This is a genomic window from Actinopolymorpha sp. B11F2 (genome assembly GCF_040195635.1).
Lineage (GTDB): Bacteria > Actinomycetota > Actinomycetes > Propionibacteriales > Actinopolymorphaceae > Thermasporomyces.
This window is the reverse complement of the sequence record NZ_JBEFTX010000021.1, coordinates 55,351-112,169: the sequence shown is the minus strand read 5'-3', so window position 1 is coordinate 112,169 and position 56,819 is coordinate 55,351. Positions and strand designations below refer to the sequence as shown.

The 56,819-nt window shown below is 68.4% G+C and carries 54 protein-coding genes (1 of these 54 running past the window's edge); 28 read left to right on the top strand and 26 right to left on the bottom strand.

The genetic code is table 11. The features are described 5' to 3' along the window. Positions 1-24 precede the first annotated feature (24 nt). Entirely contained in the window at positions 25-1,383 is a 1,359-nt protein-coding gene (gene aspS, locus ABN034_RS29395; protein WP_349694232.1) for an aspartate--tRNA(Asn) ligase, read from the bottom strand. Between the two features lie 402 nt (positions 1,384-1,785). Between aspS and ABN034_RS29390 the strand changes: the two genes are divergently transcribed. From ABN034_RS29390 to rsrA, 5 genes are all read left to right on the top strand, one after another. Further along, a complete protein-coding gene (locus ABN034_RS29390; RefSeq protein WP_349694231.1) occupies positions 1,786-1,971 on the top strand; it encodes a hypothetical protein in 186 nt (61 codons plus the stop codon). After that, a complete protein-coding gene (locus tag ABN034_RS29385) occupies positions 1,943-2,716 on the top strand; it encodes an SOS response-associated peptidase (protein WP_349694230.1) in 774 nt (257 codons plus the stop codon). Before ABN034_RS29390 ends, ABN034_RS29385 begins: the two co-directional genes overlap by 29 nt. Before the next feature lie 136 nt (positions 2,717-2,852). Then, positions 2,853-3,488, top strand: coding sequence for an alpha/beta hydrolase family protein (locus ABN034_RS29380; RefSeq protein WP_349694229.1), 636 nt, complete (start codon positions 2,853-2,855; stop codon positions 3,486-3,488). Positions 3,489-3,813: 325 nt separating this feature from the next. Further along, a complete protein-coding gene (locus ABN034_RS29375) occupies positions 3,814-4,428 on the top strand; it encodes a sigma-70 family RNA polymerase sigma factor (RefSeq protein ID WP_349694228.1) in 615 nt (204 codons plus the stop codon). Then, positions 4,425-4,700: a mycothiol system anti-sigma-R factor gene (gene rsrA, locus ABN034_RS29370; protein WP_349331746.1), complete on the top strand. Its 276-nt coding sequence runs from the start codon at positions 4,425-4,427 to the stop codon at positions 4,698-4,700. Before ABN034_RS29375 ends, rsrA begins: the two co-directional genes overlap by 4 nt. 196 nt (positions 4,701-4,896) lie before the next feature. Here the strand turns inward: rsrA and ABN034_RS34660 are convergent, their stop codons facing one another. Next, positions 4,897-4,971, bottom strand: a complete 75-nt coding sequence (locus ABN034_RS34660; RefSeq protein ID WP_502877657.1) for a 50S ribosomal protein bL37 — start codon at positions 4,969-4,971, stop codon at positions 4,897-4,899. 1,003 nt (positions 4,972-5,974) lie between these two features. On the opposite strand from ABN034_RS34660, the gene ABN034_RS29365 reads away from it, so the two are divergent. The 3 genes from ABN034_RS29365 to ABN034_RS29355 all read left to right on the top strand — a co-directional run bounded on the left by ABN034_RS29365 (position 5,975) and on the right by ABN034_RS29355 (position 8,913). After that, positions 5,975-7,234: an HD-GYP domain-containing protein gene (locus ABN034_RS29365; protein ID WP_349694227.1), complete on the top strand. Its 1,260-nt coding sequence runs from the start codon at positions 5,975-5,977 to the stop codon at positions 7,232-7,234. Then, a complete protein-coding gene (locus ABN034_RS29360; RefSeq protein ID WP_349694226.1) occupies positions 7,231-8,532 on the top strand; it encodes an HD-GYP domain-containing protein in 1,302 nt (433 codons plus the stop codon). The genes ABN034_RS29365 and ABN034_RS29360 overlap by 4 nt, the downstream gene beginning before the upstream one ends. Before the next feature lie 165 nt (positions 8,533-8,697). Further along, positions 8,698-8,913, top strand: coding sequence for a biotin/lipoyl-binding carrier protein (locus ABN034_RS29355; protein WP_349694225.1), 216 nt, complete (start codon positions 8,698-8,700; stop codon positions 8,911-8,913). A gap of 10 nt (positions 8,914-8,923) precedes the next feature. Here ABN034_RS29355 and ABN034_RS29350 read toward each other — a convergent pair whose 3' ends face one another. The 5 genes from ABN034_RS29350 to ABN034_RS29330 all read right to left on the bottom strand — a co-directional run bounded on the left by ABN034_RS29350 (position 8,924) and on the right by ABN034_RS29330 (position 14,927). Next, a complete protein-coding gene (locus ABN034_RS29350; RefSeq protein ID WP_349694224.1) occupies positions 8,924-10,009 on the bottom strand; it encodes a GNAT family N-acetyltransferase in 1,086 nt (361 codons plus the stop codon). A 234-nt stretch (positions 10,010-10,243) separates the two neighbouring features. Continuing rightward, positions 10,244-11,977 (bottom strand): acetolactate synthase, encoded by a 1,734-nt coding sequence (locus ABN034_RS29345; RefSeq protein ID WP_349694223.1) that lies wholly within the window; start codon positions 11,975-11,977, stop codon positions 10,244-10,246. Between the two features lie 9 nt (positions 11,978-11,986). Then, positions 11,987-13,636 carry a monocarboxylate uptake permease MctP gene (gene mctP, locus ABN034_RS29340; RefSeq protein ID WP_349694222.1) on the bottom strand — a complete coding sequence of 550 codons (1,650 nt, stop codon included), beginning with the start codon at positions 13,634-13,636 and terminating at the stop codon, positions 11,987-11,989. Beyond that, positions 13,636-13,914, bottom strand: coding sequence for a DUF3311 domain-containing protein (locus tag ABN034_RS29335; RefSeq protein ID WP_349694221.1), 279 nt, complete (start codon positions 13,912-13,914; stop codon positions 13,636-13,638). The genes mctP and ABN034_RS29335 overlap by 1 nt, the downstream gene beginning before the upstream one ends. A gap of 104 nt (positions 13,915-14,018) precedes the next feature. Beyond that, the gene (locus ABN034_RS29330; RefSeq protein WP_349694220.1) at positions 14,019-14,927 is read right to left on the bottom strand and encodes a DUF2785 domain-containing protein; all 909 of its coding nucleotides are present in this window, start codon (positions 14,925-14,927) and stop codon (positions 14,019-14,021) included. A 163-nt stretch (positions 14,928-15,090) separates the two neighbouring features. Between ABN034_RS29330 and ABN034_RS29325 the strand changes: the two genes are divergently transcribed. Further along, a complete protein-coding gene (locus ABN034_RS29325) occupies positions 15,091-16,560 on the top strand; it encodes a sensor histidine kinase (protein ID WP_349694219.1) in 1,470 nt (489 codons plus the stop codon). Between the two features lie 202 nt (positions 16,561-16,762). Here the strand turns inward: ABN034_RS29325 and ABN034_RS29320 are convergent, their stop codons facing one another. Further along, a complete protein-coding gene (locus ABN034_RS29320; RefSeq protein ID WP_349331758.1) occupies positions 16,763-17,014 on the bottom strand; it encodes a WhiB family transcriptional regulator in 252 nt (83 codons plus the stop codon). Between the two features lie 433 nt (positions 17,015-17,447). On the opposite strand from ABN034_RS29320, the gene ABN034_RS29315 reads away from it, so the two are divergent. Further along, a complete protein-coding gene (locus ABN034_RS29315) occupies positions 17,448-17,933 on the top strand; it encodes a hypothetical protein (RefSeq protein ID WP_349694218.1) in 486 nt (161 codons plus the stop codon). Positions 17,934-18,033: 100 nt separating this feature from the next. Here ABN034_RS29315 and ABN034_RS29310 read toward each other — a convergent pair whose 3' ends face one another. The 3 genes from ABN034_RS29310 to sodN all read right to left on the bottom strand — a co-directional run bounded on the left by ABN034_RS29310 (position 18,034) and on the right by sodN (position 20,107). Continuing rightward, positions 18,034-18,912, bottom strand: a complete 879-nt coding sequence (locus ABN034_RS29310; protein ID WP_349332015.1) for an RNA polymerase sigma factor SigF — start codon at positions 18,910-18,912, stop codon at positions 18,034-18,036. Continuing rightward, positions 18,909-19,460: an ATP-binding protein gene (locus tag ABN034_RS29305; RefSeq protein ID WP_349332016.1), complete on the bottom strand. Its 552-nt coding sequence runs from the start codon at positions 19,458-19,460 to the stop codon at positions 18,909-18,911. The genes ABN034_RS29310 and ABN034_RS29305 overlap by 4 nt, the downstream gene beginning before the upstream one ends. 242 nt (positions 19,461-19,702) lie before the next feature. Beyond that, positions 19,703-20,107 carry a superoxide dismutase, Ni gene (gene sodN, locus ABN034_RS29300; protein WP_349332017.1) on the bottom strand — a complete coding sequence of 135 codons (405 nt, stop codon included), beginning with the start codon at positions 20,105-20,107 and terminating at the stop codon, positions 19,703-19,705. A 31-nt stretch (positions 20,108-20,138) separates the two neighbouring features. On the opposite strand from sodN, the gene ABN034_RS29295 reads away from it, so the two are divergent. Beyond that, complete coding sequence (locus ABN034_RS29295) at positions 20,139-20,579, top strand: S24 family peptidase (protein WP_349694217.1); 441 nt, start codon at positions 20,139-20,141, stop codon at positions 20,577-20,579. Here the strand turns inward: ABN034_RS29295 and ABN034_RS29290 are convergent. From ABN034_RS29290 to ABN034_RS29280, 3 genes are all read right to left on the bottom strand, one after another. Next, entirely contained in the window at positions 20,521-21,333 is an 813-nt protein-coding gene (locus ABN034_RS29290; RefSeq protein ID WP_502879117.1) for an amino acid ABC transporter ATP-binding protein, read from the bottom strand. The genes ABN034_RS29295 and ABN034_RS29290 overlap by 59 nt on opposite strands. 127 nt (positions 21,334-21,460) lie before the next feature. Further along, positions 21,461-22,408 (bottom strand): amino acid ABC transporter permease, encoded by a 948-nt coding sequence (locus tag ABN034_RS29285; RefSeq protein ID WP_349694216.1) that lies wholly within the window; start codon positions 22,406-22,408, stop codon positions 21,461-21,463. Continuing rightward, on the bottom strand, positions 22,405-23,316 hold the full coding sequence (locus ABN034_RS29280) for an ABC transporter substrate-binding protein (RefSeq protein ID WP_349694215.1): 912 nt from the start codon (positions 23,314-23,316) through the stop codon (positions 22,405-22,407). Before ABN034_RS29280 ends, ABN034_RS29285 begins: the two co-directional genes overlap by 4 nt. Before the next feature lie 468 nt (positions 23,317-23,784). On the opposite strand from ABN034_RS29280, the gene ABN034_RS29275 reads away from it, so the two are divergent. The 5 genes from ABN034_RS29275 to ABN034_RS29255 all read left to right on the top strand — a co-directional run bounded on the left by ABN034_RS29275 (position 23,785) and on the right by ABN034_RS29255 (position 29,150). After that, a complete protein-coding gene (locus ABN034_RS29275) occupies positions 23,785-24,966 on the top strand; it encodes an NAD(P)-dependent malic enzyme (protein ID WP_349694214.1) in 1,182 nt (393 codons plus the stop codon). Positions 24,967-25,120: 154 nt separating this feature from the next. Continuing rightward, positions 25,121-26,089: a zinc-binding dehydrogenase gene (locus tag ABN034_RS29270; protein ID WP_349694213.1), complete on the top strand. Its 969-nt coding sequence runs from the start codon at positions 25,121-25,123 to the stop codon at positions 26,087-26,089. A 278-nt stretch (positions 26,090-26,367) separates the two neighbouring features. Continuing rightward, on the top strand, positions 26,368-26,496 hold the full coding sequence (locus ABN034_RS29265; protein ID WP_349694212.1) for a hypothetical protein: 129 nt from the start codon (positions 26,368-26,370) through the stop codon (positions 26,494-26,496). Beyond that, positions 26,497-28,359, top strand: a complete 1,863-nt coding sequence (locus ABN034_RS29260) for an ABC transporter ATP-binding protein (protein ID WP_349694211.1) — start codon at positions 26,497-26,499, stop codon at positions 28,357-28,359. Continuing rightward, entirely contained in the window at positions 28,356-29,150 is a 795-nt protein-coding gene (locus ABN034_RS29255; RefSeq protein ID WP_349694210.1) for a serine/threonine-protein kinase, read from the top strand. The genes ABN034_RS29260 and ABN034_RS29255 overlap by 4 nt, the downstream gene beginning before the upstream one ends. Here ABN034_RS29255 and ABN034_RS29250 read toward each other — a convergent pair. Genes ABN034_RS29250 through ABN034_RS29240 form a run of 3 tightly spaced genes read right to left on the bottom strand, consistent with a single transcriptional unit; the run spans position 29,038 to position 31,178 of the window. Further along, complete coding sequence (locus ABN034_RS29250; protein ID WP_349694209.1) at positions 29,038-29,934, bottom strand: ATP-binding protein; 897 nt, start codon at positions 29,932-29,934, stop codon at positions 29,038-29,040. The genes ABN034_RS29255 and ABN034_RS29250 overlap by 113 nt on opposite strands. A gap of 45 nt (positions 29,935-29,979) precedes the next feature. Then, the gene (locus ABN034_RS29245) at positions 29,980-30,417 is read right to left on the bottom strand and encodes a hypothetical protein (RefSeq protein WP_349694208.1); all 438 of its coding nucleotides are present in this window, start codon (positions 30,415-30,417) and stop codon (positions 29,980-29,982) included. After that, positions 30,414-31,178: a response regulator transcription factor gene (locus ABN034_RS29240; protein WP_349694207.1), complete on the bottom strand. Its 765-nt coding sequence runs from the start codon at positions 31,176-31,178 to the stop codon at positions 30,414-30,416. Before ABN034_RS29240 ends, ABN034_RS29245 begins: the two co-directional genes overlap by 4 nt. A 142-nt stretch (positions 31,179-31,320) precedes the next feature. Here ABN034_RS29240 and ABN034_RS29235 point away from each other — a divergent pair, with 142 nt between their 5' ends. The 6 genes from ABN034_RS29235 to ABN034_RS29210 all read left to right on the top strand — a co-directional run bounded on the left by ABN034_RS29235 (position 31,321) and on the right by ABN034_RS29210 (position 38,158). Further along, entirely contained in the window at positions 31,321-33,423 is a 2,103-nt protein-coding gene (locus ABN034_RS29235) for a BTAD domain-containing putative transcriptional regulator (RefSeq protein ID WP_349694206.1), read from the top strand. Positions 33,424-33,590: 167 nt separating this feature from the next. Beyond that, a complete protein-coding gene (locus ABN034_RS29230; RefSeq protein WP_349694205.1) occupies positions 33,591-34,334 on the top strand; it encodes a hypothetical protein in 744 nt (247 codons plus the stop codon). Between the two features lie 188 nt (positions 34,335-34,522). Beyond that, on the top strand, positions 34,523-34,909 hold the full coding sequence (locus ABN034_RS29225; protein ID WP_349694204.1) for a hypothetical protein: 387 nt from the start codon (positions 34,523-34,525) through the stop codon (positions 34,907-34,909). Further along, complete coding sequence (locus ABN034_RS29220; RefSeq protein WP_349694203.1) at positions 34,906-36,261, top strand: PrsW family intramembrane metalloprotease; 1,356 nt, start codon at positions 34,906-34,908, stop codon at positions 36,259-36,261. The genes ABN034_RS29225 and ABN034_RS29220 overlap by 4 nt, the downstream gene beginning before the upstream one ends. Beyond that, positions 36,258-36,899: a hypothetical protein gene (locus tag ABN034_RS29215; protein WP_349694202.1), complete on the top strand. Its 642-nt coding sequence runs from the start codon at positions 36,258-36,260 to the stop codon at positions 36,897-36,899. The genes ABN034_RS29220 and ABN034_RS29215 overlap by 4 nt, the downstream gene beginning before the upstream one ends. Next, positions 36,896-38,158 (top strand): hypothetical protein, encoded by a 1,263-nt coding sequence (locus ABN034_RS29210; RefSeq protein ID WP_349694201.1) that lies wholly within the window; start codon positions 36,896-36,898, stop codon positions 38,156-38,158. Before ABN034_RS29215 ends, ABN034_RS29210 begins: the two co-directional genes overlap by 4 nt. Before the next feature lie 19 nt (positions 38,159-38,177). On the opposite strand, the gene ABN034_RS29205 is transcribed toward ABN034_RS29210, so the two are convergent. Together ABN034_RS29205 and ABN034_RS29200 are read right to left on the bottom strand one after the other, a co-directional pair. After that, positions 38,178-38,822, bottom strand: coding sequence for a hypothetical protein (locus tag ABN034_RS29205; protein WP_349694200.1), 645 nt, complete (start codon positions 38,820-38,822; stop codon positions 38,178-38,180). Further along, on the bottom strand, positions 38,807-39,490 hold the full coding sequence (locus ABN034_RS29200) for a hypothetical protein (protein WP_349694199.1): 684 nt from the start codon (positions 39,488-39,490) through the stop codon (positions 38,807-38,809). Before ABN034_RS29200 ends, ABN034_RS29205 begins: the two co-directional genes overlap by 16 nt. Positions 39,491-39,721: 231 nt before the next feature. On the opposite strand from ABN034_RS29200, the gene ABN034_RS29195 reads away from it, so the two are divergent. Together ABN034_RS29195 and ABN034_RS29190 are read left to right on the top strand one after the other, a co-directional pair. Next, positions 39,722-40,711, top strand: coding sequence for an ArsR/SmtB family transcription factor (locus tag ABN034_RS29195; RefSeq protein ID WP_349694198.1), 990 nt, complete (start codon positions 39,722-39,724; stop codon positions 40,709-40,711). Positions 40,712-40,836: 125 nt separating this feature from the next. Beyond that, on the top strand, positions 40,837-41,352 hold the full coding sequence (locus ABN034_RS29190) for a hypothetical protein (protein WP_349694197.1): 516 nt from the start codon (positions 40,837-40,839) through the stop codon (positions 41,350-41,352). Between the two features lie 42 nt (positions 41,353-41,394). On the opposite strand, the gene ABN034_RS29185 is transcribed toward ABN034_RS29190, so the two are convergent. From ABN034_RS29185 to ABN034_RS29165, 6 genes are all read right to left on the bottom strand, one after another. Beyond that, positions 41,395-41,799 carry a nucleotidyl transferase AbiEii/AbiGii toxin family protein gene (locus ABN034_RS29185; RefSeq protein ID WP_349694196.1) on the bottom strand — a complete coding sequence of 135 codons (405 nt, stop codon included), beginning with the start codon at positions 41,797-41,799 and terminating at the stop codon, positions 41,395-41,397. Then, positions 41,687-41,959: a hypothetical protein gene (locus tag ABN034_RS34655; protein ID WP_502879116.1), complete on the bottom strand. Its 273-nt coding sequence runs from the start codon at positions 41,957-41,959 to the stop codon at positions 41,687-41,689. Before ABN034_RS34655 ends, ABN034_RS29185 begins: the two co-directional genes overlap by 113 nt. Before the next feature lie 173 nt (positions 41,960-42,132). Next, entirely contained in the window at positions 42,133-42,729 is a 597-nt protein-coding gene (locus tag ABN034_RS29180) for a type IV toxin-antitoxin system AbiEi family antitoxin domain-containing protein (RefSeq protein WP_349694195.1), read from the bottom strand. Between the two features lie 112 nt (positions 42,730-42,841). Then, complete coding sequence (locus tag ABN034_RS29175; protein WP_349332031.1) at positions 42,842-43,021, bottom strand: DUF6104 family protein; 180 nt, start codon at positions 43,019-43,021, stop codon at positions 42,842-42,844. 36 nt (positions 43,022-43,057) lie between these two features. Continuing rightward, a complete protein-coding gene (locus ABN034_RS29170; protein WP_349694274.1) occupies positions 43,058-46,831 on the bottom strand; it encodes a multifunctional oxoglutarate decarboxylase/oxoglutarate dehydrogenase thiamine pyrophosphate-binding subunit/dihydrolipoyllysine-residue succinyltransferase subunit in 3,774 nt (1,257 codons plus the stop codon). A 204-nt stretch (positions 46,832-47,035) separates the two neighbouring features. Continuing rightward, entirely contained in the window at positions 47,036-48,124 is a 1,089-nt protein-coding gene (locus tag ABN034_RS29165) for a Rad2 family DNA repair protein (RefSeq protein WP_349694194.1), read from the bottom strand. A gap of 316 nt (positions 48,125-48,440) precedes the next feature. On the opposite strand from ABN034_RS29165, the gene ABN034_RS29160 reads away from it, so the two are divergent. Both ABN034_RS29160 and ABN034_RS29155 read left to right on the top strand, forming a co-directional pair. Next, positions 48,441-50,081, top strand: a complete 1,641-nt coding sequence (locus tag ABN034_RS29160) for a SagB family peptide dehydrogenase (RefSeq protein WP_349694193.1) — start codon at positions 48,441-48,443, stop codon at positions 50,079-50,081. Positions 50,082-50,522: 441 nt separating this feature from the next. Beyond that, positions 50,523-53,375, top strand: coding sequence for a winged helix-turn-helix domain-containing protein (locus ABN034_RS29155; RefSeq protein WP_349694192.1), 2,853 nt, complete (start codon positions 50,523-50,525; stop codon positions 53,373-53,375). Between the two features lie 86 nt (positions 53,376-53,461). Here the strand turns inward: ABN034_RS29155 and ABN034_RS29150 are convergent, their stop codons facing one another. Further along, on the bottom strand, positions 53,462-53,830 hold the full coding sequence (locus tag ABN034_RS29150) for a DUF7144 family membrane protein (protein ID WP_349694191.1): 369 nt from the start codon (positions 53,828-53,830) through the stop codon (positions 53,462-53,464). Positions 53,831-54,456: 626 nt separating this feature from the next. On the opposite strand from ABN034_RS29150, the gene dnaK reads away from it, so the two are divergent. Both dnaK and ABN034_RS29140 read left to right on the top strand, forming a co-directional pair. Further along, complete coding sequence (gene dnaK, locus ABN034_RS29145) at positions 54,457-56,367, top strand: molecular chaperone DnaK (RefSeq protein ID WP_349694190.1); 1,911 nt, start codon at positions 54,457-54,459, stop codon at positions 56,365-56,367. 5 nt (positions 56,368-56,372) lie between these two features. Next, positions 56,373-56,819, top strand: partial view of a nucleotide exchange factor GrpE gene (locus tag ABN034_RS29140; protein ID WP_349694189.1) — the 5' portion only. 117 nt of this gene lie beyond the right edge of the window; only the first 447 of its 564 coding nucleotides appear in the window; its start codon is at positions 56,373-56,375; its stop codon lies off the right edge, out of view.

Here is a 56,819-nt window from a genome sequence, read left to right as displayed (position 1 = left end):
GGGGCCTGACTCACGGGGCCTGACTCACGGGACAAGTCGGTGCAGGTCACGCGGGAAGAGCGTCACCTGCCGGATGTTGTCCGCGCCGACCAGTCGAGCCACGAACCGCTCGAGCCCGAACGCGAACCCGCCGTGCGGCGGGATGCCGTACCGGAACGGTTCGATGTACGACGCGTACGACTCGACCGGCAGCCCGCGCTCCCGCAGCACCGCCACGTAGTCGTCGTACCGGTGCAGCCGCTGCCCGCCGCTGACCAGCTCCATGCCCCGGAAGATCAGGTCGAAGGAGTTGGACCAGTACGCATCGACGGTCGGATAGGTCTGCGGGTGGGTGTAGAACGCCCGCTTGCCGGTCGGGTAGCCGACGACGAAAACGAAGTCGCTCCCGTGCTCGCGCAGCGCCCACTCGCCGACCGCCCGTTCGTGGGCCGGCGCGAGATCCTGCTCGTCGTCGGGTGCGCCGACCAGCTTCAAGGCGTCAGCGAAGTGCAGGACCGGGATCTCTTCGGGCACTCCCGGCAGGCTGACGCCCAACCGCTCGACCGCGGGCTGTGCGTGCTCGGCGACCGCCCCCACCATGCCCGCGACCGCGGCGTGCGTGGCGGCCATGACCTCCCGGTGGTCCGTGACGAACCCGAGTTCGGCGTCCAGGGAGACGTACTCCGCCAGGTGCCGGACAGTGTCGTGCGGCTCGGCCCGGAACACCGGACCGACCTCGAAGACCCGCTCGAACACACCGACCAGCGTCTGCTTGTAGAACTGCGGCGACTGCGCGAGATACGCCCGCCGGCCGAAGTAGTCGAGCGCGAACACGTTCGCCCCGCTCTCGGTCGCGGCCCCGACGATCTTCGGCGTCTGGATCTCCGTGAACGACAGCCCGCGGAGCGCCTCGCGGAACCCTGACACCGCCGCCGCGGCGATCTCGAACGGTGCCCGGAGCGTCGGGTGCCGCAACGTCACGGCCGCGTGGTCGAGCAGGGTGGGCAGGGCGGCGTTGACGGTCGGCCGCCACAACTCGACGGGGGGCGTCTCCGCCGGTTCGGAAAGGAGCGTGAGGGCCGGATCACAGACCTCGACTCCTCCGGGCGCTTGCGGGTTGGCCACGGCCTTCCCGGTCACCTCGACGACGGTCTCTTCGCCGATCTCCTCGACCTGTGCCACGGTCTGCGGGTCGCGTACGACGACCTGGGCAAGACCGGAGCGGTCACGGATGACGACGAACGTGACGGACGCGAGGCGCCGGCGGCGGTGGACCCACCCTTGGAGGCGTACGTCCTCACCGGCTCTGGACGGGAGCTCGGCGGCGAGCGTACGCGTGTCTGACCGCAGGCTCGACTGGCCCTGTGGGCTCGGCCGGCTGGACGGTACGACGAACTGCTGCATGGTGGTCACCTCCCACGGGTGCCTGGGTGCGTCCCCTGGGGTGTGGGCGAGGGGGACTCGCGGTGCCACCACACCTTCGCCACGACACGGGTGCCGTGGCCTCGTTCGGGCCCGATGACGGGGGCCGGCCGGCGGAGCTTACTGGGCTCCCGCGTGAGACCTTCGGTGCGTACGCGTACCGCATGCGTACGTCGTCGGCTCGGCGGTCGCCGTTCCTCTCCGCGGCTCGGGAGGGTCTTCGCGTCGGGGTCCGAGGCCGCCTTCTCAGCTACCGGTCGGCTCTCTGGGCTGCGGGGGTCCCGCGCTACTTGTCTCCGTCGTCGCCGTTTGCGCAGCACCCACCCTACGCGGCCGCAACGCCTCCCCGTCGCCCCTGCCGCCCTCCGGCCCCTTCCTGTGATCATGATCGTGATCCTGAAGGTTTCGCGGCGCATGGGCGACTTCTCCTTCATGATCATGGAACGCCGGGGCGTCACCGCCGTCGTCGCCCGCGGACCGTCCTGGTGGGGCGACGCGAGCGGGTGGCGACGCGAGCAGGTGGCGGGGGAGGATGGTCGGTATGTGCGGGAGATATTCGCTGAGCCGTGATCCGGAGGACCTGGCGCGCGAGTTCGAGGCCGCGCGCGTGGATGTCCGCGAGAAGCTCCAACCTGACTACAACGTCGCACCGACCAAGCAGGTCCCGGCGGTACTCGACCGGGTTCCCCGCGACGAACCCGACGCGGCACCCGAACGCCGGCTGACGTTCGTCAAGTGGGGCCTCATCCCCTCGTGGGCGAAGGACGCCAAGATCGGCAACCGTCTCATCAACGCACGCATGGAGACGGCCCACGAGAAGCCCGCCTACCGACGTGCCTTCGCGTCCCGGCGTTGCCTGTTGCCGGCCGACGGCTACTACGAGTGGTACGGCGAGAAGAAGGGCAAGAAGCAGCCGTTCTTCATCCACCGGGGCGACGACGGCGTACTCGCGATGGCAGGTCTCTACGAGATCTGGCGGGACCCGACCAAGGACGAGGACGATCCCGACCGGCTCGTGTGGACCTGCACGGTGCTCACCACGTCGGCCGAGGACAATCTCGGCCGGATCCATGACCGGATGCCCCTCCTGGTGGAGCCCGGGCAGTACTCCACCTGGCTCGACCCGCGGGTCAAGGATCCCGAGCAGCTCCGCTCGGTGCTCGTGCCCGCCGCGCCGGGCCGTCTGGACGCCTATCCGGTCTCCACCGCGGTCAACAACGTCCGGAACAACGGACCCGACCTGGTGAAGCCGATCGAGGCCGAGAACGCCGTAAACGCCGTGAACGCCGAGGACGGAACCGGCGAGCTGTTCTAGCTCCGTGCCCCCACGAGCCGGACGTGATGGATACCGACGCGTGGGGGCGCACATTCCCGGGCTTCCCTGCCCAACCCGCCCCCAGGTTTGCTGGGCGGCACGACAAACCCCGCCGGGATTTGGGACGATCATGCACATGATCTGGACCAAGCGGCTGGTGGAGACCGGCGAAGGGCCGGCGCGGCTGATCTACAACCGCGCTCGGCGTACGTCGGCGACGCTCGTCCTCGGTCACGGCGCTGGGGGAGGGCCCGACGCGTGGGACCTCGAAGTGCTCGCCGCCGCGCTCCCGGCGTACGACATCTCCGTGATCCGCGTCGAGCAGCCGTGGCGGCTGGCCGGCAAGCGGGTGGCGCCCAACCCTGACGCCCTCGACAGGGCCTGGACGGGCGCTCTGAACGCCCTGCGCACCCGCACACCGCTGGTTGTGGGTGGCCGCAGTGCCGGGGCGCGGGTGGCCTGTCGTACGGCGCACCGCCTGGGTGCCCTGGGATGCGTCGCTCTGGCGTTTCCGCTACATCCGCCAGGCCGTCCGGAGAAGTCGCGGGTCGACGAACTCCTGGGTGCGGGGGTGCCCACTCTGGTCGTCCAGGGTGAGCGGGATGCGTTCGGTCGTCCCGAAGAGCTACCAGAGAACCTCGATGTCGCGATCATCCCCGGAGCCGACCACGAGTTCCGGATCGCGAGGTCGGCACCCATCAGCCAGGAGGAGGGCCTCACCATCATCGCGGAGTCGGTGGCGGAGTGGATCGCGCGGACGGTGGGCCCGTGACCCGCACCCCTGATGCCACGAACTCGCGGTCCGTGACGCGCCGCGCACCTGCTCCCACGGGCGCTCAGTCGGTGACCCGCGCCCCCACCCCCACGGACGCTCGGTCCGTGCGCCCTGTCCACACCACGCGCGCGAACCGGATGACGTCGGGGAATCACGCCGAAGGTTCGCGTGTTGTGCGTATGCGAACCGTCCTGAGGCGCGAAGGAGACCCCCTGTGGTTGCTGCCTGCCCGGCCCGCCCGGCCTCGACAAAGGTCACCTCGGAGTGGCTTGAGTGGACGCCGGATAAAGCCGGCGACCCGGTAGAGCTATCCTCGCGGGCGATGAGAGCTGTGGCCAAGACGGAGACACCGGAGGAGCGGAGCGCCCGTTTCGAGCGGGATGCCCTGCCGTTCCTCGACCAGTTGTACAACGCCGCGCTCCGGATGACCCGAAACCCGGCAGATGCCGACGATCTGGTCCAGGAGACCTTCGCGAAGGCGTACTCCTCGTTCCACCAGTTCACCGAGGGTACGAATCTCAAGGCATGGCTCTACCGGATCCTCACCAACACCTTCATCAACAGCTACCGAAAGCGGCAGCGTGAACCCCAGCGGGCTGGGACCGAGGAGATCGAGGACTGGCAGCTCGCCCGGGCGGAGTCGCACACCTCCGCCGGGCTGAAGTCCGCCGAGGCGGAAGCGCTGGAGCACCTGCCGGACTCCGACATCAAGGAAGCGCTGCAGCAGGTGCCGGACGATTTCCGGATGGCGGTCTACCTCGCCGATGTCGAGGGGTTCTCCTACAAGGAGATTGCCGACATCATGGCGACTCCGATCGGTACGGTGATGTCACGGTTGCATCGAGGTCGGCGCCAGCTGCGGGTGCTGCTCGATGACTACGCGCGCGAGCGCGGGCTCGTCCCGACGGTCGACGGGAAGGGTGGCGAAGGGGCATGAGCTGCGGCAAGCCGCACGACGTCGACTGCGCGGAGATCCTCGAGCGGGTATTCCTGTTCATCGATCGCGAGATGGACGATGCCGACTGCGCGAAGATCCAGCACCATCTCGATGAGTGCTCACCGTGCCTGCAGAAGTACGACCTCGAAGAGTTGGTGAAGTCTCTGGTCGCCCGCTCGTGTGGATGTGACAAGCCGCCGGATGACCTGCGCACGAAGGTGGTCACGCGGATCCGCGAGATCCGGATCGAGATCGCCCAGTCTGACGCCTGACGCTCGGCCGCCGTCGCTGGCAGACGACTGTGTTCGACGCGAACCTTCGGCTGACCTCGCTGGCAGAACCCCGTCCGACGCCCGACCGTGAGAGCGCACCACCGGCTGACGCGCTCGCATGCGCCGGTGGGTTGCGCCCTTCACCTGCCGGGCGTCGCCTGGGTCCTCAGGTGTTCCGCAGGTGTGTAAGTAGTCCTCAGGCGTTGGGACGCTTGCCATGGTTGGCGGCCTTCTTGCGACGCGCGCGGCGGCGTCTTCCGTTCTTCCCCATCACTGGATCCTCTCGGGTCGATGGCTCCTGCGCTGCCCCATGGCTCGATGTCATCCGTCGTCCGACACCACGACGCGACGGCCACTTCCGGCCGACTCGGCTGCTGTACGGACGTCCGCGATGCGCGGCATGGCACGGTCTCGTCGCCGCATGGGTACGCGGTGCGAGCCGCAGGAAATTTTCGCATGGAGGGATTTGGCCTTCGCACTGGCATCAGCGAAGGCCGAGGCGCGGTGCATGCCGAAAAAAAGCGATAACTCTGCGTATACATTTCTCGGCGAACTTCGGGGTGATGCCCGGTCCGTCCGCACTTGCCTTATACGGAGAGTAACCGAAAGTGCAGGTATGCAGCCGCCCTTGGGGAGGCGGGGGTGCAGAATTAGGCATGCTACAGGGGCGCGTGTCGCAACCGCAGCAAGTTGGGACCTGTTCCTGGCTACACGCTCCGTAAGAATGCCGGTGGCGATCTGTCGGTCTTTCGATCTGATCACTTCGATCGTCTGTCACCGAACGTGGGGCCGGTGGTAGGTGCCGTGAACGTTCACGCGTGAGGCCCACTCCAGATGGTGCTTACAGATAGTGATCGTTACCGTCTGGAGTCAGCCTCGTGGGCCGGGCTTGACCTTGCCGAGTCTTGGTCGTTGACTCTTCTTCACAACGTTTCGCTGTTACGGGGACAGCAGAAACGGCGCCCTAGACCGTGGTGTGCTGTAAGCGGTACGTGTTCACTTCTCTGCCTTGAGCTTGGCCCACTCCGCATTTTCGCGATGCCGAGATGGGTCTATGCGATATATCCGTGGGAGGAGGATCCAAACATGCAGCTCTTCTCTTTCAGCAACGTGCGCGGCGGCATTGAGTGGGACTGAGGTCGCGGCTTTTGTCCCGCAATCCGCGCCCGTTGGGCTGAGTTAAGGCGGGTGTTCAGCTGATGCCGAGACGTGCTACACGCATTTACGTCGGCGCGCTCGGCGTCATTGCGGCAGCCGTTTCGACACTCTCGATAGTGAAGATCGACCGTCCCGTCGACGTGCTGCTCTTCGCGTTTCTCGTCTACGTCATGGAGATGCTGAAACGTCGCCTGGGCAGTGGTCTGCGGGTCTCGATGACATCGGTGGTCGCGGTCGCGACCTACCCGGTCATCGGTCCGTGGGGCGGTCCCGTTCTCCTCGTCGGACTTCTACCGAATCGGTCCAAGGCCAAGCCGATCAATCGAGTTCTCAACGTCTCGCAAGGCGTCATCTGCACAGTCGTGGGCGGCCTCGTCTATCTAGGCCTGGGAGGGCCGGTCGGATCACTGTCCGCGGATGACTTTCCAAGCGTCCTGGTACCTGTGACAGCGGCGAATCTCACGTGGCACCTGGTCAACTTCGTCCTGGTGACCGGCGTGCTTCGGCTCGAGACCGGCATGCGCTTCCTAGGGGCGCTGCGGTCGGTGTTGCCGGAGGTTCTCGGCGCATTCCTGGGCTATTCCTATCTCGGTTTCCTGCTGGCCATCTTGTGGCTCGGCCAGTTGGGTGCGTTCGCCGCAGTCCTGTTGCTGCCGCCACTGCTCGTGGCCAACTGGGCCTTCGCGCAGTACGGCGAGGAGCAGGAGGCCCACCAGGCGACGCTGCAGGCTCTCGCGCAGGCGATCGAAACGAAGGACCTCTACACACGGGGCCACGGTGAACGGGTGGCGAGAGCCGCCCGCATGCTCGGCGCCGAGATGGCGTGGGACGGCGACCGGCTGGAGGCGCTGGCCGAGGCCGGACTCCTGCACGACGTCGGCAAGATCGGGGTCCCGACCCGGGTGCTCCAGAAGGACGGCCGCCTCACCGAGGACGAGTACGACGCCATCAAGCTCCACCCGCTGCATGGTGTCGAGGTCGTCGGCGACATCGCGTTCCTGGAGGACGCTCGTGCCGGCATCATGCACCACCACGAGCGGTACGACGGTGGCGGCTACCCGTCCGGGCTCGCGGGGGAGGACATCCCGGTCTTCGCGCGGATCCTGTCCATCGCGGATGCGTTCGACTGCATGACGAGTGTGCGTTCCTACCGCCCCGCGCGGCCGGTGGCGGAGGCGATCGAGGAACTTGTCCGCTGCCGCGGAAAGCAGTTCGATCCCGAACTCGTGGAACTGTTCGTCGCCGCCATCGGCCGTGACGGGTGGCAGCCGGCACCGGTCGAGGAGGTGCCGGCGGACGCCAGGGCCCCGCGGTACGACCACGACGACCCGACCCGCCCGCCGGAGATCGAGCCGTCGCCGGAGGCCCGCTCGTGAGCGGCACTGCGCGGGTGAGGAACCGGTCGAACCCACTGATGGACGGTTCGGCGGCCGTCGTGGCGTTCGCTGGAGTCGTGGTGATCGTCGCGGTCGCTGGTACCGCTGCCGCCGGCGTCTCCGCGCCCAGGGTGGCGGCGACGTTCGGAGTCCTGATCGCCGTCGGGGAGATGGTGCGCCTCCGCCTGCCCGACGACCGTGTGCAGGCACCGATCGGCCTCGCGGCGGCCCTTGGCTACGCACTGCTGACCTACCTGCCAGGCGAGGGCCAGGTCACCCATTCGATCCTGCAGACCATCGCGGTCACCTCCGGCGGGATGCTCGCCGGCGCCCTTCCCCACGCGCTCGCCGGTCGGGCGTCTGAGTTGGAGGGCATCGCGCGGCGCATCCTCGTCGTCTCGGGCGTCGCGGCGGTCTTCCGGCCGTTGGCCCGCGATGACGCGTTGCACGCCTGGCTCGAGGATCATCCACATGCCCTCGTCGTCCTGACCATCCTGGCCGCGACCGTCGCATGGGGCCTCGAGGCGCTGCTCGCCGCGGGCATCCAGGCGAGTCGGCAGGTGGGACCGTTCCGCGCTCTCCTGCGTAACGAGTTGGTGGCGTTCCTCGGCATCGGTGCCGCGATCGCCTCGACCGGCATCCTCATTCCGTTGGCGATGTGGGAGGTGGGTCTCTGGGCCCTGCCACTGGTGATCATCCCGCTGCTGCTCGCCCAGCTCGCGTACCGACGGTACGCCGGGATCCGCCATACGCAGGACCAGACGATCCGGGCGTTGTCCCGGGCGACCGAGGTGGGCGGCTACACCGAGACCGGACACGCCCGTCGCGTTACCGAGCTGTCACTGGCGATCGGTCGCGACCTCGGCCTGCCGGAGAACCGCCTTCGGCTCCTCCAGTACGCCGCGCTCATGCACGACGTCGGCCAGTTGTCGTTGGCTGATCCGATTCCCGGGGGTGCGACGGTTCTCGTGACACCGGGTGAGCGTCGCAAGATCGCAGGCCTGGGGGCGGGGGTCGTACGCCAGGCGAGCCTGCGCGAAGAGGTCGCGGAGATCGTGGAGGCCCAGGCCGAGCCGTACCGGCGGCCCCATGTGCGTGACGACACGGAAATTCCGCGGGAGAGCCGGATCATCAAGGTGGTCAACGCGTACGACGACCTGGTGGGGACGGCCACGAGTGAGGACGCCCGGCTGGAGGCGCTCGAGAGTCTCCGGTTGGGGATGGCCTACGAGTACGACCCGAAGGTCGTGGCGGCGCTCGCGCGGGTCCTTGGCCGGGCAGGTGCGATCCCGCGCTGATCCCCGTTCGTTCCGCTTGGTCAGACGAGGGCAATCGTCGGGGTGTCGCCGTGGAGCGGTGGCGCGGTGCGCGGGCCGGGTGTAGCGCTGGCCGAACGTATCCGTGGCGTGCCGAGGGCGCCGCGGCGTGATTGGATGGCGAGCGAGGCGATGGAAGGAGTGGTCGTGGCCGAGCAGGTCCGCGCTGACATGGTGGCGAACGTGTTCGAGATCGGCGTACGGCCGGGGGACTCCGTTCAAGCCGGGCAGATACTCCTGGTGCTCGAGTCGATGAAGATGGAGATCCCGGTCGTCGCCGAGGAACCCGGTGTCGTCCGGGAGATCACGGTGAAGACCGGCGAGGTCGTCCAGGAGGGCGACGTGCTCGTCATCCTCGACTGATCCACCTGCGTCAGATTTCCCGGGCGAACGCCAGCAGCGAGACGCCAGGCGCGGGCGTCCAGTCGCGGCGAGGGTCACGGGCGAAGCCGAGTCGTTCGTAGAGCCGGTGGGCCGCGTGCATCGCGGTCGACGAGGAGAGCGCGATCCCGCGCTTCCCTTCCGACCGCGCCCTGCGCAGGCAGGTGCGGACCAACGCCTCTCCGATGCCGCGACCATGAGCCTGGGGCGACACCGCGAGCATCCGGAACTCGCCCTCGTCGTCGCGGCCGATCTCACGGTAGGTCGAACCGGGCGGGCAGTAGGTCACGGTCCCGAGCAGCGCACCCGCCGGATCGACCGCGACCAGGAGTTCCGCTTCCGCCGCGCGGCGTTTGGCGTCCCCGAGCTGGTGGACGTAGGAATGGTCGGCAGGGAGCAGCCCGGCGCCGACGTAGGCCGCGACGGTGAGGTCGCCCGCCGAGGTGTGTTCGCCGGACTGGGCGACGCGGATCCGCGGCCAGGGTTCGAGTAGGCGCCGATAGGCCCTGAGCGTTCCGCCCGAGCGGGCCGGGGTGTCGTGTTCGGGCGTACGGACGAAGCCCGAGGTGGTGTAGAGGCGGTGGGCGGCGGTCATGGCGTCCGTGGTGTGGAGTCCGAGCGCGGTGGCTCCGGCGAGGCGGGCGCGGGCGACACACTCGCCGATCAGCGCGGTGCCGATCCGACGACGTCGTGCGGTCGGATCGACGCTGAGCATGCGCAGGGTCGCCTCGCCGTCGGAAAGGGCGTCGTTCCAGCCGGCGCCGGGCAGGGCGAGCGTGGCGGTACCGAGGAGCCGGCTCGTGCCCGATGGCCGCCCTGCGGCGGGATTTGCGGGGGCGGCGGGACCGGCGGGATTTCCGTGTGCAGCGGGACTTCCGGGATCGGTTGGATCGCCCGGGTCGGTCCGATCGACGGCGACGAGGACCTCGGTCCCAGCGTCCCGGGCGCGTGCGGCGGTGTCGTCGAGCCGGGGAAGGTAGGCAGCACCCACCAGCCCCTCGCCTCCGTAGGTGTCTCGGAGAAGCCGGGTGATGCTGTCGTACTCCTCCGGGCGGGCGTCTCGGATCAATGGGCTCACCGGTCCTTGATAACGCTTCTGACCCGGTGACCGGGGCCCGACGCGGGGAGTTCGCCTAAGCCCGTACGCTGCCCGTCGCCCACATGGATGACGCACGCGTGATCATCGCCACGGATGCACGGTGACCTCGGCGTGCAGCGCGGGGACTGGCGTGCAGCGTCGGCAACCTCGGCAACGTCGGCAACCTCGGCAACGTCGGCAACGCCGTGGGGCGCCGGCGGGGATGGAGAGACCTCACACGCCGAAGGTCGAACGCGGGTAGGGGACCTCCGGGTCGGTCAGGACGTTGACGAGGTACGGAACACCGGCGTCGAATGCCCGGCGCAGGGCCGGACCGATGTGCCTGGGCTCGCGGACCGTCTCGCCGGCGCCGCCGAGGGCGGACACGATCGCGTCGTACGGCGTCGCGGGCTGCAGGTCGGTCGCGACGTCGTAGCCGTACAACATCCGCATCGGGTGTTTCTCCAGCCCCCAGCAGCCGTTGTTGCCGACCACCATGACGACCGGCAACCCGTGCCGGACCAGCGTGTCGACGTCGACGAGCGACATGCCGGCGGCCCCGTCACCGAGCAGCGCCACGACCTGTGCCGCCGGGTGGACGATCCGCGCCGCCATGGCGGCACCGAGCCCGGCGCCGAGACAGCCGAAGGGACCGGGGTCGAGCCAGCGTCCCGGCCGGCCCGGTTCGACGTACCTCCCCGCGAACGACACGAAGTCACCACCGTCACCAACGATCACGGCGTCGTCGGCGAGCAGGGGCAGCAACTCGCCGTAGATGCGGGCAGGGTGGATCGGATCGGCCGTGCTGCCGAGGAGCTCGGCGTCGCGCTCCTGCGTCTTGCGTACGCCCGCCTGCAGGTCCGCGAGCCAGGACGACCAGTCCGGTCGACGGAGCACCTGACTCCACGCCGCGGCGAGACCACTCAGAACGCTGCCGAGGTTGCCGCCTGCCGCTGCCGCGAGAGGGACGTGGGATGCTACCTGCTCCGGCGCGTCGACGATGTGCACCACCTTCGCGGCAGGTGCGCCGTCACGCCCGCCGAAGGCGCCGTAGCCGAGTCGGAAGTCCAGCGGCGTTCCCACGACGATCGCCAGGTCGCAGCGTCCGAACGCCCCCGACCGCGCCTTGGCGACGGAGAGCCGATGGTTCGGCGGCAGGACGCCGCGCCCCATGCCGTTGGTGACGACCGGGATCCCCAGCGTGTCGACGAACTCGAGCGCAGCCGCCTCGGCCCGGTCGAGCCACACGTCGCCGCCGAGGACGAGCACCGGACGTTGCGCTTCGGCGAGGAGCAGCGCGATCTCGCTGAGGGGTTCCGGATCGACCTCGCTCGCCGCCTCCGCCCGCGGATCGCCCGCCACGGAAGGGATCTCCGCTGTCGTCCGGGAGTAGAGCTGGTCCATCGAGATGTCGACGAAAGCCGGGCCGCGATGGGCGGTGCCCGCGGTCCGGAACGCCTGGTGGACCGTGGGCACGAGGTCGGTGACGCTCGACACGGTACGGGCCAGCTTGGTCACGGGGGCAAGCAGTGGCACGTGGTCGAGTTCCTGCAGGCTGCCCGAGCCCCAGCGTTGGGTCGGTGCCCGGCCGCCGAGGAGGACCAGGGGAGAGCCGGCCTGGAACGCCTGGGTCACCGCGCTCACGGCGTTGGTCACACCGGGGCCGGCGGTGACGGCGGCCAGCCCCGGCGTGCGGGTCAACTTGCCCACTGCTTCGGCGGCGAAGACGGCAGTCGCCTCGTGCCGGACGTCGACGAGTCGCACCGGTGCGGGGGTGGGCCGGTCCTTCCCTCCGACGGCGGCGTCGTACAGCGGGAAGACGTGTGCGCCGGACAGGGTGAACATCGCCTCCACGCCGTACGAACGCGCCACCGCGATCGCGAGGTCGCCGCCGTGTCCCTCGATCTCGGGCGGACCGTTCGTGCCGGGTCCGGCATTCGCCTCGGTAGACAGCTCAGGGCCGGTCATCCCGGCAACCTATCGCGCGGCGTCGGCCTCCGTCGCCGTCGAGGGCAGCGGACGTACGCCCGGCTCGCCGGCGTCGGCGTGGTAGTCGCCGGCGGCGGTGGCGTCGCGTCCCTCCGCGACCTTCAACGCCCGGAAGGCGAACGTGAGGACGATCGCGACCACGACGTTGAGCACCCACGCGGTGAGAGCGACGTAGCCGTTCTCGCCGAGCAGCGGAATCGGCGCCGTCGAGCCGCCGAAGTGCTGCGCGCCGGTGACCGGGTTGACGATGTTGTACGCCGTCCAGGTGCCGTAGGCCATGCCCACCACCCAGCCGGCGAACAGTGCCCACCGGTGGAACCACCGGGTGTAGAGCCCGAACACGATCGACGGGAACGTCTGCAGAATCCAGATCCCGCCGAGGAGCTGCAGGTTGATGGCGAAGCTCTTGTCGAGACCGAGCACGAACAGCAGCGCACCGAACTTCACGAGCAGCGAGACCACCTTGCTCTGACGTGCCTCGTCGGCATGGCTGGCGTTGGGCCGCAGAAACGCCTTGTAGACATTGCGCGTCCACAGATTCGCGGCGGCGATCGACATGATGGCGGCCGGCACCAGCGCTCCGATGGCGACCGCGGCGAACGCCACTCCGGCGAACCAACTCGGGAACATCGCCTCGAACAGCATCGGCACCGAGAGTTGCGCGTTGGGCTCGCCGTTGAGCCCGACCGGGTTGATCTCCGCGGCGATCGCCATGAAACCGAGCAGGGCGAGCAGCGCCAGCAGCAGGGAGTACGCCGGCAGGATCGCGGCGTTGCGGCGTGGCACCGTACGGTTCTTTGCCGACAGCACGGCGGTGACGGCGTGCGGGTACATGAACAACGCCATCGCCGAGCCGAGGGCGAGCGTCGCATACGGCCACGCCTGACCGACGCCGACGAAGGAGAATCCCTCCCCGCGTCCGGCATCGGTGTCTGCCGCACCGAACTTCGCCCCTGCCGCGTCGAAGATCGACCCCCAACCGCCAAGCCTGGTGGGGATGTAGACGATGGCGATGATGATGACGAGGTAGATGAGCGTGTCCTTGACGAACGCGATAAGGGCTGGCGCACGCAGCCCGGAGGAGTACGTGTAGGCCGCGAGAACCGCGAACGCGAGGAACAACGGGGCGTCCGCCGCGATGATGTTGCCGGACCCGCCGAGCCCCATGACCTCGAAGACCGCCTGGATTCCGACGAGCTGCAAGGCGATGTAGGGCATCGTCGCGAGGATGCCGGTCAGCGCGACCGCGAGGGCGAGTGCCCGCGAGTCGAATCGTCCGCGTACGAAGTCGGCCGGCGTCACGTAGCCGTGGCGGTGCGAGACCGACCAGAGGCGCGGCAGGAAGAGAAACACCAACGGATAAACGATGATGGTGTACGGAACGGCGAAGAATCCGACAGCGCCCGACGCGAACATCAGCGCAGGTACGGCGACGAAGGTGTACGCCGTGTAGAGGTCACCACCCAGCAGGAACCACGTCACCCAGGTGCCGAACCGGCGTCCGCCAAGGCCCCATTCGTCCAAGCTGGCAAGGGTGGAACCTTTGCGCCAGCGCGCCGCCATGAAACCCATGACGGTGACGGCGAGGAAGAGCAGGACGACAACGCTGAGGGCGATGGCATCGATCCCGTCCTTCATCACGCACCGCCTCCGGTCTCGTCACCCGCGGGTCGTCCGCTGACTGCCTGCCGCTTCTCGCGCTGAACGAGGAGATAGGCGGCGAGTGTGCAGAGGGCGGAGAGGAAGATCCACAACAGCTGGTACCAGTAGAAGAACGGAAATCCGCCAAGTCGTGGCTCGACACGGGCGTAGGACGAGACCCACAGGGTTGCCACGAACGGCAACAGGAGCAGGACTCCGACCAGCACCCTCGTCGGCGTGACGAATGGCAGGTTCTGGCGCGCCGGTGCGCCCATCACGACCACCTCCACGGCAGACAGCGGGTCCAAGGATGACGGATCGTCCGCGCTGATGCGACCAAAAGGCGACAAAAGGACGGCGGGCAGCGCTGAGCGGGTCCTTATGGGCGACGAGCGGAAAAGATCGAGGGCTCACTCGCCCGAAGGACGCGCAGGAGGACGAGCAGGAGGTCGGCCCGGACGTCCGGCGGCTTGCCGAACAGCTCCACGTCAGCGGGCGTCTGCGCGCCGTGGACGCCCAACGCGAGTTGCAGGTGCAGCGCCCGGAGAAATGCCGTGGTGTTGCCCGCGGCCGGTGTCGGCCACTCCGGTGCCGGGTCCGACTCGTCGCCCTCGGGCGGAACGACGCTCGCGGCCAGCCGTTCGATCCAGGGTTCGAGGACGTCGATGCCGAGCCGGTTGCGATGCAGGACGGCCATGATGGCGAACGCGAGGCGGTCGTATTCCCCGTGGAAGAGGCGGTACGGAGTCGGTGTCAGCAGCCGGTCTGCGACCACGTCGAGAAGGACGGTGAGCTCGAGCTTGCCGAAATGCGGCGAGCGGGCCAGTGCGGCGATCAGGTCCGCGCCATGGGCGACGGAGTGGGCCCAGCCCTTGCCGGCGACGTAGCCGCGTAGGTCGCGCTCGCGAACGAACCACGAGGCGGCTCGGTCGCCCCACCGGAAGATCGCGTCGGAGTGGACGGCCCGCGCCACCTGGTCCCGCAGCACCGTGTCGGCGAGCAGCAGGGCCGAGAACGACCTACGCAGCACGGTGTCCGTGCCGTCCTGCCCGAGACCGGTGAAGAGCCCTTCGGAGATGCCGTCGCCGAAACCTGCCAGCAGGTCGTCGTAGACCCCGTCGCGAATCCAGGTGGCGAGGGTGGGGTAGGCGATCCCGTCGCGGACCAGGGGGTCGGGGTCGCCCAGCATCTGGACCAGCTCGGTCGTGAGGTCGTCGAGCGGGCGGTCAGCAGGCAGCTTGAAGCCGCTTGCGCGGACATGCTCCCAAAACGCTGACCGAACGCCCACGGCGGACATCCTTCCAGACGGGTCTGTGGGTCACGGTGAGTGGCCCGGCACGCACCGTCGACCGAGACCGGAACCCGTGGTGAGTGTCCCGGCCGCCCGGTCGAACAGGGTGTGGCGGGCCGTTCCAGCCGGTCCGGCGCAGCGGTGGAGATACGCTCTCGACGTGCCTTCCCTCGACGACGTCGTACGGCATTACACCGATCTCGACGACGCAGACCGCGAATGGTTGCACAAGCTGGTCGCCGAATGGCAGATGCTCGCCGACCTTTCCTTCGCCGACCTCGTCCTGTGGGTGCCCGACCGCGAAGGGTTGGGTTTCTGGGCATGCGCGCAGATGCGTCCGACCACCGGCCCGACGGCGCACCTGGACGATCTGGTGGGTTCGTTCGTTCCGCGGGGACGGCGAGCCCTGCTCGACTCCGCGTACGACGATGGTCGGATCTGCCGTGAGGGTGATCCGGAATGGCGGGACGAAGTGCCCGTACGGATCGAAAGCATCCCCGTTCGCCGGGTCGACCGCGTCCTCGGGGTGATCACCCGCAACACCAACCTGCTGTCCGTACGCACGCCCAGCCGGTTGGAGTTGACCTACCTCAAGACCGCGACGGACCTCGCCCAGATGATCGGCGAGGGAGGCTTCCCGTTGCCGGGGGAGCGGGTCGACCTGGGGTCGGCGCCGCGGGTGGGGGACGGGCTGGTGCGGCTCGACGCCGAGGGCATCGTGACCTTCGCCAGCCCGAACGCCCAGTCTGCGTACCGTCGGCTCGGTCTCACCGGTGACCTGCTCGGGTGCCACCTGGGCACGACGACGGCCGAGCTTGTGCCGCCGTCGCGGCGTCCGGTCGACGAGGCTCTGGGCGTACTGATCTCCGGACGCGCACCGCGAGAGACCGAGATCGAGACCGACGCCGCGGTCGTCAGCGTGCGGGTGATCCCGTTGGTGCCGAAGGGACTGGCTGCCGGGGCGCTCGTTCTGCTGCGCGACGTCACCGACCTGCGCCGGCGCGAACGTGAGCTGCTCACCAAGGACGCGACCATCCGTGAGATCCACCACCGGGTGAAGAACAACCTGCAGACGGTCGCAGCCCTCCTGCGACTACAGGCGCGGCGCCTCGGTTCGACCGGCGGTCGTGAGGCGTTGGAGGAGGCGGTCCGCCGGGTCGGGACGATCGCGATCGTGCACGAGACGTTGTCGACGGCGTTCGAGGAGCGGGTCGACTTCGACGAGGTGGTCGACCGGGTGCTCGCGATGGTCGCGGAGGTGTCGATCCCGGAGACCCGCGTGGTACCGCGTCGGGTGGGGACGATCGGGATGCTCGACTCCGAGCGGGCCGCGCCCCTGGCGATGGTGATCACCGAGGTGGCTCAGAACGCCGTCCAGCACGGTGTCGGTCGTACGGGCGGCAAGGTCGAGCTCAGCGCCGAACGCAAGGGCGGCCGGCTGCGGGTCGTCATCGAGGACGACGGGTCCGGACTCCCGCCCGACTTCGACCCAGAGGTCTCCGGCCGGCTCGGTCTGCAGATCGTTCGCACGCTGGTCGAGAGTGAGCTCGGAGGGGAGTTGGACATCGGTGCCCGCAAGGAAGGTTCGGGAACCCGGGTGGTCCTCGATGTCCCCGACGACGGCGGCTGACAAGCCTTTGACGAACAAGCCCCCGCCGGGCGGCGAGGGCCTTTGACGAACAAGCCCCCGCCAGGCGGCGAGGGCCTTTGACGAACAAGCCCCCGCCGGGCGGCGAGGGCCTTTGACGAACAAGCCCCCGCCAGATGGCGAGGGCTTTCGGCGAACAAGGCCCCCGCCCGGATGGCGAGGGCCTCTATCGACAGCGTGGCGATCAGATGATGCGGGCTCGGGAACGTGCGGCGCGACGCTTCAGCGCCCGTCGCTCTTCCTCACTCATACCGCCCCAAACGCCGGCGTCCTGTCCAGTCTCGAGGGCCCACTGCAGGCAGAGATCGACGACATTACAACGACGGCAGACCGCCTTGGCCTCCTCGATCTGCAGGAGCGCAGGACCCGTGTTCCCGATCGGGAAGAACAGCTCGGGGTCCTCGTCCCGGCAGGCGGCCCGGTGGCGCCAGTCCATCAAGGTTTCACTCCTTGCGTCGTGCGTGTCGGCCTCCACCGACTACGCATGGTGGGTTTCCGGTTCGTTCTGCTGTGTGAACACTTTCACGATCACTTGCGCGAAGACACGACACGCCGGTCTCCCAGCGGCGCCCACACGGAGTGTGATCGCTTGCCTTGGCCCCCAGCGCATGCACGTTTCAGGTGTGCCGCGCCTCTCTGCAGGCTCGATAGTTTCAACTCCTTCAGCGATACACAAGACCCTTTCTGTGGTAAGCCCTGGAAAAGTCGATGTCAGGTACGTCACAGAGCATCGGGAAAGCTTACGCATCGTGACTAGCGTGCAGAGGGGACTTACCCGATACGAGTCGAATTGACCCATCTACTCTCCGTATCCGTCGCCCGAGGTGGCGGAGATCCGCGTCGTTCGGGTCGGTGGATAGCCTTCAGTCATGGCAAACCGACGCCCGATCGGCACAGGCCGGGCGAAGCCGGCGACCAGGGCGGACGCGGCGGAGAAAGCGGACAAGGCCGAACGTGCGGGCCCGCAGGGGCGTGGCGACGGGCGACGCGTACCTGCGACACTGCGGGCCGCTGCCGCGCTCTCAGCCGTCGAGGCGGTCGCCGCGGTCGGTTTCGGGGCCTGGCTCGCTCTCGAGTCGCTGGTCCAGGCACCGCGCGGGCTGGCCATCGCGGTCGGTACCGGGGTCTTCGTCGTCGCCGTCGGCGTCGGGTTGGGCGTCCTCGGCTGGGGTCTCTTCCGCGCCCGACACTGGAGCCGCGGCCTGACGGTCGTGCTCCAGCTGCTCATGCTGCCGATCGGCTACGAACTCACCTCGGCACCCACCACACTCGCGGGGATCGGGATGATCGTGGCCGCGCTCGCCACCCTTGCGCTGGTATTGGCGCCGGCGTCCACGGCGGCGCTCCGCGACTGAAGCGCGGCAGGTGAGAGCGCCTGGCCCCTGGGCTGCTCGCTGGCGCCGCGTGGGCCGCTCGCTTCACCCGCGCGGCGCCCCCGGAGTTTGGGAGACGCGACTAGTCCTGGAGCAGGCGTTCGCGGAGCTGGGCGAGGGTACGCGAGAGCAGGCGGGAGACGTGCATCTGGGAGATGCCGACCTCGGAGGCGATCTGCGACTGCGTCATGCCTTTGAAGAAGCGCAGCAAGAGGATCCGCTTTTCCCGGTCGGGCAACTGGGTGAGCAGGGGACGTAGCGCTTCGCGGTACTCCACGCCTTCGAGGGCCTCGTCCTCCGAACCCAGCGAGTCGACGACCGCGGGCGCGTCGTCCTGCCCCTGGTCGGGTGCGTCGAGGGAGAGCGTGCTGTAGGCGTTGGCGGACTCCAGGCCCTCGAGCACTTCTTCCTCGCGTACGCCCAACTTGCCGGACAGCTCACCGACGGTCGGTGCGCGGCCGAGCTCCTGGGTGAGGTCGCCGGTGACGGTGGCGAGGGAGAGCCGAAGCTCCTGAAGGCGCCGGGGCACCCGGATGGCCCAACCACGGTCCCGGAAGTGTCGCTTGAGCTCGCCGACGATCGTGGGCGTGGCGTACGTCGAGAACTCGACGCCGCGTTCGGAGTCGAACCTGTCCACCGACTTGATCAGCCCGATCGTGCCGACCTGGACCAGATCGTCGAGAGGCTCGCCTCGGTTGCGAAACCTGCGGGCGAGGTGCTCGACGAGCGGAAGGTGCATCTCGACGAGGCGGTCGCGGATCTTCGCCCGTCGCGGATTGTCAGGAGTCAGGTCGCCCAACAGCGCGAACAGTTCGCGGGTCAGCGTCCTGGTGTCGACGACGGTGTCCAGACCCGGCAGGTCGTCAGTAGCTGGCGCCAGGTCGTGTGGTGCCTGGTGTCCGCGAGCGGCTGCTGCGTCAGCCGGGTCGGGACGGACACCTGTTGCGGGTTGCTCAATCACTTGTCTACCGCACCTGATTCGAATGGTGGGAGCTTGGTCGCGCCAGAACCACGCTGGTCGCGTGCGCGGGCGTGTCGTGCGTCGTTGAGGTCGCGGACATCTCCGGACGACATCGCCCGCTCGGGGCGCGCGGCTTCACCACGCTTGGTCAGGGTGATGGTGGCCCGCTGCTCATCGGGGTCGATCAGCGTCTCGACCTCTCCCGCCAGGGCGGTGAGGACCGTCCAGGCGAAGGAACTGCGGGTCGGCACTCGCGGGTCGCGCGAGTGGACGGAGACGGCGACCACCAGTTGGTTGCCGGCAAGCTCGAACCGGCAGGACAACTGTGAGTCGGGTACAGCCTGGGCGAGGAGGAGGGAACTCGCCTCGTCGACCGCGATCCGTAGGTCCTCGATCTCGTCCAGCGTGAAGTCGAGGCGGGCGGCGAGTGCCGCTGCGGTCGTGCGGAGTACCGAGACGTAAGCGGTCCGCGCCGGGACGCTGAGCTCGACGATGTCCGTCTCGTGGGCGGGTGCCCCCGGCGCGGCACTGTCGGGTACGTCGGTCACTGGTGGTCCTCCACCGTTGGTTTGGTCCGGCACGACAGCCCCACCGTACGCCGGGAGGCCATCGCTCGGCGGGCGATTGCGAACGGAGAGTGTAAGGAAGATTGCGTTGCGTTGGAAATTCGCGTCGATCGTGAAATGCGTACGGGCCGCATCCCTGGAGACTCGCCGCGCGAGAACCAGGGTGCGACCCGCATCGTCACATCGTGCCGGCGTTCCCGAAGACTCGGGGAGCCGGCACGAGGTCAGGCCTTCTTCGTCTCCCAGAAGATCTCGGCGATCTGGTCGATCTTGGCGAGCAGTTGGTCAGCGACCTTGACGTCGTTGCTGGCCTTCGTGCCCCCACCGCCGCCAGCGAGTTTGGTCGCCTGGTTGAACAGCTCGTTGAGCTGCGGGTACTTCTCGAAGTGCGGCGGCTTGAAGTAGTCGGTCCACAGCACCCACAGGTGGTGCTTCACGAGGTCCGACCGCTCCTCCTTGATGATCAACGCACGCGTCCTGAAGTCGGCGTCGTCACTGTCGTTGTACTTCTCGATGATCGCCTTGACCGACTGGGCCTCGATGCGGGCCTGCGCGGGGTCGTAGACTCCGCAGGGCAGGTCGCAGTGCGCCGAGACTTCCACTGCCGGCGCGATCAGGCGCGAAAGCATCCCTCTCCAACCTTTCCAAACCATGTTCAGCATGACGTTGCAGCGGTTCTTTGTGACCTTCTTGCGACACTACTCCTGTGCCCAAACGCCGCTGAGGGGGACCTTTGTGTCGAAGTACGGCATCGCGATCGTGCGGGGGCGGTCGATGCTGCCCACCTTGCGTGACGGTGACCGGCTGCTGGTGGCGTACGCACGGACGCCGCGGCCCGGGTCCCTCGTCCTGGTCGTGCTGCCGGGCGGGCGGCCGCTGTCGGTGAAGCGACTCGTCCGACGGGAGCCGGACGGTGGCTGGTGGGTCGAGCGCGACAACCCGCGGGAGGGCATCGACTCGTGGCACGTCGGTGCCATCCCCGAAGGCGACCTGGTGGCCGTCGTCGTCGCCAGACTGCGGGTCGTCACGGCGTTCGTGCGGCTCAGGGACCGGCTGGCGGCTGCCCTTCCGCCGCGCGGTCGCGGTCGTCTGCGTTCGTGACACCGCCGACGCGCTGGAGGAAGGTGCGGGTGCGGGGGTGGGTGGGATGGGTCAGGACCTCCTGGGGCGCGCCGGTCTCGATGACCGCGCCGTCGTCCATGAAGACGAGCTGGTCGCCGACCTCCCGAGCGAATGCCATCTCGTGGGTCACGACCAGCATCGTCATGCCGTCAAGAGCCAGTTGACGCATGACGTCGAGGACCTCGCCGACCAGCTCCGGGTCGAGCGCGGACGTCGGCTCGTCGAACAGCATCAGCTTCGGTCGCATCGCGAGCGCTCGCGCGATGGCCACCCGCTGCTGTTGCCCGCCGGAGAGCTGGGCGGGGTACTTGTCGACGTGCGGACGCAGGCCCACCCGGTCGAGCAGCTTGTGTGCCGCCTCGTGCACGACCGCGCGCGGCTCCTTGCGTACCCGTAGCGGTGCCTCCATGACGTTCTCCAGCGCCGTCATGTGCGGGAACAGGTTGAACTGCTGGAAGACCATGCCGATGTCCTGGCGCTGCTCCGCCACCTCCGCGGCCTTGCGTTCGTACAGCTTTCCGCCGCGCTGCCGGTAGCCCACCAGCTCGCCACCGACCCAGAGCCGGCCGGCGTCGATCTTCTCCAGGTGGTTGACGCACCGGAGCAAGGTCGACTTGCCCGAGCCCGACGGCCCGATGACGCAGCAGACCTGGCCGGGCGCGACCTCGAGGTCGACGCCCTTCAGCACCTCGTGGCGGCCGAACCGCTTGCGGACCCGTTCGGCCTTCACCATCGCCGCCATCGCCTCGGTCGGCACTGTGTCGGTCGGCACTGTGTCGGTCGGCACTGTGTCGGTCGGCACTGTGTCGGTCGGCACTGTGTCGGTCGGCACTGTGTCTGTCGGTTCTGGCGTCATCGCCTCAGGCACCTCCCGCGCCACCGCGCGCCAGCCGCAACCGGCCGGCCGCGACCCGTGAGCCGCGGGCGAAGTGGCGTTCGATGAAGTACTGCACGACCATCAGGATGCTGGTGAGCGCGAGATACCACAGGCACGCGCCGATGAGCATCGGGAACACCTGGAACGTCCGGCTGCCGATGCCCTGCAGCTGGAACCACAGTTCGTACGCCGGAACGTAGGCGACGAGGGCGGTGTCCTTGAGCATGGCGATCGTCTCGTTGCCCGTCGGCGGGATGATCACCCGCATCGCCTGCGGCAGGATGATCCGGCGCAGGGTGAGCGGCCGGCGCATGCCGAGCGACTCGGCGGCGTCAACCTGGCCTTGCGGGATCGACTGCATGCCCGCGCGCACGATCTCGGCCATGTACGCACCCTCGGACAGGGCGAGGCCGAGCGTCGCCGCGACGAAGCCGGTGACCACGGTGCGGGCGTCGAATCCGAAGAACCGCAGGCTCAGGTCGATCCCGAACAGATCCGCGATCCACCAGTCGAACGGCACGCCGATCTCGAACCGTGCGTAGAGGATGCCGAGGTTGCCGAAGAGCACCAGCAGCACCACGCGCGGGACGGCTCGGAAGAACCACACGTAGACCCACGACACACCCGACAGGATCGGGTTGGTCGAGAGCCGCATGATCGCGAGGACGACGCCGATCACGATCCCGATCACCATCGCGACGACGGTGAGGACGACCGTGTTCCGGGCACCTTCGAGGACCGGCGGCGCGAGGGCGTTGGCGACCATGAAGTCCCACTGGAACGCGTCGTTCGTGAGCAGCATGTGCACGAACATCGCGGTCAGTACGACGATGCACCCGGTGACCACCCAGCGCCAGGGATGCCGGACGGGCACCGCCCTGATGAGCTCGGCCTCGGAGGTGGCCACCGGGACTGTGGGTCGCCCGCTCATGGCGTCGAGGGGTTGACCTGCACCTGTTCGGCCGTGACGGCGCCCTTGTCGTTGCCCCACTTGCCGAGGATGTCGGCGTAGGTGCCGTCCTCGATGATCGCCTGGGTGGCCTTCTGGATCGCCTCGGCGAACTCCGTTTCGTCCTTGTTGACAGCGATGCCGTAAGGCGCGTTGCCGTAGGGCTCACCCAGCAACTCCAGCTTGCCGCCGGTCTGCTCGACCGCGTAGACGGCGATCGGCAGGTCAGCGGTCATCGCGTCTTCCTTGCCGGTCACGACGTTGGTGGTCACCGTGTCCTGGCCGGGGTACTGGTTGATCGTGATCGCGGGCTCGCCGGCCGCCTCGCACTTCTTCGAGCGCTCCTGCAGGTCAGGCACCTCGATGGTGTCCTTCTGGACGCCGATCGTCAGGCCGCAGGCGTTGTCGATGTCGACCTTCTTCGGGTTGCCCTTGGTGGTGACCCACTGGATGGGGGAGTTGAAGTAGGCGATCATCTGCGTCTGTTCCATGCGTTCGGCATTGATCGTGAACGACGAGACGCCCGCTTCGTATTTGCCCGACTGGATGGCGGGGATGATGTCGCCGAACGCCGAGGGCACCCATTCGACGTCGAGGTCGAGCTTGCCGGCGATCGCGTCGAAGAGTTCGACGTCCATGCCGATCACGGTCTTGCCGTCGGCGTCCAGGAACTCGTTCGGCGCGTAGCTCGCGTCGGTGCCGACCCGGATCTTGCCGTCGGAGGCGATCGAGTCGGGGACGAGTGCGGCGAGCTCGGACTCCGGCGTCGTCTTGGCCTCGGGCGACTCGGTGGCGGACGGATCATCGCCGCCGCAGCCGGCGAGGGTGGTGCCGATCGCGAGGAGGGCGCCGCCGGAGGCAAGAATGCGGCGGATGTGCTGCCTTGTCATGACACGTCCTTTGCTCTCGTAACGGCGCGACGCCGCCCGGACGGGGTGGTGACCAGAAGCGTCGCATCTGAATTGTTCAGCTTTGTTAAGCAGCGCCCGTGGGCGTTCGTTACGCACGGCATTGGCTCGGCAACGGCGGGTGGGCTCTTGGTTGCTGCCGCCCCGGAGCCGACACATGGTATGACAGACTTTCCCCATACGGGTGACCCCCGTTTGGCATTGCGATCGACCCGGACCTGATCGCCCGCGGCCGTGTTGTTCCATCCGTCCAAGGTGCCGGCCGGGCCCTCTTCGTGGTTGTTCCGTTTTCCGGCGCCCTCGCCTTCTAGGACAGGGTTCCGCATGTCTTCTGACGCTTTGACCGATCCGTCCGCCACTGCTCCCGTCCCGGAGGTTCCGCCGGTTCCGGGGGTTCCGCCCGTACCGAGGGGACCGGGGGGACCGGGGGTTCCGGGGGTTCCGGGCACGTTGGGTGTCACCCCACCGGTGCCGTTCGACGACACCGACCCGGCCTTCCCGTTCCACCGTGGCGGCAAGCTCGAAGTCGCGTCGACGGTTCCCGTCCGCGGGCGCGATGACCTGTCCCTTGCGTACACCCCGGGGGTGGCGCGGGTGTGCACGGCGATCGCGGAGCGGCCCGAGCTCGTCCACGACTACACCTGGAAGTCCCGTACCGTCGCGGTCGTCACCGACGGCACCGCCGTGCTCGGCCTGGGTGACATCGGCCCGGAGGCGTCGTTGCCGGTGATGGAGGGCAAGGCGCTGCTGTTCAAGAAGTTCGGCGGCGTCGACGCGGTGCCGATCTGCCTGGCGTGCACCGACGTCGGTGAGCTGGTGGAGACGGTCGTACGACTGGCACCGGCGTTCGGCGGCATCAACCTCGAGGACATCTCGGCCCCGCGGTGCTTCGAGGTGGAGCGGCGACTTCGCGACCGGCTGGACATCCCGGTGTTCCACGACGACCAGCACGGTACGGCGATCGTCGTGCTGGCGGCGCTGACCAACGCGATGGAGCTGACCGGGCGCAAGCCGATCGACACGAGGGTCGTGATCTCCGGTGCGGGTGCTGCCGGCGTCGCGGTCGCGGCGATCCTGCTGGCGTCGGGGTATGAGGACATCGTGGTGACCGACCGGGGCGGCGCCCTGCACGAGGGACGGACCGATCTCAACCCGGTGAAGCGAAGCCTTGCCGCGACGACGAACCCGCATCGTCGTACCGGCGCGCTGGCCGACGTGATGCGGCGTTCCGACGTGTTCATCGGGGTGTCCGGAGGGTCGGTCGCCGAAGAGACGGTCGCGTCGATGGCCGAGGACTCGGTAGTGCTCGCGCTCGCGAACCCCGACCCCGAGGTGCATCCCGACGTGGCGGCGCGGCATGCGGCGGTGGTCGCCACCGGGCGCTCGGACTTCCCGAACCAGATCAACAACGTGCTGGCGTTCCCGGGTGTGTTCCGGGGCGCGCTCGACGTCCGGGCGCGGCAGATCAGCGAGGGGATGAAGCTGGCTGCCGCTGCGGCGTTGGCGGAGCTCGTGGGCGATGAACTCGCGCCGTCGCGGATCATCCCGTCCCCGTTCGACGCCCGGGTGGTGCCTGCCGTGGCGGCCGCCGTCGCCGACGCCGCTCGCCGCGAAGGCCTCGCCCAGCGCTGACGCCGCCGGTGGCTTGCAAATGACCACGCTGGGCATGCGAGTGGCACCCGGACCAGGCATGTACGCATGGACGGCCACCACAGGCATGCCCAACGTGGTCATTTGCCGGGCTCGCCGACCCCAGCTGGGCCCCGGTGATGGGTAGGGTCAGGGTGTGTTTGCCGCTTATGCCGTACGCATCGACCCGAACGATCCGGTAGCCGGCCTGGAGGTCGGTGAGCGACCCGAGCCCGAGCCCGGCGACGGTTGGACCACAGTCACGGTCCGGGCGGCCGCGCTCAACCACCACGACCTGTGGTCGCTGCGAGGGGTCGGCCTGGCGGAGAAGCAGCTGCCGATGGTCCTCGGCACCGACGCCGCCGGGGTCGACGAGGACGGCAACGAGGTCGTCGTCCACGGCGTGATCAGCTCTCCGGACTGGCGTGGCGACGAGACGCTGGACCCGCGCCGGTCGCTGCTGTCGGAGCGTCATCCTGGAACCCTCGCCGAGCGGGTCGCCGTGCCGCGCGCCAATCTGGTACCCAAGCCGGCGTCGCTGAGCTTCGAGGAGGCGGCCTGCCTGCCGACGTCGTGGCTCACGGCCTACCGCATGCTCTTCGTCCAGTCCGGTCTCCGCCCCGGCGGCACCGTGCTGGTCCAGGGTGCGGGCGGCGGCGTCTCCACCGCGCTAGTCACCCTGGCCAAGGCGACCGGGCACCGGGTGTGGGTGACGAGCCGCGACGAGGCGAAACGCGCCCGTGCCGTCGACCAGCTCGGAGCCGACGCGGCCTTCGAGCCCGGCGCCCGGCTGCCCGAACGCGTCGACGCGGTGATGGAGACCGTCGGTGAGGCGACGTGGAGCCATTCGCTGAAGTCCCTCCGCCCGGGCGGAACGCTGGTCGTGTCTGGAGCGACGAGTGGCCCGAATCCGCCGGCCGACCTCAACCGGGTCTTCTTCCTCCAGCTGCGGGTCGTGGGCTCGACGATGGGGACGCGGGACGAGCTCGCCGGACTGCTGCGCCTGTGCCACGAGACCGGCGTACGCCCACTGGTCGACCAGGTGCTGCCGCTGTCCGATGCGCGCAAGGGACTGTCGGCGATGGCCGCAGGCGAGATCTTCGGCAAGGTCGTCCTGACGCCGTGAGGGCGCTGCCTCGCGTGGGATGAGGGGCGCCTTCAGGCGAACGGTCGTTGGATGAGGGGCACCCTCACGCGAACCTATGGGGTGAGGGGCGCCCTCATCCGAACCGCCGTTGGATGAGGCACCTCACGCGAACGCCGCGGCGCACTAACCGGTGATCAGCCGCTGGATAACGCCAGGCTAATGATCACCCTCGCCCGTTGTCCTTCGCGGTGACGCGCACAAGTCTCGATGCAGGCCCTCGAAACGCGAGGGAACAACCTGTGAGAGAGGCGATTTCGATGCGTCTGTTCACCGACCTGGGGGCCGCACTGAGCGGTCGCAGCGCGAAGTCCCAGACCCGTACGCGTACCGGCCGTTCCGGAAAGTCGAAGCGGTCCAAGCAGAGCCGTACGACGGGGACGAGCTGAATGGTCCAGGAGTCTCGGAGCCGGCGGGAGCGATTCCGCCGGCTCCACCTGCGCCTGGCGCGCCTCGTCACGGTGCCCGAGGGCTCGGGCGGGATCGTCGCCGCCGCCCCGGTGCTCAGGGTGCGGGAGATCTTCACCCGCTTCTGGCCGTACGCACGACCTGACCGGAAGGTCCTCGCGGCCAGTCTGCTCTTCGTTGCTCTCACCCCGCTGACGGCGGCCGCGTCGATCTGGGTCTTCAAGCACATCATCGACACGGTGCTCGTCGGCCGGCAACTGGACGCCTTGTGGGTGCTGGGTGGGGCATTGCTCGGTGTCACGCTTGTCGCCGGAGTCGTGTCGTACGCCTCGAGTGCGGTGTCGGCCTGGCTGGCCGAACGCTTCCTGCTGCGCCTGCGCGACGCGGTGTTCGTGCACGTGCTCCGCCTGCCGCTGGCGTTCTTCGAGCGGTACCGCGCGGGTGATGTCGTGTCCCGGCTCACCAACGACGTCAGCGCCATCGAACGCCTCGTCGTCAGTGGCGTCACGCGGTCGGCCTCCTACGCCGTCCGCATCCTCGTCTTCGCCGGGCTCGCGCTCTACCTGCGGTGGGAGTTGGCGCTGCTGGCGTTCGTCGTCGTCCCGCTGTTCTGGTGGGTCGCCCGGCACTTCTCGCGTCAGATCAGGACGGCGTCGCGGGAGAAGCGGCGTCGTACCGGGGGAGTAGCCGCGGTCGCTGAGGAGACCCTCGCGAACATCCCGCTGGTGCAGGCGTACGGGCAGGAACGCGCCGAGGCTGGCCGGCTGCATGCGGAAGGTCGCGCCCGGATGGCCGCCGGACTCGCGGCGAACCGGATGTCCGCGCTCTACTCACCAGCCATCGACGTCATCGAGGCGGTGGGCGGCCTGCTGGTGTTCGCGGTCGGCGCCTGGGAACACGCGCAGGGGCGTTTGACCATCGGCGGCCTGCTGGCGTTCGTCGCCTATCTCGCCCAGCTCTACCAGCCGATCCGCAGCGCGTCGCGGCTCGCCACCACGGTCTACGGCGCGTCGGCGAGCGCGGAACGCCTGGTGGAGTTGCTGGATCACGCGCCGGACGTGGAGCAGTCGCCGCGCGCCGTGCCGTTCGTGCATGGTTCGCACGACGTGCACCTGGACGGCGTGACGTTCCGCTACCCGGGTGCCGAGCGTGCCGCGCTCCACGGGATCGACCTGCGGATCGCACCGGGTGAGACGGTCGCCGTGATGGGGCCTAACGGTGCCGGCAAGTCCACGTTGACACGGCTGCTGCTGCGCTGGGCCGACCCCGACTCGGGGGTGGTACTCATCGACGGGACCGACATCCGCGACCTCGACCTGGAGTCCCTGCGCGCCCAGGTGGCCGTCGTCCTGCAGGAGACGATGCTGTTCGACCGGACCGTCGCCGAGAACATCTCCTACGGCGCACCCGCCGCCGGTCCGCCGGAGGTGTTCCGGGCGGCCGTCGCCGCCCATGCCGACGGCTTCGTCCGGGAGCTGCCGGATGGCTACCTCACGCGGGTGGGCCAGCGCGGCCGCCGACTCTCCGGCGGCCAGCGCCAACGGCTCGCGATCGCGCGTGCGCTCATCCGGCCCGCGCCCTTGCTGATCCTCGACGAACCCACGGCCAGTCTCGACGCGCCGGCTGCCCGCGCCGTCATCGCGCCGTTGCGCCGCCTGATGGCCGGGCGTACCACGCTGCTCATCACCCACGACCGGTCGCTCGCCGCACTCGCGGACCGCACGATGGTCCTCGACCGGGGACACATTGTCGCCGAGCACCGCCCGCCGGCCGGGCCCACCTCGCCGCAGCCGCTCGCTTCGCCGCAGCCGCCAGCGGCAGCGCGATCGGCCCCGGTCCGATGAGTCGTCCGCTGCCACCGGACTACCAGCCGGTCCAACTGCTGAGTCGCAACCACGACTACGACGTACGCCTGGTCCACAGCGCCGAGCGCGACTGTCTGTGCGTCGCGAAGTCGGTCCGCGGATACCGACTGCGCGACCAGGCAGTCGTCGACCGGCTGCTCACCGAGGGTCGGCTCCTCCAGCGATTCACCCATCCCCACCTGGTCCGGGCGTACGACGTGCGGGAGGCACCGCGTCCGACCGTGATCCTGGAGGTGCTGCCCGGGCACACCCTCAGCCGGCTGGTCCTCGACCGGCGTACCGGTCTGGCTGTCCCCGACCTCGCCCGGCTGGGGAGCCAGCTGTGTGCGGCCCTTGCGTACCTCCATCGCCACGGCACGCTGCACCTCGACCTCAAGCCGTCGAACCTGGTGGTGGCGGCCGGGCTGCTCAAGGTGTTCGACCTCGGCCTCGCGCAGTCGCCCGGGCCGAGTCCCGCCGGGCAGGGCACCCCTGAGTACCTCGCGCCGGAGCAGGCACGTGGGGCCGACGTGAGTCCGGCGACCGACGTGTGGGGGATGGGCGGGGTGCTCTACCGTGCCGCGACCCGGAGACGGCCGTTCCCCGACGCGGGCGGTGACCACTTCCCGCAGATGCACCGGAAGGTCGACCCGATCGGACGCCGGCTGCCTCGACGCCTCACCGACCTGGTGACGGCATGCCTGGATCCGCTACCCGGTGGTCGACCGAGGGTGGCGGAGGTGGCGGCGGGCCTGCGCGCCCTGCTCCCGGTGGACCCATCTCGACGGTGACCTCGAGGCCGCCCAGGGGAGAGGCTCCGAGCGCGATGTGCCCTCCCGAGGCTTCTGCCGTACGCCGGACGATGTCCAATCCGAGACCGGTCGACCCGCCACCGCTCGCACCCCGATCAAGGACCACGGCGCCAGGCGGGATGCCCGGTCCGGCATCGCCGACGGTCAGGACGACGCCGCCCGCGGGCATTCCGCACAGTCGTACCGCGAAGGCCGTGCCTTCTGGAGTGTGCGCGAACACGTTGCCCAGCAGGGCGTCGACGAGTGCGGCAAGGTCCCCGGCCGACAGACCCACCGGCAGGAGCGTCGTGGGCACGTCCGTGGCGACCTCGCGGCCCTCCTCCTCGGCCAGGACCTGCCAGAACCCGATCCTGTCGTACACCACCGACACCGCGTCACACACCGGCCCGCCGGATGCCACTCCCCGGTCTGTGACCCCGCGTCGCGCCTCGATGATCGCCTGGTCGACAGCGCGTTCCAGGGCGTCGACCGCGCTGGTCAGCCGGGCGGCTTCGGCGGAGGTCAGGGCCTCGGCCTCGATCCGCAGCACGGTCAGAGGTGTACGAATCCGATGGGACAGGTCCGCGACCGACTCGCGTTCGCGCGTGAGGAGCTCCCGGATCCGGCCAGCCAGTGCGTTGAGAGTCGTACCGACCTCACTCAGCTCCGGGACGCTCGCTGGTCGTGCGCGGGCGTCGAGATCGCCGTCGCCGAGCCGGCGGGCCACCGCGTCGAGATCGTGCAGCGAACGTACGGTCGACCGCGCGAGCCGGTCCGCGACCACCAGGCCGAGCACGAGCAGGCCGGCGCCGAGTAGCCCCAGGATCAGTCACGCGCGCGTGACGCCCACCCGCAGCTGTGCGTCCGAGATGTACGACCGCACGACGGCCGTTCCGTCCGGCAGCCCGAGCGCGGCGATGAGCACCTCGCGACCGCCGGGCGCGACCGCGGTGATGCTGCGACCCTGCTGCGCGAGGTCGACGGCAGGGGACCGTCGTACGTCATCGCCGAGAACGGTCCCGTCAGGGAGGAACACCGTGACGGGGACTCTGCTCACGTCGTCGGCGCTGCGCAGCTCCAGTGTCGAGGCCAGCGTCGACCGGTCCAAGGTCGCGACCAGCGGGACGACCGACTCGGCCTCCCGGGTCGCCTCGCCCACAGCCCGGTCGGCCGCGACCTGCTGGAGGAGCAGCCCGAGGGGAATGAGGAACGCCGCGAGTACCAGACTCGTGGTGGCCCCGACCAGGAGGGCGAGCCGGCGTCTCATCCGTACGCCGGCCCACTCGGTTCCGCCGGCCCACTCGGTTCCGCCGGCTCACTCGGTTCCGCCGGCTCAGGGCTCGCCGCCGGTTCCGGTGGAGCGAGCTTGACTCCGACACCGCGCACGGTGTGCAGGTAGCGCGGCTCGGCCGCCGTCTCGCCGAGCTTGCGCCGCAGCCACGACAGGTGGACATCCACCGTCTTGTCCGCACCGCCGTACGGTTGCCGCCACACCTCGACCATCAGGTCACGCTTGGAGACCACGGCACCGGCGTTCTCGGCGAGGAACAACAGGAGTTCGAACTCCTTCGGCTTCAGGTCGAGTACCGTCCCCGCGAGCCTCGCGACGCGGGCACGTGCGTCGAGGGTCAGCTCACCGACCGTGAGTGGACCGGCCACGGCGGCCTCGGTCGTACGCCGGAGAACCGCCGGGATCCTGGCACCCAGCTGTCCCGCGCTGAACGGCTTCACGAGGTAGTCGTCGGCGCCCGCGTCGAGCAGCCGGACGATCTCCTGCTCGTCGTCACGGGCCGTCGCGACGATGACCGGGATGTCCGACACGCCCCGGAGCATGCCGAGTACGTCGCGGCCGTCGATGTCGGGAAGGCCGAGGTCGAGGACGACGAGATCGGGTTGGTCGCGCAGGACGGCAGACAGCGCCACCCCGCCGTACGGCACCGAGGCGACGACATGACCGGTCGCCGTCAGGGCGCGGGTGAGGGAGATCCGGATCGCCGGATCGTCCTCGACGAGCAGGAGGGACACCACTCCCACACCGTACTGAGGGCGTCCTTAACGCGGTGTTAAAGAACGGCAGCCCGATCCTCTTGCGCAGGCGGTGGAATGGGCGCCAGGGACGGCGTGAATTGAGGGCAGAGCCACTGCCCGCGCCTGTGCGACGATCTTCCTGATGCTGCACCACGCGGGAGGGGTACGGATGGACTATCGCCTGCTGGGCCCGGTCGAGGTATGCGACCAGGGCACTGCAGTCCCGATCGGCGGGCCACGTCAACGGACGGTACTCGCGGTCCTCGCGCTCAACCTCGACCGGGTGGTGCCGGTTCGTGCCCTCGTTGACGCGGTGTGGGATGGCTCGGCGCCGGTCACCGCTCATGGGCAGATCCTCACGGCGGTGTCGGCGTTACGGCGCTCGCTCGGGGCTGCGATTGAGACGCGTTCCACCGGCTATCTCCTCCATGCCGATCCGGATGACGTCGATGTCCACAGCTTTGAACGCCTGGCCGCCGAGGCGTGCGAGCTCAATGCTGCCGGGCACCTTGATGCGTGTGTCGCGCGCCTGCGTGCGGCGCTAGCCCTGTGGCGCGGTCCGGCACTGGGCGGGGTGCGCCGACTGGCCGCCGAGGCCACCAGGTTGGAGGAACGTCGATTGCTCGTCCTCGAGCGCTGCCTCGAGGCCGAGCTGGCCATGGGGAGGCATGCGGACAGGGTGGGTGAGCTGCTCGCCCTGACGGATTCGCACCCTTTCCGCGAACGGTTCCGCGCGTTGCTGATGCGTGCGTTGCACCATCTCGGCCGCCAGGCCGAGGCGCTGGACTGCTATCGGTCGGGACGCCGCCTACTTGTCGAGGAACTCGGGATCGAACCCGGACCGGAGTTGCAGCGGCTGCACAAGACCATCCTCGCCGGCGGGCACGACCCTGTTCCGGGGGCGACCGATGTGTTTGGCCAGCCGTCCACGCCCATTCGGCCAACGACCGCCGTTGGTGTGCCCGGCTCGGCAGCACCACCCTCGACGGAGCGCGTCGTCCAGCAACACGTCCCGGGTCCCACCTGGTACCAGGATCCGCCCAGGCCTGTGCGTCGGGTGTTCTTCGGCGTGACCCTCAACAGCACGAGTGGCAGGATGCCCGACTTTCGGGTGGGGGCGGTCCGACTGTGGGACTGCTCCTGTCGCTGGTCGAACATCCAACCGCACAGAGAGGTCTTCGACTGGCAGACGTTGGACCGGCTCGTGACCGGTGCGCGGGACGTGGACCTGCCGGTGCTGTACACGATGGGACTGCCGGCCGGATGGGCATGTCCCGACGCGAAACGCGCGCCGTACCTCGAGGACTGCCGGGCGGCGGCACCTGATGACCTGACCGACTGGGATGCCTACGTCCACACCACGGTGACCCGATACCGCGGACGGATCGAGGCGTACGAGCTCTGGGACTACGTCAACTCGCCGATGTGGTACACCGGTGACGCGGACACGTTGGCCGAGATGGTCCGGCGCGCGGCCAGGATCATCAAGGACGTGGATCCTGCCGCGCTCGTGGTTTCGCCGTCGTTCGGTGATTTGTGGGATCCGGCCGTCCGGGAGCAGCTCCGGTTGTACGCCGAGGCAGGCGTCCTCGAGCTCTGCGACGCCGTAGCGGTCAAGCTTCACCCACGGGAGCCCTCGGGTCCGCCCGAGGAGATGATCGAACTCAGCACGCTCATCGACCGGACGTTGCACTCCGTGGGTGCCCAGCGTCTGCTATGGGCAACCGGGCCCTCGCACAACATGGTCCATGCTCCACGGCTGGATCAGGCCACGGCCGAGGCGTACGCCGTCCGCCAGTTCCTCGTCGGTATCTTCGCCCGCTGCGAGCGGATGTACTTCTACAACTGGGGAAACCGCACGCTCCCAATCGTCCTCCAGGCCGAAGGCGGACCGCCCACGCAGGCCGCCTGGTCCGTCGACAGGGTGCAGCACTGGCTTGCCGACGCGTACGTACGATCCGCCAGTCACGGTAGCGACGACAACCTGCCGCCGAATGTCTGGCAGCTCCGGTTCGTGTTTCCCTCGTCTCCGGGAGGCGGTCCTCCTGATCGCTCGTCGAGCGAGGCCGTGATCCGCTGGACGGATACCGGTACGGCAAGCATGCCAGCCGAGCCGGATACGGACCGGATCGAGCACCTCAACGGAACCGTCGAGCCTGCCGTTCCCGGCAGCAACGTCCATGTCACGGAGCTACCGATCATCATTCGCTACCACCAGCGCAGGCTCCCTTCCAGCGACTCTTGAGCAAGAGCCGCCATCGGCGAATTCCAAGAGTTCCTGACAGCGACGTTCGCGTGCCTCTCCGTCTCGTTCAAGGCACTTCGGCTCGGTCCGAAGTGACTGGCCCTCTGGTATCTGACCTTGGTCGGATACGAACGCGACATCGAAAGCCAGACCGGAGGGTGAGATCAATGAGTGAACTGGTGACCAAGGTGGTCGTGGTTGCGTTGATCTTGCTTGTCATCGCCGCTGCCGTCGTACCGAGAATTCGTGGCAGGCGGTCCATGGCGCAACGGGTGAAGGCCATGGCCGCCGTGGCGGAGAGCCAGGGGTGGACGTTCACAGCAGAGCGACCAGACCTGGTGCCACTCGTTCAGCAGCTGCCACGGTCGCTGGGCACTGCGGGGGACATGATCACAAGCAAGGTCATGAGAATGGAGCCGACGCGATTGGCTGTCGGGTCCCGCATCCTGAACGTCCTCGGGGGTGTTGCCGAGGGACGCCGAGTTGAGATCTTCGACTGGCTGGTAGGACACGGATCCGGCACAGGTAGGGCGCAACTGACCTACCTGCACACTGTCTGGGCGGTTCCATTGCCGCACGTTCCGTTCTGGGTACAGGTGGCGAACAAGTGGCAAAGTCATGACGAGTGGCGCCCCGGCAAGCTCTTTCGGACTGGCGATGCCGCCTTTGACAAGAGGTTTCTGACGACCGCCGAGGATGCCAGCCATGTAGGCGCCGGACTTACCCAGCAGACGCGTCGTCTCCTCCTCGAGTCGAGTTTCGACGGTTGGCGTCTTGATCCGGATCTCGGAGTGCTCCTGGTCTGGACCCACTCACAGCGTCGCTACGCTCCCGCGGACCAGATCGTCGCCATGACGCACCAGGTGGTTCGGCTGGCGGCCGAGGCCGACGCACAGACAGCGAGCGGGTAGGCACCGATGCCGCTTCCAAGCCTGACGTCTCACGACAGGAGTCAGCAGCGATGGACACCAGCCCAGGAGCACGACCGAGGACATCGCGTTTCAGATGTGGGCTGGTTGCGGTCGTTGCTCGCGGGTCACACGACACCTCCTGGGTCAACAGGTCAGAGTGCCACGCACGCCTCGCACGGTGGAGGGCCATGCGGCTGCTCTGCGTACTTGCATGTGCGATGGCGACAAGCGGCTGTTTTCCGCAGTCGGGAGCCATGGCGGAAAACTGTGAGTCGCTGCGGTCGGTCTGGTACAAAGCGCAGGCCGACATGCGAGCGGTGGTCCACGATGACCACGTCGACCCACAGGACAAGTCTCGGCGGCTCACTGCCATCGCCGATCAGTTACGGCAGGAATCGCAGTCCATCAAGGATGAACAATTGCGCACTGCAATGAACGGGGTTGCGAGCGACTTCAGGATCATGGCCGACGCGCTTGGTGGGGTCGGCTCACGCCGCCCGGCCGTGTCACCGCTGCCGCCGATCACCAACATCCAGAAGCTCAACAAGGCGATAGACCAACGATGCCCGGCATGAAGGCATACAAGCTTCAAGCGGCGATCACCCTCGGGGTCACCGCGGCATCCGCCTTAGCAGCACTTCCAGCCGTCCTGCCCCTGCCGATCTGGGAATTCCCCGTTGCGCTGGCCGACTACCCCGCCCGGCGCATGCCGATCCCTTCGCTGTTTGGCTGGGCATTCCTTGTCGGGATCGTCGTGGGCGCCCCGCTCGGCCTGCTGGTGTGGAAACTTCCGTTCCCAGCCCGCTGGCACCCGGTGCGGAACGTCGCCGCGCTGCTGTTGGCCACTGGCATGGCCACCATTCCTGTCGTCTTCGTTCTCATCCCCAACGCACTCGGCGGCGTGCCCATGGCTATCCCCGGACTGGCGACAGCCGTCGTCGTGCTCTACCGCGTGCAACGCTTCCGGAGGATTCCACTGCGCTACTGTCTCGTCGCCGTTGCCTGGGGTGGCACCTTCGCGATTACCGCGGGGCACCAACTGCTCTCGGTTCTCCATGTCTATCTCGCATACTGGTTACGTCGTCCCGACGTGAGCCTGGCGCCCGACGTCGTGATTTCCGCGCCGCTCTGGGAGGAAGCCGTCAAGGGGCTCGGCGTTCTCGCCATCTTCGCCCACCTACGTCAGCGCTACGACGACCCCGTGCATGGTTTCGTGCTCGGTGCCATGGTCGGTGCGGGGTTCAACTTCATGGAAACCAGCCGCTATGCCATGTACAACTTCAACGCAGCGATGCTGCAGGTGTGGGTGCGCCAGTGGGTGTCGGGTATCACCTTCGGGCATGTGCTGTTCACCGGGCTGACCGGTGCAGCCATCGCGCTGGCCTACCGGCAGCGGCGCGCCATCGCGCGGATCGCGGTCGCGGCAGGTGGATTCGGGTTGGCGGTGGTCGCTCACTTCGTGTGGAACTGGATGTCCCTCAACAATCGACTACCCGCAGCCTTCGAGGACGCCGTGTCCGCCACCCTGCTCGGCTTTCCCCTCAACTTCCTGATCCTCTCCGGCCCCTTCCTGCTCTTGCTCACCGTGACATTGGTGGTAGCAGGCAGGCGAGAACGGGCCGAACTGTACGCAGGTCTCGCCGCCGAGGTTCGGGCTGGCCAGACAGCCGTCACAGTGGGGGAGGCTACCGTCCTTGCCCGTCCCAGGCTGCGGCTCGCACACCGGCTGCTGTGTGCCCGCGCCCTCGGCTGGTGGGCGTACCGCGCCGTCGGCAACCTCCACCAACTGCAACTCGATCTCGCGCACGAACGCTTCCGGCTGGCCCGGGAGGTCGATCGCGTACCACCCACCAGTCCGAGCGCGCTGCGACGGGACATCCGGGCGCTTCGGGTCTGGATCAACACTCCGATGGAGGCAGCGCCATGAGACGGCTCGGCACGCTCGCCTTCCTGACCCTGCTGGTGCTCGTTGCCTCCCCGACGGCGGCCTCGGCCCACTGTCACGGCTCCGTCACCTACGGACCAGGAGGATCCGGCGACTGCGGCAAGGCAGCGCTCTGGGGGACGCTGCTCGCTGCGGCCGCATGGGGTGGTGCTGCGGCCATGAATGTTCTTGCTCTTGCGCTGGACTACTATCGTGAACCCCTCTTTCGCAAGCTTCCCAAAGCGCACTTCGAGAACTACCGTCCGCCGTCCGAGCGGTACCGTCCAGTCGGCCGACGAAGGCTGGAGCGACACCCCTCGCGCGATCGCCGCCGTAACGTCTACCTGGAGCAACTGGGGGACGAGTACGAGTTCATGTACCGCGCTCGCGAACTGTCCAGTGCCGGGACCCACGACGCTGTCGCGAAGTTCGCCACGGCGCTCGCCGAAGTCGTGTCGGGCGCACTCCCGAAACAGGGAGCAAGGCTCGCGAGCGAGTCGGCTGTGCCAGGTTGGGTCGGGCCTACAGTGGAGTGGACAGCACGAATCTATATAGTCTCCAGGCCTTTGCAGCGGGTCGGTTGGCGCTGGCTCAATGACACGGCGATCAGGATACGAGCGTTCACAGGCTTGTGGCTGTGATCACCGCGGTGCTTTGTGGCCGCGGGTCCGATCCTCCGGCCGACCCCGCACGCGCCTGCGCGCTGGCCGCACTCGTGGCGGGGGAGCTGGCGCACCGGGTATTCCTCGATGCCGCTGATGTACGCATCGTCGCATTCATCCGCGACTTGCACCAGCAAGCCGGGGCGGACCCGCACCTGCTGGACGCCGTGCTCCGCGGCCTGCTCGGTGCCCCGTTGCCTGCGGTCTCCGACCCGCTGACCCCGCTGCTCCTACTCGGGCGCGGTCTCGTCCTCGCGCTCGACCTGGACGAGCAGGCAGTGGCCGAGGTGGTCGCACGCTCCGAACAACAGCTACCCACCCGGCTGCCCGGCTCGGCCGTAACGTCAAACCCGCAGCCGTCCACCACATCGCTCCCGGCGTCGGCGCCGGCTTCACAGCCACCCATCGCGGCGGTCCTAGCAGCGCACAGGACTTTCGCACCGCCCACCCCACCAGCACCTCGTCGAGCCAAGACCCCATTCCTCGCTGGCGGAATCATCGCCGCTCTGGGCGTGCTCGCCCTGGTCGCCATGGTGATCCTCCCGCTTGGCAACAGCCGGAACGGACAGAACCCGGCTCCCACCATCCCGTCGGCACCCCCCGAGAGCGACCCCCAACAGGTCGCTCATGGATTCGCCGAGGCGGTCAACAACGAACAGTTTGATCGGGCCCGCGAGTTGCTGTGTAGCGAACCCAGCAGCATGACAAGGCATATGGCCGAGGGACGGCTCCGGGTCGAGGAGTTCACTGTGGACAAGGTAGAAACGCAGAACTCCACGACGGCGTACCTACGCGCGAAGGGAGTCATAGCCTCGCAGTCGGAAGCCCTTGTCTGGCGGGGGACTCTGCGCAGGCAAGGAGATTGGTGTGTGATCGACATCCGCCCTGAGGACAACTCCCCACCTGCACAGCCGGAGACCCGGGATGTGGCCATCGACAAGATGCGTAACTTCATTACTCTGCTCAATCATGGCGACACGTACAAAGCAATGACCTATGTCTGCGGCACACCGCGGAGGGCGGCAATCGAGTCGACGATTGACCGGCTTGTTGTCAGCAGGGCACAGCTTGCCGTGACACCCGACCCCGGCCCAGAGGGCGCCCGCACCTACACCGGCTCCGTCACCGGACAGGCCCAGCTCAGCGCCATCATGGACGTGGTCGGCGGCGTGACGATCAGCCGTAGTGCCGACGGCACCTACTGCATCAGTCGCTTCGAGGTCAGGTATGAGGGATGACACACGTCGGAACGACCGGCTACGAGCTGCCCGGACTGGAGCAGTACATATGTTGCTGGTTTGCCGTCCGGGTGTCGTGCGGGTAGATCGGATGAGCGTCTTTGGATAGTGCGGTCACATTCGCCGCGAGCGCGACGCCGATGCACACATCGACAAACTCGGCCTGCACTGTCTCTTGATCATAGCCAAGGAGTTCCTGGTACGGTCGACGCGTTTCGTACGTGCTGCCGGTGATGATGTGTTCGCTGATCCGCTCGCCTGCCTCGACGATCGTTCCGCGCAGGACCTGTCGGGCGTACACGCTTACGCCTTCCGGCGTTCGGAAGACTTGTTTGGAAAGGACCGCCCCGGTGCCACTCGGCTCGACGTAAAAATTCTCTGGCTCGCCCGGCTCCGGGTTCGGGCTGTCGGTCGAGGGAACACGGTTGAATGCCACGATCGGTCGGTCGCCGTGGTTGACGATTTCGTACTCGATCGTCACCTGCTCGTCGTTCACGTCCGCAGACGCGCTGAAGCTCACGTCGGGCGGTTCCGGTGCTGGCGTCAGTTTCGATGGTCGCGGGGGACCCGTGGGGTCGCTGCCCAAGTGAGGGCCTCCGCCGCACGCCGCCAGCAGGCAGCCGATTGCGAGCGCCAGTGTGCTCGCCGTCAGTCGTTGCGCCATTTGCGCACCTGCCACACCACCCAGACGAGAGCGGCGACAACCACGGCGCCGGCGCCGGCGCGGTCGTTGGTGTCTTCGGCCATCAGAAAGCCCGTTGCCGCACCGGCCGATGCCGCGAATGCCAGTCCGACGACGCCGAGCATCGTGGCGTCTTCGACCTCCCAGTCACCTTCAGCCCCTGAGACGCGTTTGGTGATCCACAGCGGCATGCTGAACACCAACGCGAGCACACCGAGGCCGAGAAGAGCCAGCGGTACGACCGCGAGTCCGTATCGCGCTGCGGGCGGGTCGAGGTAAGCCGCACCGTTGAAGACTCGAGCGTCGACGCGATCGGGCAGGTCTCCGCTGCCCGCTACCTGCCCCCACCGTGCATACAGGGTGCCGCTCCCGGTTTCGCCCTCGACTGACCACGACGCGCCCGGACATTTCGTTCGGTCATCGGATTCGATCCCGCGAGTTCCGCTCGCTTCGCAGACATCGCCCAGCTCCACCCCGACCGGCGTGCCGAGTGTGTAGCCCAGCGGCCAGCCGGCTATCGAGGCGGCTGGGGTCGGAACCAGGTAGAGAAGCAGCGCGGCAACCAGGCCGACTCCGCCAAGGATGAGTGCGATGAACCGAGCGGCGTCTGCGAGGTCGAGGACGGATCTTTGGGCCGTAAACCTTGCCATTCGCCACATGATTGGGCGCGAGCCGGAGCCAGTCGAGCCAATTCGGGCGGAGCCGAAGCGTCCTGACCTACGCCGGGGAGCCCCCCGAACTCAGCAAGTATGAGATCAAGAGCGGATCGAGAGCGGATCAGCATCGACTCGTGCCAACCTGGCCGGGACGGGCTGCGCCTGCTCGTACCCGGCCATCTTCCGACGGCGCTCGTACGAAAGGTTCGCGAGGCGAGGTGGGACATGCTGCGCATCGTGTTCACGGGAGAAGACCTGGCACGCGTTCGGGTCAACGAGAACGTCGACCCGATGTGGGAGATCGTGCTGAGCCTGCACCAGATTGGCACGCGACCTGCCGCCGCCAATCCCTACCGGAACTGGGCGAGCTGGGCCCGAACTGTGGCTCGCGAGCGACTCGCTCCGGTCGTGGCCGGCCTTTACGAACTGGCGCCTCCGCAACGCTACTTTCCCGACTTCCTGACCCCTGCGCCAACGAGCACAAGGCTTGAGGCCGGCATCGATGCTGTGCTGCACGTGCCGGGAGCGCGCCTGCGTACCGAGATGGAGAAGGCGAACGGCGTGTCCCGCCGGTCAACCTGGTTGGCCGGCGTCGCCGCCGGAGAACCACGGACTCTGCGTTGCTTGGCGTCCGCACTGCGTACCTACTACAACCACACACTCGCGCCGTTCCACAACCAGATCACCACGCAGCTCGATGATCATCGACGTGAAATGACCCAGCGGCTGGTCAGCGGCGGCGTTCACGCCTTGCTGGCAAGCCTGCCAGGAGGCATCCGGTGGACCCCTCCCGTCCTGACCGCCGATTATCCTGCCGACCTCGACATCGATCTCGGCGGCCGCGGCCTGACCCTGGTGCCCTCGTTCTTCTGCCGAGGCACTCCGGTAACTCTGGCGAACATCGATCTCGACCCGGTGCTCGTCTATCCCACAGATCCGCCAACACACTGGATGCAACCGAACGACATCCACGCCGGCACGGACCGACATCTGGCCGCACTCATTGGCGGGCCACGAGCCGCCCTGCTGAGGGCCCTGACCACTCCTGCAGGCACCACCCGACTGGCCGCGCGTACCGGTCTCTCCATGTCCTCCACGAGCGAGCACACCGCAATCTTGCGCAACAGCGGACTGGTGAGATCAACCCGGAACGGCCGGCACGTCGTTCACACTCTGACCCCACTCGGCCAGAACATGCTTGCGGGCGGCCGCTGATGCAGGGGCGTCGTCTCCCGGATAACTGGGCTGTGCCCCCGACCGGCGAATCCTGACCATGCCGCGCTCTGGTCGGCACCAGGCCCTTAACGCGGCGTTAAGCCGGCATGGGGCACGCTGGGGCCATGGCTCGTCGACGTGTCCTCCTCGGCGTCCTCGGCTGGCTCGCCGTGGCCGCGGTCGCGGTGACGGTCGGGGTCCTCGCGATCTCCCTCCTTGGCCGGGGGCTCACCGACGGGACGAGTCAACCCTTGAGCAGCGACGCCGTCGCCCGTGCGCTCGCGAAGGCGAGTGCCGAAGCGACGTCGGGGTCTTCCTCGCCGGGGCCGGAGGCCAACACCTCGCCGACCACCACAGGGACGCCACCGCCCACCCCACCGGCAGGCGGGGAGGCAGGTGGATCCACGCCGGCGGTGACGAACATCCCGTCTCGAGGGGGCACGGTCATCGCCCGGTGCGACGGCGACCAGGCGTACCTCACCTCCTGGAGCCCACATCCGGACTTCGAGACCGAGGAGGCGGAGCGTGGACCGGACAGCACGGCATCGGTGGAGTTCGAGGGCGACGACGTGAAGGTGAAGGTCATGGTGACCTGCGTCAACGGCCGCCCGAAGGCCGAGACGGAGACCAAACCGGACTGACGACAGGGCAACTGACGATAGGGCAGATGCTCCCTCGACGGCCTACGTGGAACGCGCCGGGTCTCGCCATGCGCGGCTCCCGGCCTGCCAGGTCCCGCCGGCCGCAGTCATGTCCAGGATCGGGTCGGCGTAGAGCGCGACGTCGCGCTCATGCCTGCCGGTCAACGTCCACATGTCCACGTAGTCCCTGACCCGGGTGTTCCCCTCGCCGAGGCTGACGGCCGTGCAGAGCTTCTCCGCCAGGACGGTCACCAGCGGGTATCCGAGGATGCAGATCGGTGGGCCGTCGCGGAGCACGGGGTAGGCAAGCTCGACTGGTGCGGGAGTGACCGGATCACCGACGTTGACGTCGAGTTTCAACGTGACCCGCGCCCGCGCGACGTGAGCGTCCGTCGTGAGGCGAACGCCACCGTAGAGGCCGTCCTCGCGGATGGCGGAGGTACGCACGGGTCGTGGTCAGGAAGTCGACGCCGTCGTCCTCGGCAAGGCGCAGCTGACACACCTCAACGACCCGTGCGGCCACGGTTGCCTGATCCGCAGAGATGCGCCGGGCGAGCGAGTCTGCATCCTGCGTAGGACGGTGCGCGTCAAGGACGGCGAGCAGCAGTCCTGCCTTGAGGACGAACTCGTCGCGGTGTTCAGATGCGGCGATGCGGGCGAGAAACCGCTCCAGTACGTAGAACGTCAGCAGCTCCTGGGTCGGGCGGCGTTCCCGGCGGGCGCGGTTCTGCAGGTCCAGACAGGCGCGTCCTGCAGCGGTCGCTCACGTCACCGGCATGGTCAGCTCGCCGTCAGGACGTCGAGGGCGGCCCGCAACGGCGCGGCCACATGCAGGGCACGCGCGAACTCGACGAGGTCGCCCACCCGGGCGTCGCGTCCTGCCAGGTAGCGTCGCAGCGCAATGAGTGCCGTGGACTCGCCGAGGCGCGCTCTCAGCCGGAACACGTCCACCACGGTCCTCGGCGCCGAGTAGACGCGGACGTGTTCACCTTCGGCCGCCTCCACCAACTCCACGCCCAGCTCGAACGTGTCGACGCCGAAGCGCGACACCTCGGTCGGCGGGTGATCGATGTGCGGCGGGCGCGAGGTCCGCGGGACTGCGATGTGGACGGCCGCAGGGATGTCGTCGGTCAGGTCATGGAGCGCGAGCGCGGAGGTCAGGCACACCACCGCCTGCGGTACCCGCCGCGCGACCGCCAGCAGGTCGGGATACCGCGGAACGGGCGCGTCAGCCCTGCGGAAGACCCCTCGCGACAACTCGGTCAGGTCCCCCCGGTCGCGGAGGCGGTAGAGGTCACGAGGGTGTACGCCGGCCCGCAGCGCCTCACCAGTGGTGAAGGTTGCAGGTAGGTCGGACAGTTCTTCCGCATCGAGCATGGATAAAAGTGTAGCCATCAATGGTGATCGTGGCTACGTTTCTATCCACGGCGGATCCGGCGTGAGGCGCAGGAACCTGGGCAAACCGTACGTATCGGAGTCACGCAGATTCTCAGTCGTCGTCCTCGTCGTCGAGGCGGGCGAGCCAGGTCGCCAGGCGTTCGACCGGCGTCTCGAACTCGGGGTTGAGGTCGACGAACTCCCGCAGCCGGTCGGCCAGCCAGGCGAGACTGACCTCCTCCTCGCCACGCCGGTCGGACAGCTCCTCGATACCACGATCGGTGAAGTACACGATGCAGACCTTCGCAGGGGAGACGCGAGCCCAGGCTCAGCTGTAGGCGTCGGAGAGCAGGGTGGCCTGCTCGATGCCGTGGACCGACGTGGACCCTACCGCCGGCGCTGCCGACGAAGGTCGCGCGACGAGCTCGATGTCTCGCCCGTCGATCTGTGGCACCAGGTTGAGCGCGATGTGCGGCCACGGACCCTGGTTGGCCGGCTCGTCCTGCACCCAGCGAATCTCCGCGTGCGGGTACTTCGCGAGCTCGGCCTTGATCGCGTCGACGGGGAGCGGGCTGAGCTGCTCCAGCCGGACGATCGCGGTTCGATCACCCTGCCGGCGCTTGCGTTCGGCCAGCAGTTCCCACGACACCTTCCCCGAGCAGAGCAGGACCTGCCTGACGCCGGCAGGGTCAACCATGTCGTCGGCGATGACCGGACGGAACCGCCCGCTCGTGAACTCCGCCGGCTGGCTCGTCGCCGCCTTGCTTCGCAGCATCCACTTCGGTGTGAAGACGACGAGTGGACGATGCACGGCGCCCAGGGCGTGCCAACGCAACAGGTGGAAGTAGTTGGACGGCAGCGACGGCTGCGCGATCGTCATCGAGTCGCCCGCACCCATCTGGAGGAAGCGTTCGATCCGGGCCGAGGAGTGGTCGGGTCCCTGGCCTTCGTATCCGTGGGGGAGCAGGAGGACGACTCCGGACTGCTGACCCCACTTGGCCTCGCCCGAGGAGATGAACTCGTCGATGATCGTCTGAGCGCCGTTGGCGAAGTCGCCGAACTGCGCCTCCCAGCACACCAGCGCGTCGGGCCGCGCCACCGAGTAGCCGTACTCGAAGCCCATCGCCGCGAACTCGCTCAGCAGGGAGTCGTAGACGTAGAACGTCCCCTGCTGCTCGTCGAGGTTGGCGAGCGGAGTCCACTCGTCGCCGTTGTGCCGGTCGATGATGGTGGCGAACCGCTGTACGAAGGTGCCGCGCCGGCTGTCCTGCCCGGCGAGCCGCACCGGCCGGCCGGCCATGAGCAGTGAACCGAACGCCACCATCTCCGCCGTCGCCCAGTCGATGGGGCCCTCAGTGATGGCGGCGGCGCGCCGCTGCAGTTGAGGGAGCACCTTCTGATGCACCGTGAAACCCTCGGGCACAGATACGTGAGCGTCGGAGATCCGCTTGAGCACCTCCAGCGGCACGGCGGTCTCGAGCTCCGCCGCCGGCTTCTCGGGGTACTCCGGAGCGGTGACATAATCGTCCTCGGCTGGAGCGCTCTTGGCGGCACGAACCTCGGCGAACACCCGCTCCAGGCGTTCCTGGTAATCCTGCAGCGCCTGCTCGGCCTCCTCGACCGAGATGTCGCCGCGGCCGATGAGCGCCTCGGTGTAGAGCTTGCGGACAGAGCGCTTCTGCTCGATCAGGTCGTACATCCGCGGCTGGGTGAACGACGGGTCGTCGCCCTCGTTGTGACCACGGCGGCGGTAGCAGATCACGTCGAGCACGACGTCCTTGTGGAACGTCTGGCGGTAGTCGAACGCCAGCCGCGCCACCCGGATGCAGGCCTCGGGGTCGTCACCGTTGACGTGGAAGATCGGCGCCTGGATCATCCGTGCGACGTCGGTGCAGTACGTCGACGACCGGGAAGCCGTCGGTGCGGTCGTGAACCCGACCTGGTTGTTGACGATCACGTGGATCGTGCCGCCGGTGCGGTAGCCGCGCAGCTGCGAGAGGTTGAGCGTCTCGGCAACCACGCCCTGGCCGGCGAACGCCGCGTCGCCGTGGATGAGCACCGGCAGCACCGGGAAGTCGAGCCCGCGGTTGAGGATGTCCTGCTTGGCCCGCGCGATGCCCTCCAGCACCGGGTCGACCGCCTCCAGGTGGGACGGGTTCGCCGCGACGGACACCTTGATCCGGGCGCCGCTGTCGGCGGTGAACTCACCCTCGGCACCCAGGTGGTACTTCACGTCGCCGGAACCCTGGATCGTCCGAGGGTCGATGTTGCCCTCGAACTCCCGGAAGATGTGTGCCGGGCTCTTGCCGGCGATGTTGGCCAGCACGTTGAGCCGGCCGCGGTGGGCCATGCCGATGGTCACCTCGTCGAGGTCGGCCATCGCGGCCTGCTCGCAGATCTCGTCGAGCAGTGCGATCGCGGACTCGCCACCCTCCAGGCTGAACCGCCGTTGCCCGACGTACTTCGTCTGCAGGAACGTCTCGAACGCCTCGGCCTGGTTGAGCTTGGCGAGGATGCGGAGCTGCTCGGTGCGGGGGAGCTTGTCCTGCGGACGTTCGACCCGGTCCTGGATCCAGCGGCGTTCCTCCGGCTCCTGGATGTGCATGTACTCGATGCCGACCGTGCGGGAGTACGCATCGCGCAGCAGGCCGAGGATGTGCCGCAGCATCATGAACCGCTTGCCGCTGCCGAAGCTCCCGGTCGCGAACTCCCGGTCGAGGTCCCACAGCGTGAGCCCGTGCGTCACGACGTCGAGGTCGGCGTGCCGGCGGACCTTGTAGTCGAGCGGGTCGGTGTCGGCGATCAGGTGGCCCCGCACGCGGTAGGCGTGGATCAGCTCCAGCACCCGCGCCTGCCGCCCGATCTCGTCGTCGTGCGAGGTGGGGATGTCGGAGACCCAGCGGACCGGTTCGTACGGGATCCGCAGGGCGGCGAAGATGTCCTCGTAGAAGTCGTCCTCGCCGAGGAGCAGGTGGTGCACTCGACGCAGGAAGTCACCCGACTGTGCGCCCTGGATGACCCGGTGGTCGTAGGTCGAGGTCAGCGTCATCGTCTTGCTGACGGCGAGCCGGTTGAGCGTCTCCTCGGCCGCGCCCTGGTATTCGGCCGGGTACTCCATCGCGCCGACCCCGACGATGGCGCTCTGGCCGGCCATCAGCCGCGGCACCGGGTGGGTGGTGCCGACCGTGCCGACGTTCGTGAGGCTGATGGTGGTGCCCTGGAAGTCCTCGACGGTCAGCTTGTTGGTCCGGGCGCGGCGTACGACGTCTTCGTACGCACCCCAGAACGACGCGAAGTCGAGGGTCTCGGCGGCCTTGATGTTGGGCACGAGCAGCTGCCGGGTGCCGTCCGGCTTCTGGATGTCGATCGCGAGGCCGAGGGAGAGGTGCGGGGGCTTGACCATGGCCGGCTTGCCGTCGGCCTCGGTGTAGCTGTAGTTCATCTCCGGCATCGACCGGACGGCCTTGGCGATGGCGTAGCCGATGATGTGGGTGAAGCTGACCTTGCCGCCGCGCGAGCGGGCCAGGTGGTTGTTGATGACGATGCGGTTGTCGATCAGCAGCTTCACCGGGACCTGCCGCACGCTGGTGGCGGTGGGGACGGTGAGGCTCTGGTCCATGTTCTTGGCGGTGCGCGCCGCGGCACCACGCAGGGGCACCAGCTCCGGCTTCTCGGCAGCGGCCGGCTGGGCGGCCTCCTTGGCCGGAGGCGCCGCCTGGCCACCCGTCGGGACCGTGGACGGGGCGGTCGGCGCCTTGGGTTCGCCGGTGCGCGCCGTCGCCCGCGCCGGGCCGCCGGGGCTGGCGGAGGGCCTGGCCGGTCGCGTGGTGGTCGACGGCCCCGGGTCGGAGCCGGAGGGATGGACCTTGGGGCGCGGTGCCGGCCCGAGCGAGGTGGCCGCGGAACGCTTCTCGCCGGGCGGGGCGGTGCCCTCGTCCCGGTCGCGACCGTTGGACTCGGGGTGGTAGTCACGGAAGAACGCCAGCCACGCCTTGTCCACCGAGTCGGGATCTTTGAGGTAGCGCTGGTACATCTCGTCGACGAGCCACTCATTTGTCCCAAACTGGGACAGCGGGTCGTTGTGCGAGGACTGGGACGCCACGGCGTTAATCGCCTCTTCCACTCACCATCATGGTTCGAACCGTCTTTGGGCTTCCGGGGCCAAGCGTAGTCGTCGGTTTCAACTCCATACGTGACGGACACGTCACAACGGCGATGTGGCGCCGCGCGGGCATGGTGATACCACGCAGCGTCGCTGTCGGGCTGTCTCGCAGGAGCATCGTCGCGGGTCTGGAGGCTCCGACCCCTACAGGTCGGGGAGCTGTGACGCGGACAGGACGTACTGGAAGAGGTTCCGGTAACGCCGCATGACGGTACGCAGCTCGTCCGTGCTCATGCTGTCGTTGTGCCGCCACTCCCGCTCGATGCGGTCGCGGTGGTCGGTGAACGTCGAGGTGACGAACTGCATCGCGTCCCCGATGAGCAGGCCGGCCTCGCGAACCGCGTCACGTGGGTCGTCGAGGATCTGCGCCTGGGTGACGAGCCAGCGGTGCTGGAGTTCCTCCACGTGCCGCTTGCGAGCGGCCTCGAGCTGCTCGGCCTCGCTGGGCCGTGACAGCTCCTCGCCGGTGTCCTCGAGCGGGTCCCTGTCGTCCTCGTCGCGGCTGTCCTGGATGTCGGAGTGCTTCGGCTCGCCGAGGGACTGGTTGCCGGCCTGACTCGCGTCGGGTTGCCAGGTGATCCCACTCGGCGTGGACGGGACGGACCGGAGTCGCGGGGTGTCCGAGGGCGTGGCGTCATCGGAGCGGGTCGAGGTGGTCACGGGACCTTCCCAGGAGTCGCGCGGCGCGGTGGCCGCGGACGTCGGAACTGGTGGGCGAGAGGTGGAATCGTCCGGCTTGGGCTCGAACGGGCTGCGGTCGGGCTCGAATCGACTGCGGTCCGGCTCGAACTGGCTACGGTCGGGTCCGAGCGGGCTGTCGGTCTTGCCCCGATCGGGGTCGAACCGGCCCCGATCCGGATCGAACGTCCGCCCGGCGTCGACTCGCCCCTGCTCGAACGGCGGGGTGTCGACGAACTGCGGGGGTTCGAACTGGCCACGGTCGCGGGGCTCGAAGCCCGGGCCTGGGCCTGGACCGGGTCCGGGGCCGGGCAGGCCGTTGGCGCGCTCGGGTGGTGCGCTCTTCAGATCGTCGGACGGCGGTGGGCGCAGGCCGGGCGGGGCGAAGGCCTCGAAGCCCTCTGGGACGTGGGGATCCCGCGGTGCCGGAGGGCCGGGTTCGAGGGTGCGCTCGAACCGGTGGGCGTCGTTGGCCACGTTGTCGTCACCTTCTGTTTCGGGGGGTGAGGTGAGCCGCTCCAGCCACGACTTCCGGCCCTTCTGGACGTCTCGCATCGACGTTCCTCCAGATTTGCTAATCGACACAGCCCCAGCTAATCGACACAGCCCCAGCCGATGAGTCCGCGGATCTTGGCACGATGAGTCGGGGCGAGCCTGTAGCACGTGAGAGTTCCTGTCAAGCCCGGTTCTCACGCATTGTTATCTGCACTCTGCAAAGCGTCATCGCGTGTATGTGCTCAGTGGCTGTCCGCAATTATGCCGCCTCATTCCTCTTCTACTTTCCGTGGTGTCCTGTCCCGATTCGAGTCACAGGTCGTGAGGGATCCATTGCGTTCCGGAGCCACCCAACTGGCCGGCGAGAATGGTTCAGATGAGCGGGAACGAGGACATCGCGAAGGCCTGGGCGTTTCACGACGCCACGAAGTACTCGGTCCGGGAGGAGGCTGAGGGGCCGGCGTTCGCGATGGGGACGCCGCCCGAGCTCGAGAACGCGATCTGGGAGGAGGACCGTTCGCTCGAGCCCTACCCGTACAAGATCTACAGCTCACTCGCGCCGATCCCGCTCCCTCGGGAGTTTCCGCGTTCGGACGTGCCGGCACTCGATGCGCTCGCCCGCGTCGGTACGGAGACGCAGGCGGACCCAGGCCAGCCCGACCTCGCGACGCTGGCCCGGATCGCGCTCTTCTCCTGCGGCGGCCTCGACCGGCGGACGACACTGCGGGGCGGGCGGATCATCGACTACCGCGCCGCCGGCGGCACGGGGGCGCGCTACCACCTCGAGGCGTACTTCGTCTGCGGTGACCTTCCCGACCTCCCCGCCGGGCTGTACCACTACGCCGCGCACGACCACAGCCTGCGGCGGTTGCGGTCCGGCGACTTCCGAGGCGTCCTCGTCGACGCGACCGGGGGCGAACCGGCACTGGCGTCCGCTCCTGTCGTCCTCGCCCTGACGAGTACGTTCTGGCGGAACGCGTGGCGCTACAAGGCTCGTGCGTACCGTCATGCCTACTGGGACGCGGGGACGACACTGTCGCACGTGCGTGGCCTGGCCGCGTCCTGCGGACTTCCGGCCACGCTGGTGCTGGGTTACGTCGACCGGGAGGTCAACGACCTCCTCGGCGTCGACGGCGTACGCGAGGCGACGGTGGCCCTGTGCGCGATCGGGCGGGATGGGCGCCGCCGTCACGCCGGGCATCCGGAGATGCCGCCGCTCGACCTCCCCACCAGGGCGATCTCTGGCCGGGAGGTGGAGTTCCCGCTCATCCCGCGGACCCATGCGGCGTCCTGTCTGGACTCGGCCGCCGAGGTGGAGCGGTGGCGCACCGCGGCTCTTCGTCGTACGCCTGCGGAACCGCGGGGTCGCCTGGTGCCACTCGAGCCCCTGCCGCCCGGCCAGCTCGCGGGTGCGCCCGTGGAGGACGTCATCGCTCGCCGGCGGTCGACCCGGCACTTCGACGTCGAGGCGGAGCTGCCGTTCGTCGCGTTCTCGACCCTGCTCGACCGCTCGACGCGCGGGATCGCGGCCGACTGCCTCGCCCCCGGAGCGCCTGCACTGCACGACTGTTACCTCATCGTCCACGGTGTCGAGGGGCTCGCGCCCGGTGTCTACGTTCACCATCCGGGCCGCGGCGACCATGGGGCGGGTGCCGTCGAACTACTGCGGCAAGGCGACTTCCGGCAGGAGGCGCGGCGACTGGCCGTCGGGCAGTGGTACACGGCCGACGCCCACGTCAACGCCTACTACCTGACCGATCTGCACGACGTTCTGGGGGCGTACGGAAACCGGGGTTACCGGTTGAGCCAGCTCGAGAGCGCCCTGCACGCCGGCATCGTCCACCTGGGTACGCATGCGCTGGGGGCACTGGAGCACGGGGGCGAGGTGGTGCGGCTCGGCGCCGTGGGCTCGACGTCGTGCGACGACGACGTGGTGGAGTTCTTCTCCCCACACGCCGCCGGGAAGAGCTACATGTTCGTGACGGTGTTCGGCCGGCGGCGGCCGAGCCGGCGGTGAGACGGGTCGGACCAAAGGAGTCGACCACGACCACGACGAGCACGTCGTCGCTCGCGCACGGACGACGTTCGCACGGTATGTCTGGTCCGTTGCGGATGTCTGGTGCGTTCAAGTCAAAATGCCGATAGCGCTCCCGCCCGAAAATGTGCTGGGTTGGTCGAGCTGGGTTCGGTTGGTCAACGCACATTCGCGATGCGGCCGATGTCGCGTTCAGGGTGGAGGCGGCCGGGTATCTCCTACCCAGCCAGGCGGCAGGGCGTCATGGTCTCGCGTTTCTCCGGCGGGCAGGTGCCGATTTCGAACAACCAGAAAAGCCCGCGGAGGACGCCGGGCGGGGCGCATAGTCGAAAGGTAGCTGGGCTGGGATGGCGAATCGACAAAGATCACTCGCGACGGGTGAACTTTGCCTGATGGGGCTTCGACAGGCGGGGAAGGAGGGGCATGGCTCGCGAGCCAGGATTGAGCAAAGCGGTGAGTTCGCCGACAGATCGGTTGATCCCGCGCGCACGTGTTCCCCTTGACCAGGGACGCCCGCGAAGCGTTCTCGACGCCAAGGTGTCGGCGCCGGTGCCCGCGGTTCCAGTCCTGCCGAGGCCCCGGCTCTTTCACGCCCTGACCGACGCGACCGAGCGCCGGGTGACCGTCCTCAACGCTTCTGCCGGTGCCGGCAAGACGATGCTCCTGGCCTCGTGGTCGGCATGGTCGACCGGGCAACGTGTCGCCTGGGTCTCGTGCGACCGGAACGACAACGAGCCGAAGGTGTTCTGGGCCTGCGTCGTGGAGGCACTTCGCCGAGTGTGTGGGCGCGGCTCCGAAAGCCTCGGGCAGCTGGCCGGGCACGATGACCTCGCGAACCCACAGTTCGCCGAACGGTTGCTCGACGCCCTTGCCCCGCTTGACGATCCGGTCGTCCTCGTCCTGGACCAGGCGCACGAGATCACCGACTGGAGACTGCTTGCCGGCCTGGAGATCCTGCTCCGCCACGCACCTCCGACGCTTCGACTGGTCCTCTCCGGCCGTGGGTTCCCCGCACTGTCGTTGGCCCGGTTGCGGGTGGCCGGTGAACTCGCCGACATCGGCCCGGCGGAGCTGGCGTGTACGCCGGCCGAGACGCGGGACCTCTTCGCCCTGTTCGGTCTCGACCTGGCGCCTCCTCAGATCGCCGGCCTGCTCGAACGCACCGGAGGATGGCTGGCCGGCCTGCGGCTCGCGACCCTGTGGTGGCAGGCCCAGCCGCCGCAGCGCCGGGACCCGGCCGGCTTCACCGGAGACGAGCCGCTCGTCGCCGACTACCTCTCCGATGAGGTCGTAGGCTCGCGGTCGTCGCCGCTGCGGCGGTTTCTCCTGCGTACGTGCGTGGTCGACAGGGTCACCGGTGAGCTCGCCGACGTTCTCACCGGCGGGAGCGACGGGCAGAAGACGCTCGACGTGCTCGAACGCGAGAACGCGCTCGTCGTACCCGTCGGTCGGCAACGCACGTGGTACCACTACAGCCCGCTGCTGCGCGAGTTCCTCACCGACCGGATCGGTCGGGAGATGCCGGACGAGATCGCCGATCTGCACCGGAAGGCAGCCGGGTGGCTTGCCCGGCGCGGACTTCTCGTGGACGCGGCGCGCAACGCCGCGGCAGCGGGGGACTGGCGGTTGGCCGGCACGCTCCTGGCCGGTGACGGAGACCGCGCCTTCGCCAACGGCGAAGGCGCCGCGCTCGAGCCGCTGCTCGCTGGCATCCCCGCCGACGAGATCGCGGCGAACCCCGAGCTGGCGGCCGTCTGTGCGACCGCCCGGTTGAACGCCGGCGACCCCGACGGTGCCGAGGCGTTCCTCTCCGTCGTGGCGGGCATGCCGGACAAAGAGGGCCCCGCACAAGGCGGCCCCGCACAAGGCGGCCCCGCACAAGATGTCTCCGCACACGACTCGGCGTCGCCCACGGCTCCGGCCGAAGCCATGGACGGCCTCGCCCGCGAGGTCAAGGTCACCGAGCTCCGACTGCATCAGGGCTGCCTGCGCGGGTGTGTCGACACTACAGTCATGACCCGCGCGCACCAGCTTCTCGACGACATGGGCCGTGCCGGACTGCGGTCACACCACCGGAACGGCCTTGCGGGGCTGGCGTACTGGCTCGGCATCGCGGAACTGTGGAACGGTCACATGAGCGCGGCGCGCACGTCCCTGGCTCGGGCGGTGCCGCTTCTTGCCGAGAACGGCTTCGGGCGGTGGGAACGCCGCGCGCGTGCCTGGCTCGCGTTGCTCGACGCCGTTGACGGCCGGCTCGAACGCGCCGAGCGCGCGATCCGAGGTGAAGGAAGTGAGCCGCCGAGTGACCCGGTGCGCCTGCTGTACGACCTCGCCCAGGTCGTGATCGACGTCGAGCGGGACCGGCTCGACCAGGCGTGGAACCTGCTCGCCACCATCGCCGTGCCGCCGGGGGGAGAGGCTACGGACGCGGCCCGAGACGCCGGTTCGGCCGACCCGCCGCTGCGGGAACTGTACGGCCTGCTCCGGGCCCGGATCCTCATCCACCAAGGCGACCTGGGCGCGGCCAGGGCCGAGATCGCCACGGCGAAGGACGACGCGGCCCGGCTGCGTATCCAGGTGAAGCGTTACGCCACTCTGCTCGAGATCGACATCGCTTTACAGGAAGGCAATCCGGTGCAGGGTCGGGCCGTTCTGTCGGCCGTGACGGACCCGCGGCGCGTTGCCGGACCGGATTCCACGCCGGCAGCCGTCCGGGTGGCCGACGGGCGCCTGCATCTCGCCGGTGGAGATCCCGCGGCGGCGCTCGAAGCCGTCACGCCATGCCTGTCGGGTACGTCCGGAGAGACCCGCCTCGTCGACACCGTCGCCGCGCTTCTGGTTGCCGCGACGGCGCAGCGACGGTTGGGTACCCAGGCATCGGCGACCGGCTACCTCGAACAGGCCCTGGCCCTCGGCCGTGACGACGGCCTCGTCCGGGTATTCCTCGACGCGGGCCGCGGCGTACGGGCGCTGCTGACCGTCGTGATTCCGCCGGAGGGTCCGCACGCGAGCTTCCGCAGTGCCCTGCTGCACCGGTTCGACGTCCAGCCCACGGCCACCTGGAAGTCGCCGGACCAGACCGTTCGGTTGACGGCGAGCGAACGCGCGGTCCTGCACTACCTGCCGTCCCATCTCACCAACGAGGAGATCGCCCAGGATCTCTGCCTGTCGGTGAACACCGTGAAGTCGCATCTTCGGACGCTCTACCGCAAGCTCGGCGTCGGCAGCCGGCGCGAGGCGATCGCGCGGGCACTGCAGCTCGAACTCCTCAGGTAGGTAGTCACGGCCCGTGCCGAGGACGCCGGAAGGTCACCCCGAGCGGGGTGACCTTCCGACGGTTCCTCCGTGAGCGGTTGCGTCCCTCAGGCGCGAGCCGTCTCCGTCTCCCGACCGTGAACGGCGAGAGCGTAGATGGCGATCAGGTCAACCGCGATCATGACGATCGACCAGATCGGGAACGCAGCCAGCGTGAGGAAGTTCGCGATCAGTGCGAGGCTGACCAGCGCGAGCCCGACATACCTTCCCCATGCCTGGCCGCCGAAGACCGCGAGGCCGGTGGCGATGAGGAGTGCGGCGAGAGCGATGTGGATCCATGCCCAGGCCGTGTAGTTGAAGGCCACAGCGAGTCCCGTGCTCCCGACGATGTAGTACCCAGTATTGACCAGGGCGGTGAGGCCCCAGATCAGCTGGAACACACCGAGGACGGCCAGGACTGTACCGGCATAGGTCAACCAACCAGATTCCGCGCCCATGCCCATCGGAGCCCGACGCCCCTCCTCAGAACGACGTGCCTCCGGAACGGTGGGCCGTGCCTCCGTACCGCGTTGCTGCGCCTCAGCTCCACGCTGCTGCGCTTCGGTGCCACGCTGCTGGGCCGCATCCTGCGCTTCTTGCTGCGCCGAGCGGCCTGTATCGCGGCGTCCACCCATGTCTGTCATGGCCCAACCCCCTGAATGGTCTGCGCCCCCCTACGTCATACCGAAGGCGTCCACACACCACGGTCCGCGTAACGCACGACAAGGGCGTCACCCATTCCGGGTGAAGTCAGGTCCCTCGGTACCGCGTCCGAAAGCGTCACAAAGCCGGGCGATGCGTACCGGGACGAGAAGGCGGCCCCGACCGCGGCTGCCACCCGGTTGACCGTCCGGTCGACGTGACGAACGTCCCCAGGATGGCCGGGACCTCGGCGGGGGCGCGCCACCCCATCGGGGTGAAGGCGACGGACACCCGTTTTCGCACGGCCTTCCGGCCCGCCGCATGCCTTCCTTGTTCAGGTTGCCGCCCGTGTTGACGCGGCGTGACACTGATTTTGCCGACCACAAACGGATCGAACCGATAGACGAGAGTGGGCCAGGCGATGGCGACAGCGGTGGGAATTGATCTAGGGACGACGAACTCGGTCATTGCGGCGATGGAGGGTGGAAAACCGTCCGTCATCCCCAATGCGGAAGGTTCGCGGACAACGCCTTCAGTTGTGGCATTCACCGACCAGGGCGAACGGCTGGTCGGACAGCTGGCCCGTCGGCAGGCCATTTTGAACCCCAAGGGGACGATCTACTCGGCGAAACGCTTCATCGGCCGCCGTTATTCGGAGATTTCGAGCGAGCAGCACTCGGTGTCCTTCGACGTGGTCGAGGGACCCGACGGCACAGCACGTTTCGAGATTCGCGGAAAGCAGTATTCGCCTGAGGAGATTTCTGCCCTGATTCTTCGCAAACTCGCCGATGACGCCGGGAAGTATCTGGGCGAGCGGGTCACCGAGGCGGTCATCACCGTTCCTGCGTACTTCAACGACGCACAACGCCAGGCGACCAAGGACGCCGGACGAATCGCGGGCCTCGAGGTGCTTCGGATCATCAACGAGCCGACGGCGGCGGCCCTCGCGTACGGGCTGGACAGGTTGCAGCACGAGACGGTGCTGGTCTTCGATCTCGGTGGTGGCACCTTCGATGTCAGCCTGCTCGACGTCGGCGACGGCGTGGTGGAGGTGCGGGCGACCTCTGGTGACACGCACCTTGGCGGTGACGACTTCGACCGGCGGATCGTCGACCATCTGGCCGAGGAGTTCCAGCGCAGCGACGGGATCGACCTGCGCGTTGATCCGCAGGCGCTGCAACGGTTGTTCGAGGCGGCAGAGAAAGCGAAGGTCGAACTGTCGTCGGTAACGCAGACCACGATCAGTCTGCCGTTCGTCACCGCGGACGCCTCGGGTCCCAAGCATCTTCAGGCGACGTTGATGCGCTCGACGTTCGAGGAGATCACCGCCGACCTGGTGGAGCGCTGCACCGAGCCGGTACGCCAGGCGATGGCCGACGCCAAGGTCACCGCCGATGACATCGACGAGGTGATCCTGGTCGGTGGCGCGACCCGGATGCCGGCGATCCAGGGCCTCGTCCGGCGGATGACCGGCGGCAAGGATCCCAACATGACGGTCAATCCGGACGAGGTGGTCGCCCTGGGTGCCGCCACACAGGCGGCCGTGCTCAAGGGCGAGATGAAGGACGTGCTGTTGCTCGACGTCACGCCGCTCTCGCTGGGGCTCGAGACGCTCGGCGGCGTGATGACGAAGGTCATCGAGCGCAACACGACGATCCCGGCCCGGCGCACGGAGACGTTCAGCACCGCTGAGGACAACCAGTCGGCGGTCGACATCGTTGTCCTGCAGGGCGAACGCGAGCGGGCGGCCGACAACCGCGTGCTCGGGAGGTTCCGGCTGGAGAACATCCGACCCGCACCGCGTGGCGAACCGCAGGTCGAGGTGACGTTCGACATCGACGCGAACGGGATCCTCCATGTCACCGCGCGGGACCGCGACACCGGTGCGGAGCAGAAGATCACGATCAGCGACACGTCCAACCTCGACCGGGCCGAAGTGGAACGCATGGTGGCCGACGCCGAACGCTTCCGTGCCGACGACACACGGTTGCGCGAGACGGTCGACGCGCGCAACGAGCTCGATTCTGTGGCCTACAGCGTCGAACGCGTCCTGAACGAGGTCGGCGACGCCGCTCCCGAGCACGAGAGGGCCCGGGCCCAGATGCTGGTCGGTGATGCGCGGCAGGCCGTCAAGGACGACACCGTGTCGCTGGACCGCCTGCGCGGTCTGACGAGCGACCTGCAGCAGGTCTACCACAGCATCAGCGCGGTCCGGACCCAGCCAGGTGGGGAAGGAACGCCCGGAGCTCCGCCCGGCGGTCCCGGCGCCGGCCCGGGCGGTCAGGGCGGATCCGACGAGGACGTCATCGACGCCGAGTTCACGACGGACTGAGTGCCATGTCAGACGACAACGCCGCGACACCCGCATCCACTCCCGCATCCCCTTCAGCATCCACGTCCGGATCTGCCGAGGGGGTCGGGCCTGACGCCGGCACTGCCGAGCTTCACGAGCGCATCGCGGAACTGCACGAGCGCATCGCCGACCTGGAGGACAAGTGGCACCGGGCGGCGGCCGAGGTCGAGAACACCCGCAAACGGGTGGCCCGCGAGATCGCCTTCGGGCGAGCGGAGGAACGCACCCGACTCGCCGCGCAGTGGCTTCCCGTGCTGGACGACCTCGACCGAGCGCTTCAGCACGCCGACGCTGACTCGGACTCCGTCATCGCCGGCGTCGAGGCCGTCCGTCAGCATGCGCTCAAGGTCATTGCCGGGTTGGGGTTCCCCCGCCAGGATGTCGAGAAGGGCGCGAGGTTCGACCCGGAACGTCACGAGGCCGTCGCCACC

Bases quoted from the DNA above. Each gene is read 5' to 3' on its own strand.
- aspS (WP_349694232.1), bottom strand. From the start codon at position 1,383: ATGCAGCAGTTCGTCGTACCGTCCAGCCGGCCGAGCCCACAGGGCCAG.
- ABN034_RS29390 (WP_349694231.1), top strand. From the start codon at position 1,786: ATGATCGTGATCCTGAAGGTTTCGCGGCGCATGGGCGACTTCTCCTTC.
- ABN034_RS29385 (WP_349694230.1), top strand. From the start codon at position 1,943: ATGTGCGGGAGATATTCGCTGAGCCGTGATCCGGAGGACCTGGCGCGC.
- ABN034_RS29380 (WP_349694229.1), top strand. From the start codon at position 2,853: ATGATCTGGACCAAGCGGCTGGTGGAGACCGGCGAAGGGCCGGCGCGG.
- ABN034_RS29375 (WP_349694228.1), top strand. From the start codon at position 3,814: ATGAGAGCTGTGGCCAAGACGGAGACACCGGAGGAGCGGAGCGCCCGT.
- rsrA (WP_349331746.1), top strand. From the start codon at position 4,425: ATGAGCTGCGGCAAGCCGCACGACGTCGACTGCGCGGAGATCCTCGAG.
- ABN034_RS29345 (WP_349694223.1), bottom strand. From the start codon at position 11,977: ATGACCGGCCCTGAGCTGTCTACCGAGGCGAATGCCGGACCCGGCACG.
- mctP (WP_349694222.1), bottom strand. From the start codon at position 13,636: ATGAAGGACGGGATCGATGCCATCGCCCTCAGCGTTGTCGTCCTGCTC.
- ABN034_RS29335 (WP_349694221.1), bottom strand. From the start codon at position 13,914: ATGGGCGCACCGGCGCGCCAGAACCTGCCATTCGTCACGCCGACGAGG.
- ABN034_RS29320 (WP_349331758.1), bottom strand. From the start codon at position 17,014: ATGGACTGGCGCCACCGGGCCGCCTGCCGGGACGAGGACCCCGAGCTG.
- ABN034_RS29315 (WP_349694218.1), top strand. From the start codon at position 17,448: ATGGCAAACCGACGCCCGATCGGCACAGGCCGGGCGAAGCCGGCGACC.
- sodN (WP_349332017.1), bottom strand. From the start codon at position 20,107: ATGCTTTCGCGCCTGATCGCGCCGGCAGTGGAAGTCTCGGCGCACTGC.
- ABN034_RS29295 (WP_349694217.1), top strand. From the start codon at position 20,139: ATGACGTTGCAGCGGTTCTTTGTGACCTTCTTGCGACACTACTCCTGT.
- ABN034_RS29290 (WP_502879117.1), bottom strand. From the start codon at position 21,333: ATGGTGAAGGCCGAACGGGTCCGCAAGCGGTTCGGCCGCCACGAGGTG.
- ABN034_RS29285 (WP_349694216.1), bottom strand. From the start codon at position 22,408: ATGAGCGGGCGACCCACAGTCCCGGTGGCCACCTCCGAGGCCGAGCTC.
- ABN034_RS29280 (WP_349694215.1), bottom strand. From the start codon at position 23,316: ATGACAAGGCAGCACATCCGCCGCATTCTTGCCTCCGGCGGCGCCCTC.
- ABN034_RS29265 (WP_349694212.1), top strand. From the start codon at position 26,368: ATGCGTCTGTTCACCGACCTGGGGGCCGCACTGAGCGGTCGCAGCGCG.
- ABN034_RS29260 (WP_349694211.1), top strand. From the start codon at position 26,497: ATGGTCCAGGAGTCTCGGAGCCGGCGGGAGCGATTCCGCCGGCTCCAC.
- ABN034_RS29255 (WP_349694210.1), top strand. From the start codon at position 28,356: ATGAGTCGTCCGCTGCCACCGGACTACCAGCCGGTCCAACTGCTGAGT.
- ABN034_RS29245 (WP_349694208.1), bottom strand. From the start codon at position 30,417: ATGAGACGCCGGCTCGCCCTCCTGGTCGGGGCCACCACGAGTCTGGTA.
- ABN034_RS29235 (WP_349694206.1), top strand. From the start codon at position 31,321: ATGCTGCACCACGCGGGAGGGGTACGGATGGACTATCGCCTGCTGGGC.
- ABN034_RS29230 (WP_349694205.1), top strand. From the start codon at position 33,591: ATGAGTGAACTGGTGACCAAGGTGGTCGTGGTTGCGTTGATCTTGCTT.
- ABN034_RS29225 (WP_349694204.1), top strand. From the start codon at position 34,523: ATGCGGCTGCTCTGCGTACTTGCATGTGCGATGGCGACAAGCGGCTGT.
- ABN034_RS29220 (WP_349694203.1), top strand. From the start codon at position 34,906: ATGAAGGCATACAAGCTTCAAGCGGCGATCACCCTCGGGGTCACCGCG.
- ABN034_RS29215 (WP_349694202.1), top strand. From the start codon at position 36,258: ATGAGACGGCTCGGCACGCTCGCCTTCCTGACCCTGCTGGTGCTCGTT.
- ABN034_RS29205 (WP_349694200.1), bottom strand. From the start codon at position 38,822: ATGGCGCAACGACTGACGGCGAGCACACTGGCGCTCGCAATCGGCTGC.
- ABN034_RS29200 (WP_349694199.1), bottom strand. From the start codon at position 39,490: ATGGCAAGGTTTACGGCCCAAAGATCCGTCCTCGACCTCGCAGACGCC.
- ABN034_RS29195 (WP_349694198.1), top strand. From the start codon at position 39,722: ATGCTGCGCATCGTGTTCACGGGAGAAGACCTGGCACGCGTTCGGGTC.
- ABN034_RS29190 (WP_349694197.1), top strand. From the start codon at position 40,837: ATGGCTCGTCGACGTGTCCTCCTCGGCGTCCTCGGCTGGCTCGCCGTG.
- ABN034_RS29180 (WP_349694195.1), bottom strand. From the start codon at position 42,729: ATGCTCGATGCGGAAGAACTGTCCGACCTACCTGCAACCTTCACCACT.
- ABN034_RS29165 (WP_349694194.1), bottom strand. From the start codon at position 48,124: ATGCGAGACGTCCAGAAGGGCCGGAAGTCGTGGCTGGAGCGGCTCACC.
- ABN034_RS29160 (WP_349694193.1), top strand. From the start codon at position 48,441: ATGAGCGGGAACGAGGACATCGCGAAGGCCTGGGCGTTTCACGACGCC.
- ABN034_RS29155 (WP_349694192.1), top strand. From the start codon at position 50,523: ATGGCTCGCGAGCCAGGATTGAGCAAAGCGGTGAGTTCGCCGACAGAT.
- dnaK (WP_349694190.1), top strand. From the start codon at position 54,457: ATGGCGACAGCGGTGGGAATTGATCTAGGGACGACGAACTCGGTCATT.